Source organism: Pantoea sp. Cy-640 (assembly GCF_011752635.1).
Taxonomy (GTDB): Bacteria; Pseudomonadota; Gammaproteobacteria; order Enterobacterales; family Enterobacteriaceae; genus Pantoea; species Pantoea dispersa.
Genome location: NZ_VWXB01000009.1, coordinates 168,478 through 223,198, shown reverse-complemented (window position 1 = coordinate 223,198; position 54,721 = coordinate 168,478). Strand labels below are relative to the sequence as shown.

Below are 54,721 nucleotides of genomic sequence, written 5' to 3'. Positions count from 1 at the left end.
CTCTCCATTGAGCTGATCCAGCATCCTGGTCACTGGGGCACCACCACGAACCTGCAACAGTGAGGGATCAATGCGGAACCAGAACAGCGGAAAGCGCGCGGCCACTTCAGGTGAGCAGGCCAGTAGCGCATCTGGCGCGACACCCTGACGACTTTTCGGGCTGGGATGCATCGGATGCCCCCAGAGCAGACTCTCTTCACTTTGAATGTAGCTGTGTTCCCTGGTACGTTGCGGCAGACGCTCCAGGAAGGAGGCTGCTACCTGGACGCTGTTTTCAATCTGGTCGAGTAATTCCTGGTCCGGCAGCTGTCCGGTCTGATGCACCATGTCACTGACGAGCAGTGCCATTGCTTCGCTGCAGCGGACGGCCCGCCATGGACGACCAAACTGTTTAATGAACGGCGTGCCGATATAATCGCCGCGCTCCAGCAAACTCCAGCGTGAAGCACGGATAGCAAATAGCGTGCTTCCATCGCTACCCATCTCCAGCAAAATGACGTTCCCGGTGACCATGCGGCTGGCGAGCGACAGAGGAATATTGCCCTGTTGTACTTGCTTAACGCGTCCAGCCGGACGGGCAAATTCCCGGATATAGCAGTTCAGCAGAGCTGTCAGACCTGCAAATTCTGCCTGCTCTCTTTCGAGACTGGCTTTGGGTGCCAGTAAGGGATTTTTACGAACGGCGAGTGATACGGACATAACCTGATCCTCGTAAGGGAGAGAAAACAAAAAGTACGATGGCGCCGGAGGCTGCCAGCGCAGACGCCAGGAATGGCGCCTGTAATGAGAAATGCGTAACCAGCCAGCCAGCGGCAATGCCGGCCGCAACGCCAGCCCATTTGCCCGCGGCATCAATCTGCCCAAACTGCTTACCCGCGCTGTGCCGGCGAATGCTGTCGCTCAGCATCTGATTGGCACCGCTGTATGCCAGCAGCATGCCGCAACCAAATAAAGTGCGGGCCACCAGCAGCGCGGGTGTTGCGTTAAGTTGCATATGCCACAATGCCGCCAGTGCCATCAGCAACATGCCGGGCACAAAATAGACACTGCGCCCTGTGAGCCGATGCCAGAGAGGCAACAGCAGCAGGTAGATCAGATGCGGCCAGCTGTATAACACCCCAACGAGGACTTCCGAATGCAGCCAGTGTGCGGCATAGGGCAGGAAGTAGGGGAACGTCACCACCATCGCGAAATTAAACAGGAACTGAATCACCCACAGATGGGGAAAAGAGGTTTTCACTTGCTTGTGCTTTGTCTCTGGTGTTGGAGATCCAGTGACGGGATCGGGGGGTAATCGCAGGCTGACGAATAAACCGCACAGCGGCAAAATAGCCAGCCCCAGCCACAAGTGCTGTCCAATGTCAGGCTGCAACATCAGTATTGCACCCATGAGCGGCGGTGCGCTCAGGAGCGCCAGTCTTGCAGATGACTGCGTCCAGTTGAGCGCTTTGGCAAGATCCTCGCCATGCAGATGCAGGGAAAGATAACCATTGGCCGCTGCCAGCGTTCCCCCCGCTACGCCCTGCAGCGCCAGTGCGGCAATCAACCAGGGCAATGAAGGCGATATGCCCGCCAGGATAAAGGCCAGAGTCAGTCCAGTGAGCGCCCGCTGTAATGATAACCGCCGACCAAAGCGATCGGCGAAGCGGCCCCACCACGCGGAAGAGACCGCCGTCATCACCGCCGGAAGGCTGAACAGCACCCCGGCCCACAGACTACGCTCAGAGAGACCGAAGGAGGTCAGCAGTCGTGGCAGATAGAGCGGAACACCCAGTACGGTGAAAGCCGCCAGGAAGTGACATACCAGAACAACCGGCAAAGTACTGCGCATTAGCTTTCGTCTCTTTGCAGGAAGTTGGGGCCACTTTGACCGTAGAACTTGTTGATGTCTGCAGCACCGGAAGCCTGTTTGCTGAGCAGGCTGCCGCTCAGAAGCAGGTATTTCACCGGCTGTGTGGGAGAATCAAACAGCTGCTGGCGCGCAAAGCCGGTATCCACACCTTCGTTTTCAAGGCGGTCCAGACTCTGCTCAAGCGCATCGCGTAACGTCTGATAACTGGCTTTACGCTCAATAAGCCCACCCGCTGCGAGGCTCTCCAGCACCGCAGCCAGACAAAGCTGAACGGTGATGGTAATAAACATCTGGGCCAGCTCGGCTTCCTCCGCTACACAGATGCGCGGATCGCGCAGAGCAGAAAGTCGTTCTGCCAGTGGGGTACAGGCCACTTTGAACCGTTCAGGTAAAATGCGTGCGGCATCGTTGTCTTTCATCACCAGCGTCAATTTCTCGCCGGGCGTCAGGCTGAGCACAGCATTCTGCTGGTTGGACTCCAGTGCAATGCCGTAGCGCAACCACAGCGTCAGGTGAACATCCGCCATTAGCTGACAGTATTCGCGCCACCAGCCAGCCGCATCCGGCATGCCGGGTTGTTCCAGAAGAGAAGCCAGGTAAAAGCGACCATCCGGCAGCTTGCTGCCCAGGGCCGCGACAGGCAGCAGGGTTTCATCATTGCGAGGTGCAGCGTAGCGGCGCAACAAAAAGGCCAGCTGCTTTTCTTCCGCGACGTGACCACAGAAGCTCTCATCAACATGCCGGTACTTACCGCGCAGTACGCTATCCGCTTCCTCCAACGTGGCAAGCACCTCGGCAAACCACTGACCGTCATACAGCGTTGACGGTTTAATCAGCCGAATATTTTTCTGCCCTAACGTGCGCATGGTAAGGGGAACTTTAAGATGCTGGTCCGGGTAATCGGCGAGCTGTACGGTACGCACTGATAAAGTGGGATACACCTTGAGCCAGGCCTCAGGTGCAACGGTTGCCCCTTCAGGAAGATCATAAAGCTGGCTCAGCGTGAGCGGATGTACCGGGATTAATTCATGGTTGTGGAACTGCTGTGCTACCAGTCCAACCTGTGAAGGCAATGGCCACCACTCGGGCTTATATTGCTCAGCGGTGAATGTGAGTTTCTCACGCGGTACGGCCAGCCAGCGCAAATGAAATGCCTGGCAAAATTCCGGTGCGTACTGGCGCAGGTCCGCTTCACTGAAGCCAAATTTGGCGCGTGCCGTTGGGTAGTAGGGGTGATCGAGATAGCTTGCCAGCTGGTCGGCGTGTCGCAGGCGCTCGCCCCAGTTCATTTGACCCGGAGTTCGCAGCAGTGACGTCCGCTGCTCTGTAAAGGCGGTTACGCAGAGCTCACCCTGTATGACCGCGCTGTCTGCTTCTTCCTTGTAGGTGGCAAAAAGTTCGCGGGTTTCCGGGTCCTTGTCAGGCATCAGCGCTGCCAGCCAGCTTTCATAGCCAGACCGTGTCTGCCATCCCTGTGCTGTCTTAACCTGCCATATCGGGGAGAGCGCCTGCCAGGGTTGCATGTAATCACAGGCGTGAACTTCCAGACGCAATAGCTGATGAGGCGACTGCCAGTTGAGCCAGTGGTGATTATTCTCCAGGGATATGTGGCCCTGGCTGAGCAAGCCGCTGACGTTTTCGCGCAGGCACGCGTTGATGATGCGAAGAGTAATGTAGTCATGCTGATTCATCAGACGATCTCCCACTTCAGCGCCGCGAGCGTGCGGTCAGTGAGCTGCGTGAGCTGTGCATCGTCGCTGGCTTCCAGGTACAGCACACCGAGATAATCTTTATTTGAGTGCGTCAACTCAATGCGGTCACCGGAGGTTTTAAGCGGACGGTACTGTAGTCCCGGTGCACTCGCCGGTTGCGGCGGGGTGTGCAACGTGCCGCTCTGGCCTGCCACCAGATAATGAATCAGTGCCTCACCCTGTGCGGCTTTCACCGGTGGAAGAGGTTCACCAAGATGCAGGCGCAGAATAGGCATAAACCAGCCTTCCGGCAGCAAGCGATTTAGCAGGAACTCACGACCATCGCCGATACTGCGGTAATTTATTTCCACCAGAACGGGGCCACTTTCGGTAACAATAAACTCGCTGTGACAGACACCAAAACCTACGCCAAACTCCTGCAGCTGCGCCAGAGCCTGCTGTTTCCAGCGGGTACTGTGTTCTCCTTCCCAACGCGCACTCATTTCCACAAAATGGGGTGGCGCGGACAACTCAACATCGAAGCCACCAATCGCCACCAGTTCAGTTCCGTCGCCGAGCGTTTCCAGCGTAAACAGTGGACCTTGCATAAAAGCTTCAACCAGCAACGTCTGGCGAACGGGCAGGGAGGCCAGATAGTGCTGGCAGCTGTGGTGATCTTCGATTAGCCGAACATCCATCGATGCCACGCCCTGGCCGGGCTTAATGACGACCGGCCAGGGCCAGTCTGTGCCTACCTCCGCATCAGGCAGCAGCTGAGAAGACCAGACCGAGGGCTGCCCCTTTGACGCCAGGCGCTGACGCATGCGCCATTTTTCCTTAGCGGCATAGCAGATTTCCCAGTTCTTTGCAGGCAGGCCAAGTGCGGTAGCGGCGATGGCGGTGGCGGTTTGCAGATGATCGCTGTTGGAGAACAGCGCAGCAGGGGTAATGCCCCATTCGGTGAGGGCGTCGAGAATCGACAGCGGGTTAAATACCTCGCATTCGATCACCCGAACACTCTCCTCAACAACGCCACTGTGCGCCATGGCATGGTCGGTCAGCAGGATGACCTGATATCCCAGCCGCTGCGCTGCAGGGATAAAACCTTCGGTCACGGCCGCGTTAACGACGTGACTGACTATCACATAGGGCTTGTGGTTAAGCATGTGTTTACCTGTTTGGTTTGGAGTTGGATAAGTTAAAGAGACTGGATGTCAGATAGCCGCTGTTTCAGCGTACGGAAAAAGAAGCCACGATCTTCACCACACAGCCAGTGCATTACGCCATGGCTTTGCCAGTATTGCTGCTGCTCGGGTGTACGGGGATTTGCACAGAAGGGGATCCCTGCGGCCCCGCAGCGGTCGGCGAGGTGGCGGATTTCTGCTTCAACCCTGGGGTGTGCGGGTTGTGGACCAAGCTGCATGCTCATGGCCAGATCCAGCGCGCCTTCCATCACCATGGTGACTTCTGGCACGCGTAGCATGGCATCAATGGCCTGGATACCCGACGACGTTTCAATCATCGGCACCAGCCATAACTTTTCATTGGCCTGACGGATGTAGTCTCCGAGTGATAGCGTCCCGAAGCCGGTTACGCTGCCGCCAGTGATGCCTCTCGTACCAACCGGGGGGAAGAACATCGCATTGCGCAGCGAGATGATTTGCTCTGCACTTTCTGCGCGTGACAGGACGATGCCGTGAGCCCCCATATCCAGAATGCGTCCGGCCCGCGCAATATCATCGCAGGTAAGGCGTACCAGCGGTGCACAGCCATTGAACTGAGCCACTAGGATGCACTGACTCAGCAGCGTTTCGTCATGAGGGAGATGTTCCAGATCGAGGATCACGAAGTCATACCCTGAGACAGCGATCATTTCCACAAGGGTGGGGTGAGGAACGGAGTTCAGGATGCCAAAAAGTCCATTTCCTGAACCGGAACGCTCCACGGGTAGTGCAAGCGAAATCATAATTAATACCTGTATTGGTAATACTTATCATTTACATTATCATTACGTTTGATCTTAAGTTTTTCAAATGATTTAAACAAGATGGTTAAATATATTCACTGAGTGATAGTTGTGAAATAGAAGTAACCTGAACACTTTTCATAATTCACACTCATGATATATCTTTGATATTATGATCTATTTAGTAATATTCTGTGTCAGCTTTCTTAATTTTCAGCTGCAATGCATCTCATTTGATACTTTAATTTGGTTTAGCAATCAGAAATGTCTGTAAGGAAACCGATAAGATGAAAGGCCAGTGTATACTGGGTTTGGCTGCCTTAATTTGCTCGCAGGCAGCTGTCGCTCAATCTGTCACCGTGACCGATCTCGCGGGTCGGCAGGTCAGGGTTAACGCGCCGGCAACGCGCATAATCCTGGCGGACAGTCGCATGCTGTTACCAATGAGCCTGCTGCATCCAGGCAATGCGCTTAAAGGGATCGCTGGCTGGGATGATTCGCTTCAGACCCGCGCGCCAGATATGGGGCGGTATTTTTCGCAGCATTACCCGTCGTTGTCTTCCATTCCGGTATTCATCAATCCTTACCGCAGCAGTTTTAACGTTGAACAAGCGACGATGCTTAAGCCTGACCTGATCGTGTTCGATACGGGAATACTGGCGAAACTGAAAAGCGAGGGGACGCTGGATTTGCTGGAGAAAAGCGGCATTCCGGTGGTGTTTATCGACTTCCGCCAGCAACCGCTGACCCACACGCCCCTGAGCATGAAACTGCTGGGGGAGGTTACCGGAGAGCAGCAGAATGCCGGACGGTTTATTCAGCGCTGGAATCAGCTTCTCGACAGAACCCGCCAGCGTGTCGCGACAATCTCCAAGAGTAATTGGCCTGGGGTGGTGTTTGAAAACCATGCCGGAATGACAGGCTTGAACTGTTGCGCGGTATTTGGCCGCGACAGTTTTGGTGAGTTCATACCCGAAGCGGGCGGGCGGAATCTGATGGCGGACAAGGTGCCGTCGCAGGGAGCCGATATTAGTCCTGAGCTGCTGATTGTGGCTCGCCCTGATGTGTATCTGATGAGCGGAGCCGACTGGAGCAGGCGCGGAGGCACATCTCAGGCAGTACCTCTGGGATATGAAGCGACACGATTCAGTACCTTACCAAAGCTCGAAAAGCTGATGCAGCGGGACAGTATCAGTGTGCTGCCCGTGGCAAAATCTGACCGCGTTATGGCGATATACCATCAGTTCTACGATAGCCCCTTTAACGTTGTGGCGTTAGAAGCAATGGCTAAACTTTTTCATCCGCAGCAGTTTACCGATGTCGATCCTCAGGCGGATTTAGAATCGCTGTATCGCGATTTCACCGGAATGCCTTACAGCGGACTTTTTTACGTCCAGCCATGATAAAAAAGCCCGCTCTGGTGAGCGGGCTCTCTTCAAAACGATCAGAACTTCAGACTGACACCCGCCGTGACAGAACGTCCCGGGGCTGGCTGACGTCCCCACGGGCTGGTGTCCACGCCACGGAACCAGTAATCGCGGTTAAAAATATTATTGACTCCAACATAGCCGTTAAGCACGGTGCGGCCTGATTTATACAGATCGCGGCTCACCTGCGCATTCCATACCCAGTATGACGGCATCTGACCAACCGAGCCGGTGCTGTTCTCCTGCACTGTGTTGGCTGCGTCCGCGTAGGACTTACTAAAGTAATAGCTCGACAGCGAGAAGGTGGTATCGCGCCAGTCGTAGCTGCCATCCAGCGTCAGTTGAGTGCGGGAGGCGTAAGGCACGTCTTTACCGCGGTTCACGCCGTTCCTTTGCTCGGCCTGCAGGTAGGCATAGCCCGCATGCAGTTTGAGACCTTCAACCGCTTCCGGGCTCCAGAATCCTTCCAGCTCGACACCCTGATGACGGGTACGACCAATGTTGAGGTAGCTGTCAGACACACTGTCGTACGAAATCTGATCTTTGTAGTCGATACGGTACAGGCCTGCATGCAGGCTGACGTTATCAGTCGGGGTATAACGCACGCCGCTTTCATAGTTCCAGGCCAGCTCAGAACTGACGTCGCCGCCTTTGACAATCTGCGTCACCTGCGCCGGACGCAGACTTTTTTGCATATCCGCATACAGGAACCACTGAGGTGTCAGCTGATAACCGACGGTCAGACCCGGCAGCCACTGTGTATCAGGCGCGGAGGTGCGTATCCCGGTTTTTTTATCGGTGTATTTTTCACTGACGTTTTCATAACGCATGCCGGGTGTGATGGTTAAAGTGTCACTGAAGAGCTTAACGGCGTTACTGATGTAGCCGGCCCAGGCTTTGTCATCGAAGTCCCAGTCACGAGTGACGGAGGTGGTGCCGGTAGCCAGCGTGCGCTGGCGCACCTGGTAGCCCACTTTCTCACTGACAAAGCGACCGCCAACAATCCACTGCTGGTTTACGTTGTCACCATTAATGTCCATGCTGAGGCGCGGCTCGGTTCCCCAGACCTTGAAGCTGCGCGGGGAGTTCTGCACGATATCGGCGGGCAGGGCCGGATTAAAGTTTTGACCGGCTACTTTGCTCATGCCAACGTGGAAATCACGGTCTGACTCATGACCGAAGAACATCCAGTTAAATTCGGCGTTATCAATAAAGCCCAGTGATCCCAGCTGCTGGTTATAAACTGCACTGTAGCGTTTGGTATGACCGTCGTAGTCATCCCAGGGACGGGTGCTCTGATTACGGTCGCGATTGTAATCTGCAGTTGAAAGGGCGCCAGCGAGATCCGCGTGAGCGTCGTAATACTGGTAGGAGAGGTTTAGTGTGGTGTCTTCATTAATATTCCACAGGCCACGCACGCGGAAGTTCTGAACTTTGCTGTCGCTGTGCTCACGGAATGAGCTGCCTTTCACCTGATTGGCTTCGACCTGCAATCCAAAATCATCATTTAACATGCCGCCAGTACGCAGGTAGGTATCCCACAGATTGCGTCCTTTACCGTAAAACGTGGCGCGCTCTGCAATTTCATTCTCCCACTTCAATGGGATCGGTTTACTGATGAGGTTGATGACGCCGCCCACGTTGTTTGGGCCGTATTGCACCGCCGCGCCGCCGCGCACCACGTCAATGCGATCGATGGTTGAGAAGGTCACCGGAAACAGCGACATGCCTTCCTGTCCGTAAGGAGCTAACACCAGCGGAATACCGTCCTCAAGAATCTGAGCGCGACCGCTTCGGCTGTCATATAAACCACGCACCGCAATCTGTGGCAAAACACCTGTGCCGGTTTCATCCTGAATTTTGACACCAGGCACGCGCTGCAACGCATCATCAAGGGTGCGGTTAGCGCCTTTTTCTAATTGATCATTGCTGATAACCGTGCGGCTGCCCGCCCAGGTTTTAACCTCTTCAGCGCGGGAGTCACCCAGAATATTTCCTGAAACTGTCATCGTCTGTTCTGCAGCGTAACTGAACTTAGCGGCCAAAATCACGGCCAATGCTGTGGCAATCTTAGTGCGTTTCATCTTCAATCCTGAATGATAATGTAAGATTTGTGTAATGATTCTGATAGACATTATCATTATCAAAAATGCTTAACATTCCCTTTCCGTTAGTAAATCTATGTCAAGAACAGAAACGCATCGTGTTTTTGGGCTAAACGCTTTTCACTCTTAGTCACGGATATTGCAGCAAGTCAGTAGCGATGCGGAATGTAGAGGAGGAAAGATAGAGGGATTACGACAAAAACGTAATTGTTCGAAATATATGAATATGATGTTTAATTTTTTTGAATTTGCTGCTTAGCAACCACTTATTGGAAAAGTATGGCACCTAAAATTGATCGCCTAGCGGCAGAAGCGAAGGTAAAAGCCGCCTCCGCTTTATTTAAGCGAGGCACAATATCCAACAAAGTACTCGCTTAAAGGTTTCGCTAACGATAGCTTTTCCATCCTGCATGCCCGACATTTTCGAAACATAATTGCAAGCGAACGAGATCTGTGGCTTTTCGGTAGGACGATTGCGCTGATTGGCATATCCGGCAAGCTTCAGGGTGCTGCCAGAAGCGGCGTTTCAAGCCTGTCGGATGGGATCTGATGGCAATAACAAAATGAATTTAGTGCAGCTTAGTATCAGCGTTGATCCGCTTTGAGCGATCTGCGGACGTCAAAATTCTGGGGATAGGGATGTTACGCCACATTAAACATACCACTCCAGAAACGAATTCAATGAATCTGTGCTAACTTCAACCACCAAACGGTTGCTGCAAAAGGATTTTATTATGAATTTAGTTGATGCTCTGAAGGCGAAATATCCGGATTCCCAGGCTTGGCAGATCGGAGACAATGCTGATATGGATAACGAGCTGGCGGACTTGGTTATGAAAGGGATTAAAACCGCATCCTGTGGTTCTTTGGCCTCATACTTGGCAGAAAAATCGCCACCAAGAATAGGCAGTCACAATATTATCCTCGACGGTCGGGATGAGCCGGTATGCGACATCAGAATGACTCAATGCGTCTGGTTCGCTTCTCTGACGTTACTAAGGAATTAGCCCGCAAAGAAGGCGAAGGAGATCTGAGCCTCGAATACTGGAGATCTGAGCATAAAGCCTTTTTTACCAGAGCTGGCTTTTACGCTGACGACATGGAGCTTGTCGCAGAAGAATTTGAGGTCGTTGAGGTCTGTAACAGGACTGACCATGCTTAGCGCTCATATTAAATATAACAGTTCTGTAGCGCACTTCCTTGGCGCTATAACAGCATGAAGTCAAGGAAGCTCTTTGCGCATAAAAACACTCAACGGATCTGCTTTATATGGGGGAAATGCATCGCATATCTCGTACCCGCACCTGCGATATAGCGCTATAGCCGGTTGCTGGTGAATCCCTGTTTCAAGCTGCAACAGCCGCGATTTCTTTTCTGAAGCAATCCCCTCGATTGCACTGACTATATTCTGCCCAAGCTTCCTTCCCCGGTATTCCGGTCGAATGTAAACCCGCTTAATCTCGGCTGAGCCGTCTTCGTGAAATAGCAAAGCACCACAACCTGCAGGTGCATTTCCTTCATCACGTACGATCACGCATCGGAGCTGTTCGTCACTGACTGCTGAAAAATCTAGGCAGTGGTTACTTTCTGTAGGATACAGTCCGCTCTGAAAGGCATCGAGCTCACTAACCAACCACGTCAGGTCAGAATCCCCTTTTTCGACTTCTGAAATGTTGAACATTCACTATCCTCAGCTCAGTTTTAACAACTGAATCTACCATGCTGTTCTAACTATGACGCCTATAAAGATTTAACATACGCCGCAGGCGGTAAATGGTGGATGACCGTAACCTCTGAATCCATCTCAATGGACGGGTAGTGCTCACGCATCCCTTCCAACAGTTCAGCATCAGGCCATTCAGCACTTTTTCCAAGCCTGGCCGCAACGTCAAAAAGCGGCATTTTTTCGACGTGCGTGACACACACCATGACCGTGTCAAAGACATCCTGCACGTTTACGTAAAGCATAGGGCCCGGCACAATTTCGCGTTCCCGCCATCGAATGGTATGACGCTTCCTGCCTGCGCGAACGTCCGGCAGTAGGCGAGGCACGATTTCAATACTCTGCAATGACACATAACCTCCGGTGACCTTGAGACAACGATCAGTAGTAATACTAGTTTTTAACTAATGGATTGAATTTAATCTTGAGCAGGTTAGTTTTGTAGCAAAGCGTATATTTTAAACGTCCGCTACTGGCATAATGCGGCCCGTTTTACCGTTCTGGTTTAAGGGACAATCTTTTAAGTGCCTGTTCAATTTTATCTGCGTCATGTTCCACGATGGTTCTCTCATCGGGTGTGAGCGGAATCTCCTCAAGGTAACGCCGAACAGAGGCTTTGCTTTCCAGTATCAGTCCGCGTGCACTCTGTTTTAGCAGATTAAAGTCGCAGCCAATGCAGGCCATCCGGTGCTGACAACTGCTCCAGAAGGGATTCGTGCAGTATGAATCGCCCAAATCATAGTAAGTCGCAGGCCCGGTCAGGCTGGCGGCTTCCGGATCGTGATCAATCAGCACGCTGATCATGTGCGCGACCCGGTCTGCTTTGACAAACGAGGCGGCCAGCTGGGTCGGACGGATGCGAAGATAATGCATAGTAGACTGAGGCGTTGAATGTCCCGTCCACTGCATCAGTTCGTACAGCGACATGCCCTGCGGGACGCTGGCCAGTGCGGTCACCGCTGAGGCCCGTCCCCGGTGGCTGGTTATCGTTCCTCCACTGTCCTGCAAAGGGACGCCCGCACGTGCGCAAAGCATCGGTATTACCGTTCGGTTAAGAATGTCATCGCCGGCAGACTTACCGCGGTACTGTAACAGAAGGCGGACTTTCTCACCGGTCCGCTCGTCGGTAAGCATCGCCTGTTCAGAAGGACGTTCATCCAGCCAGAGGTCGACGTATTTTTTCACCACGGCCGCCACCGGTTTCACAAAGGCTTTTGAGGTTTTTCCGGCCGGGATATGCAGGTAGCAGAGGGTTCCTGCCGGAATGATGCTGCCGTCGTCCTTCTCAATATCGTCCGCCTGCGCCGCGATGCACCCGGTCGTCAGTCGGAGCAGCTCACTCTTCCTCAAACCCGCATGGGTCCAGATGACGGCCATCGCCTGCAGCATGGCGAGCGGGTAATGTATCTCAGTGAGGAGGTCCTCCTGACGCAGATTGAGGCTTGCCCAGATGAGCTTCAGACAGACAGGATCGTCGATGACCCTAGGATTGACGCCGCGACGGAAAAGGGGCGTATCGGGTGTTGAAAGATGACGTGCCGGGCTGAAACGCAGACGTCCCCAGCCCCAGTTTTCGTAATCAATCATAAAACGGCGCAGTGAATAGATAAAATTCGCCCTGGAATGCGGCATCATGGGCTCGCCGGTGCGCACCGATTTCCGGGTGCCTCTTTCCGTGCCCAGCTGAAGTTCATCCACGTTCATCCGGCCTACCGACGCGATGAAGCTCGCGCAGGTCTCCATGGTCCAGTCTGACGGTTCCCGTACCTCCGGATGCTCCCGGGCCAGCCAGAGACCAGTACGCAGGGCAAAGCTGTACTGGGTTTCGCGGGTGCGAGGCCTTAGCACGGACGTTTCACGCCAGCGCCGGCACCAGTGCACCCAGGCCGGATCGATGCCTTCTACCGGTTTTTCATACCATCTTGTGTAGTTTCGCATCCGCATCGGGGCGCTGATAATACCCAGCGCAGCGAGTGCGTGCGAAACCCGCCCGACATACCGGGAGGTGCCTGCCTCCATGCCGGACTGGACCTGCCACAGCAGTTCCGGCGTAAACGTCTCCAGCCGGGGATCCTGATTTATAATCATCAGCGTTGCCAGTATGCCGGAGACATGATTTTTCTGGCTGGCCGGGGCATAGCCCAGCGATGTCAGCGTATCTGTCAGACGGTGCAGCTCCTGATGATAAATAGCCTGGCCGAAAATGGCAGAGGCGTAGAGGGCGGGTTTGCGTATATCGGGCAGGCTGAGCGGGTCATGCAACCCCCCCAGATGCCAGGCAAAGGCGGCAATCAAAGGCCGGCCCTCCCTGACGTCCCGGCAGAGCGTCTGCCAGCGTTCCTGCGACCATCGCCAGCACGGAATGCCGGAGGAGTACATTTCGCGCAGCAGCCCGGCTATCACCAGCCCGGCGATTTTGCTGCTGCATCCGCTTCCGGTGGCAATATCCTTCAGCGGTCTGATGAGGTCTGGCGCAGGCTTCATCCGCAGCATGCCGGCGCGGCTGTGAGCGCTGGCCAGCGCCTCGCGTTCAGCGGGCGTCAGTGACGACTTAAGCCGGTATTCAGTTATGTCGAAGGGACGCCAGCTGCATCTAGTCGGTTTGTGTGCGCTCATGTTATTTCTCCAGGCTGAAAATAAGGTTTGCCATCCTGATATCTGCCGTTTCAATCGCGCCGGCCATCCTGGCAGCAAGATCCCGCCCCGACAGGTGGATATAAATCTGTGTTGTGGTCAGGTCGCGGTGTCCCGCATAGGTGGCAAGCTCGTGCAGCTTCCAGCCTGCGCGGGCCAGATGCGTCAGCCGCAGGTGACGGAAGGTATGGGTTGAGATGTCCGGCATCCCGGACTCCAGCGCCCATTTACGAACCGTTTTGCTCCAAGCCCAGAATGAAAGCGGCGCGCTCGGATTACGATCGGACGCGGAACGGAACAGGGCCCCTCTGACGATTCCTGTACGCTTCATGTGCATAAGGTGGGCCGCCAGCACGGGCGCAACGGCCGGGCTGTAACAGACAATACGCTCACGCCGGCTCTTGGTCGTTTCTGCCCGGATGCGGATAAGACGGTGCGCGAAATCAAAGTCTTCGATACTGAGCGCGGTAATTTCAGACCTCCGCAGCGCACCGTAATAGGTGAGTGCCAGCATCAGGCGATCACGCAGCGGGGAAGCGGTTGCATGAAAGAGAAAAGACTGCCACTGAACACCTTCAGGAATGCACGGCAGCTTTACGACGCGGGGAACCAGTCCCCGGCCGGAATTCAGCATGCCGGGCGTGTCTGACCGGGGCAGCGGGTTGACCGCGCACAGATCCAGGTAGATGAGAAAGTCATACCAGAGGCGAATCGCCGACAGGCGCAGCTGGAGCGTGGCGCTGGCCACGGGAAAAGGCATGCCGGGCAACTGAGGGCTGATGTACGCAGCCAGGTCTTCAAACCGGGCCTTTTCAGGTTCGATACTGTTCTGGCTGCAGAACGCAAAATAATGGCGGAGGGCACAGCGGTAAGCCGTGAGTGTAGCCTGTGCCCGTCCCAGATCGGACTGCAGTTTCAGCCAACGCTTCGCCAGTAACAGGACGTATTCATCCGGTGATCAGCATCGCGTTCTCCTTTGACAGCAATGTTGATTGCTGTCAAAGTCTACTCGCACAATGTTGCATTCCACATAACTTATTTTATGTGGAATGGAATATCACTAATTGTAATGGGCGGAGAAGACGATAATAATTATTTCAGGCAAACATAAAGATGCGGTGTTACTGATGTTTCAGGATTATAATTGCGCACAGAATAGTACTGATAACGCATGCCATTGGCATAAATGCAAAAAGACCAGTTGAAAAGACGCCGCCTCTGGCTGCTGCGGCCAGGGTAGCTGACAGAGCGCATTCCGCTCCTGTTCCGGGCTAAGAGTCCTCACCCTCATGTGAATAACCCACAACAACCTCAAGTGCACAGCGAAGAATGTCGAGCCTGACTACGTCTGTGGTACTTTCCAGCTCTGCTATCAGGCAGAGTATGACATCCTTACGCAGCACGCGGTCCCCGTTAAGCTTCAGGCGATGAATCACCTCGCCGATAATTTCTGACTCTCCGGCCAGCTGGTTGCCATGCTGTTTTAGCACACTGAGGATTTGTTCTTCGGTTTTATTCTTATGCATAACAGACACCACTCAGGGCCCGACGAATTCAGGCTGCACTCTGGCGGCCAAAAAGCAGGCCGATCAGTATGCGGTAGTGCTGCTCTTCCTCCGCGCTGGCGGCCACTTCCAGGCGACGTACAAGCTTTGCGCACAGGGCGGGGCGGTTTAAGGCGGTACCGCTGCGCAGAATTTCAATCACAATCTGTCCCAGCGATTCCTCCTGCGTGGGAACCTGAACGTCAGAGAAGTACAGAGCAATATCTTCTGCGGTATAGGGGGCAGGGCCTTTGTGGCGCATTCAGCGTCCTTGATTAAGGGGTGTTTAAAATATGAACGGGTGATATTGCGCGGAAGGTATATAAAAAAAGAACCCTGTATAGTGATTTATCGGATGCGGAATGATATTCCGGTATCAAAAAAAACTAGCTCATGATTAATAAGCAATTATTCAGGTCAGTTATTTTCAGGCGTGATTTAGGAAATGTGAAGTTTTAACCCAGATCTCCGGCCGCCAGTCTGACCGCAGCCTCGCCGATAATGATATGGCCTTTCTCATCGTCGTGATAAAACACAGTACAACCTCCGCCCCGGGAAAGTGACAGTCTCACTGCAACTGTAGCCCCGGATGAGGTTTTAACCAGAACACTTATCTGAATTTTCGTCCCGGTATAAGATTTTGAATTAACAGCAGGCGAAACGGATCCGTAAAAAAGGATATCAGCGGTCATGACAGGGTGGACATCATAGCCGGTGTATTCTGATGTCAGTCTGCTTCTGACCGTCATCCAACCTGCTGCTCAGGCGGTTTACCACACGCACGCCGTATTCACCGCGGCTCCTCATAAACCTCAATACGGATGATCATGAGCGGCTCACCGCGACTTCCGGTGGTGTGATGCCTCTCAGCCGCGCGGATTAACGGGCTGCGGGACTCCAGCAGGTCAGCCAGCTCGCGAAGCCTGTCAGCCAGACAGGAAGGTGATACGGGCTGGTACGAAGGGGGTAAGGCTCGGGCCATATATGCTTATACTCGTGGGCGATTGCTTTCCTTTGTATCTTCGGCCGGAATGCATTTTTCCTGAGCGCTGCAGGACGTTTTATTTTTTCCGGAGCGGACCGTGCCCCCGCGTCAAAAGCTTGCCTGCTCTGGCCCGGGGCGGACGGCCCGGATCTGAAGCCCGCATCACAGGCTGGCAAAAAACCGCAACCCTCTTGCCAATTTTTTCGGTGGCATGATATCCGGGCGTGCAGGCATCAGTCCGATGAGCATGCAGCATGATCTTATGCGTTAATCTGATTTAACGTGATTAGATCCATTTAATTTATGACCAGGAATTTTGCCATCAGAATTCCTGTTTATTTAACACAAATATAATCAGGTATTTTATGCAACTTTTCAGGAGCGCCTTTTTTACGCAATCATAACGAAAATAAATAACGCACCGTGAGAAAACAGGTCTATTATGATTGTGTTATTAAAATAATATAAAATCACAGTAGTTTTTCACCCGGGGGTTATATGGTTCACATTGATTTGTGCACCCGTGAAGGCGTGATGAAGGCTTATGCTTTCCGGACGCCAGAGCAGGCTTTAAGTATGATAGATAAGATAAAGGATGATGATTTTCAGTGGTTTAATCTTGACTGGGAGGGCAGGAAGTTCACCTGCCCGAAAAAGTTTATTAAAAGAATGACAAGCTGGTCTTATATTAAAATGATGCGGGGGTTCCTGTAACCTACATTTTGTTAACAATCCGGAAATAAATAAAATCACGCAGGGATGCGTATTTTCTTAATATCCGAATCGTTTCGGTTCCTCTGAAAAGCCACCTCTTGGCAGAAGTCACTTTTCCGCCGAGAGGTCAGCGCCCGGCCGTCCGGATATGGCGGTAACGGCGCAATAAGAAAAAGACGCCCCTCATCACATACATCGGGGACTTTACGGGTGTGTGTGCCTCACCCGCCTGATGCCGGATGTCCGTGTCGCAGGTCTCACAGTGGCTGATAAAATAATAACGATCCTCCGTGGTCAGAGGTGCACAGCAGCGCCGGCAGCGTACGGGACCCATGGCGTTTCTTCTCCGCTTAACCTGCTGTATACCCGCAGTGGTTTAAGCAAAGACCGCCGCTGCCGTTAAGGCAACCGGGCGCACGTGAATAAGAGGATTCCTGGCAGTGCGGGCCGCGATCACCGGGGGGCAGGGCTCAGTGGCAGCGCGCGGGCAGGGCGCCAGCCCAGAGGCGCAGGCTGGCGGAAGAAAAATGCAGGGGGCGTCCTTCCGGCAGGGCGCCGGCCAGCCGGACTCCTCGGCCTGCACGCCCGGACAGCATGTCCAGCATGGCGCCGGGCACCCGGGCGTAGAGAATGTTGCAGTGTCCACGCAGGGCCTCGCCGGCACACGTCCATCCGCCGCCGTCCTGTCCTGCGCTGTTTTGTATGTCATCGCCCGAAAGCCTGCCGTGCGGCGCCTCCAGCGAAATCAGAAGCGCTCCGTCGTCATCGCAGGTCGCGTGCAGAAACACGTTTTTATCCTCCGAAGCCGTGATGCAGGTGCCGGAGCCGGGCGTGCAGGCTGCCGGCTGCGCCCATAAGGGGGACGCCATGAGCACAAACAGCAGCAGCATCTTGTTCATAAACGGCCCGCCTGTCTGTATGAAATTTGTACGCCACCCGCCATCGGGCATGGTGCGCTCCCTGGCCGATGGTGTATGCACCCTGCCCACAGGGTTATCCACCGCACGGGTGCATAAGTTCGCCTGTACGCCGGCGGAGAAAAAAACCGCGCGGGTGCGCGGTCAGGACGTTCCGTAAATACCGGACAATACGCCACCGGTCGTCCGGACCTGAGTCAGGTGCGGAAGGGCGGAGACGCCAGCTCTCTTCGTTTGCTGTGCAGACGCGTTGTGTGTGCAGCGCAGGGAGTATATCCCTTTTATCTGTATGGTACCGGCCCGCCTTCATGAAATAAAACGTCCGGCACGATAAAAAAATGCCCGCAAGCCTTCACGGGCTAATCGTTGATTTATGCCGTGGTGAGACGGCACCGCTTTATTAAGCATTTTCCATGATATTTATCCACGAATATTGTGTGAAAGCAGAGGATTATCAGATTAAGTTGCATTAAGAAGAATGAAATGCGCTAAGCTGGCGTGGGCCGGCCCCCGCAATCCTGTCGCGCGGCGCATAAAAGGCGCGCTGTTCTGCCATTTAACCCGGTCCGTGACCGTTACACTCTGATGACACCTCAACCGGACCCCTGACGCCATGCCGCTGAAAAAACTCCGCCTCCGTACACTGCTCCTGTCGCTCTCCGTCGGCGGGGTGATCCTCACCTCCTGCCTGCTGCTCGGGGCGCTGCTGATTTTTCAGAAGGGCAACATCGAGGACAGCCTGCTGGAGAGCAACATCGCCTACGCGAGGAAGCTCGCCGACACCACCGATCGCTATCTCGGCACGGCGCAGCGCGAGCTCGCCTGGAGCGCTACGCAGATTAAGGGCCTCACCGACCCCGCACTGCTGAGAGGGGAGACCGACCGCCTCCGGCTGCAGTCCGGCTTTTTTAACACGGTGGTGGTGGTAAACCGCGACGCCGTTATCGCCGCCACCTCCCCGGAGAGCCTGAGCCTGGTCGGCGTGAAGCTGCACTCCGATGCGAGCCGGCAGGCCATCGCCACGCAGAAGCCGTTTATCTCGGCCCCCTTTACCTCGGCCTCCGGTAATTACGTCGTGTTCCTGTCACAGCCGCTGTTTGCGCCGGACGGTGGCTATCTGGGCTACATCGGCGGCACCATTTATCTCAGGAAGCAGAGCATGCTGAGCGATATCCTGAGTCAGCATTTCTACGCCCGCGGCTCTACCGTCAGCATCGTCAGCAATGACGGCCTCATCGTGTTCAGCCACGACCCGTCTCTCGTGGGAACCAGAATGACGCTGAGTGCCGCCCTGATGAAGCGACTCGCCACGACGGACAGCGGACGATTCAGCACGGAGGCGGGCGGACAGGCGTTTCTGACGGGGTTCGCCAGCCTGCACAAAACGGACTGGAACATTTTTATCGCGGGCACTTCTGAAACGGTCCGGCATATTCTCGTGCGCACGGCGGAAAACGCGCTGTGGTTCCTGCTGGGGATCATCGTGCTCACGGCCGCCGCCGTTGCCCTGATGGCCGGGCGCATCGCTTACCCGCTTGAAAAGCTGGCCGGCATGGTGCGGGACGACGACAGAGAGGCGTCGCTGGCCTCGGTGCCCGCCTGGTATTATGAGGCCGATCGCCTTAAGGAGGCGGTACAGGATCACCGCCTGGCGGTCGCCGGCCGCATGGCTACCCTCAGCGATGAGGCCATGACCGATCCGCTCACCGGACTCTACAACCGTCGCGGCTTTACCCTCATGGCGGACAGGTTCAGCGATGACGCCGCGCAGTGCGTGATTGCCATCGACATTGACCACTTCAAAAAAATCAATGACTGGTACGGCCATGATGCAGGCGATGCGGTGCTGGTCAGCCTCGCCGGTCTGCTGCGGCAGGCGTGCCGGACGGGGGACGTCGTCAGCCGCTTTGGCGGTGAGGAGTTTATTCTTCTGCTGCCGCAGACCTCCGTGGAGGATGCGGCCCGCACAGCGGAGCGCATCCGCGACGTGGTCAGCACCACAACGTTCCCGTACGTCGGCGTCATGACGGTCTCTGCCGGGGTGGCCGCGCTGTCAGACTGTGGCAGCCGCGATGCGCTTCTGCGCCGCGCCGATGAGGCCCTTTATGAGGCCAAAGGCGCCGGACGTAACGTGGTCATCGTCGCCGGACCGGAGGGGTTCAGGCGCTACAGGACGCCAGCCTGAGGGCTGTGAACCCGCGGCGGCGGGTCAGCACTGCCCGCGCAGCTTCCAGCCCAGCCACTCGTCGAGCTCCCCTTCCGGCAGCGGCCGGGAGTAGAAGAAGCCCTGCGCCTGGTCGCAGCCGTACTGGGTGAGTGCGGTCACCGTTTCTGCATCCTCGACCCCCTCGGCGAGCACCGTATAGTCCAGCTCCTTCAGCATCGCGATGATGCTGCGCGCGATGATGCGCGAGGCGGTGTCTGACGAGATTTCGCTGATGAGCGTGCGGTCCAGTTTGATGACGTCCAGCGGCATGCGCCGCAGGTAGCTGATATTGCTGTAGCCGGTGCCGAAGTCGTCCAGCGAGATGCCAAAGCCCCTGAGCTTCAGCATCTCCAGCCCCTCCATCGCCGCCGGGCTTTCGATGATGCGCTCGGTCTCCAGGCACTCAATGCCCAGCAGCGCAGTGGGCAGTTTTGCCTTCAGCATCTTGGCCTCCAGCGCGTCGGCAAAGCCCTCGCGGGAGAAGTCCCTGCTGCTGATATTGATGGTTACCGGAAGCTGGATGCAGCTGTTGCGCAGGCGGGCAAGGCGCGCGATAGCGCGGTCGGTCACCCAGGCCGTCAGCGCGCTGAGCAGCTCGGTCTGCTCAGCCAGCGGCACGAAGAGGGCGGGTGAGAGTTCGCCCCGTACCGGATGGCGCCAGCGTACCAGCGCCTCCAGCCCCACCGGCAGGCCACTGTGGAGGCAGACTTTAGGCTGGTAGGCGAGCCACAGCCCCCTGTCTTCCCGCAGCGCGGCGGCCAGGTCGTTCATCAGGGTAAAGTCCAGCGTATGGCGCGCATCGGTCGCTTCGCTGAAGCGCATGGCGGGCACGTCCCGGCCGATGGCCTCGTGCAGGGCGCTGACCGCGCGACGCAGCGCTTCCTGCGCCGGAATGTCGCCCGGGGTGAAGGTGACCTCCCCGGTGTGGGTGCTGAGCGCCACGGCGATGCCGTCGCCCAGGTCGGCGCTGATCCCCTCCAGTCGTCCTGCCACCCAGTCCGCGCTGAGCCGGCTGTCGTCACGCGTCAGCACCGCGAATCGCCCGGTGGCAACGGTGTAGAGCAGCTCGCCGGCGGCAGGACGGAGCCGCAGCGGCAGCAGCGTGGCCACGTCCTTCAGCAGGCTCTCCACCGGACCCATGCCCATCGAGCGCGCGAGTTCATAGGCGCGCGGCATGTCGATGCAGTCTATCAGCACCAGCCGGCGGGCTGTGCGGTCACCGGATGCGGCCAGATACTGAAGGTCGCGGATGAGGCGCTGGCGGTTAGGCAGGCCGGTGACCGGGTCGGCAAACCCGGCGGAGTGCCAGGCCTCCAGAAACGACATCACCAGCGCGGCCAGCAGTTTCAGTGTCGTGACCTGCTCGGCGCCAAACGGGTGCGCCGCGGTGTCCGTGACGCACAGCGTGCCGAGCACGATGCCTTCGCGGTTCTTCAGCGGCACGCCGGCATAGAAGCGGATGTAGGGTGCGCCCGTGATGAGCGGGTGCGTCACAAAGCGGGCGTCCAGCCAGGTGTCGGGCACCACAACCGCGCTGTCGCTGTCCACCGCGTGACGGCAGAGCGAGTCCTGCCGCGAAGACTGCGCGAGGGCGAAGTTGTGTGCGGCCTGCACGTGCTGGTGCTCGTCGTCCAGCACCGAGATAAAGCTGCCGGGGATGCCGAGCGCCTGGCTTGCCAGCCGCACAAATTTTCGCAGCACGTCGTCACGGCTTTCGTCGGGACTGCGCAGCGCCTTCAGCGCCCGCGCGCGGCGATCGCTGTCGCCGTTAAGATTCATCAGCATAAGTTCCTGCGCACTGGCCTGGTTCCGGTGCGAAATTATAAAGAGAAGGTGGACGGTAACGAACCGTTGTAAAAGTCAATGACTGCGAAAGGGAAAAACGATTAAAAACTTTATTATGGGGCTTACTATAGGCGCTGTCTGTTCTGATGTCATGCTTATTTTCTTTAGCAAATTATTTAACGCAGCGCGATTCTTTTATTTTATCGTCGGGGAGTGTCCTTTTTTAATTATTCCTGCCAGACTTCTGTTAAATAAACGTAGCGCGCAACTTAATCACGCGCGCAATTAAAAAAACGATAGTGCTTCTTATTATTTAATAATAATAACAACACCGGGGAAACCTTATGCAGCTACTCAGACACATTACCATCCGCCGCGTCGTGCTGTGGATGATGATCCTCTCCCTGGCCGTGGTGGCGCTGGCCGGCAGCTACGGCGCGCTGACGCTGCGCGAGATGTACCGCCACGCCGACCGCGCCGACGCGCTGACGCAGCAGCTGACCTTTCTGACCCGCGCGGGCCTCGTCATGCAGGACGGGACGGCGGCCGAGAAGGCCGACCTGCTGGCCGCGGTTCCGGCGGAGGCGGCGTGGGACAGTTATCGGGCGGCGTTGAGTGCGCCGGACCGCTATCCGGCCGCCGCCCGCGAGCGGCTCGGAAGCCTGACGCAGCAGCTCGCGGCTGACGACGCGCCGGTGATGGCCGAGCGCCACCGGCTGGAGATTATTCTCATCAGCGCGCTGCTGGCCGCCGCCGCGCTGCTGGCGTTCTGCGACCGCTATCTGCTGGTGCACCTCGTGCGTCCGGTGGCGAAAATCCGGGCGCACCTGAAGACCATCGCAGGGGGCGACCTCACGCGCGAGCCGGAAGACCTGGGCCGCAACTGCGTCGGTCAGCTGGTGCCGCTGGTCAGGGAGATGCAGCACAGCCTGCTGGACGCGGTGGCGGCCATCCGCGACAACGCGGTCATCCTGCACCGCGAGGCCGGGGAGATTGCGGCCGGCAACGCCGACCTGTCCGACCGGACCGCCACCCAGGCCGCCGCGCTGGAGCAGACCGCGGCGAGCATGGAGGAAATTACCGCCACCGTGGAACACAACGCGGAAAACGCCCGCGATGCTCGCGAGCTGGCAGAACGCACCGCCGGCACCACGCAGCGGGGCGCGGAGCAGGTGCAGACCGTGGTGGACGCCATGGGCAGCATCGCGGAGGGCTCAGAAAAAATCCGCCAGTTCACCGCGACCATCAACGGCATTGCCTTCCAGACCAACATCCTGGCGCTCAACGCCGCCGTTGAGGCGGCCCGCGCCGGGGAGCAGGGGCGGGGCTTTGCCGTGGTGGCGGCCGAAGTGCGGTCGCTGGCGCAGCGCAGCGCGGCCGCCTCGAAAGAGATTGAGGGCCTGATTGCCGATACCGTGGCGCGCGTCAGTGACGGGCGACGGGCCGCCGGCAGCGCCGGCACCACGATGGATGAGGTGCTTCGCGGCGTCGGCGGGGTCAACGCGCTGATTGGCCAGATAGCGCTGGCCTCGGAAGAGCAGAGCAAAGGCATAGCGCAGGTCACGCTGGCGGTTGCGGAGCTTGACCGCGTCACGCAGCAGAACGCCACCCTGGTGCAGGAGGTTTCTGCCACCGCGGGCAACCTGAGCGGGCAGACGACCGCGCTGGGCGGCGCCATCACCCGGTTTAAGCTGCCGGAAGAGGGCGGCAATACCGCGGTCTCCATGCCGGCTCGCCCGCCTCAGGTGAAGGTGAATACCCCGCTACAACAAAGCGACTGGGTAGCCTTCGGACATGATTAGCGCATCGTGCGCGGGGGAGGGTTTTTTTCCAACCACGCCCGCACGCGGTCGGCTTCCGGTCCCGCCTCGCGCACGGCCCGGGTCAGACGCTCCTGGGTCGTGCGTAGCTCCAGCGTCCAGAAGGTGATCTGCCACTGCTCCCGGATGTCTATACGGCTCAGGTCGGCGGGGACCCGCCGCTGGATATAATCTCGGTTTTTCATCAGGTTATCCTTTTTATCGGTACAGGGCGTGGCGGCGCGATAAATACGGCCACCGGTAAGCCCTGCCTATCCTGGCGAATAATTATCCGGAAAATACCGGAATAATCCTTCTGTCAGGATTTCGTAAAAAAAGAAGAGGATTCCTGGTCGTATGGATAATATGCCTGTTGTGCTCTGCGGCGGATTTGACTCAGCAGAATAAAAATAAATGAAGTGACTGTAATTATTTACTCAAGGGCGATTCATGACGGATTGCACTACAGGGTAAATATTAAGATAATGTAATGTATCAGGGGCGTGCCCCGTGTTTTTTATCCTTACGGCCCGTTTTGGTCCGCCTGCCCGAAAGGAGTGTCTTCTGGGAAATCAGCTTTTATACCGGCCCGTCGCGGTCGGTTCCGACGTCCGCGAACTCCGTCTTGCCGCCGGCCTGTCGCAGGAGGCCGCCGCCGAGCGGTTTGAGCTCAGCCTGCGCGTCTGGCAGATGAAGGAGGCGGCAAAAAATCCCGCCCCCCTGAGCCAGGGAGAGTACGAGCTCCTGCTGCTGCTCGCCGGACGTCACCCGCACTATGCCCTTGTGCCGCAAAAGAAAAAGTAGCAGGCTCTGTCCCCTGCAGCCCCCTGAAGTTCAGGCGGGCCCGGCCGATAAGAGGATAAGGACATGAGCGGTAAATACTACTATGCGGTGCGGCGCGGGCGCCCCGCGATTGAAGAGGTGCACTGCGCGGGCTGCGGCGAGCTGGCGGAGGCCGGCGGAGGCCGCTTTCTCGGCACGTTTTACTCGCTCAGGCACGCGCTCCAGTCCGCGCGACTGCGGCACCCCGACTGCGTTATCTGCCAGCGCTGCGCCTCCCTGCAGCGCTGAAACGCGGCCAGGAATGGTCCTGAAATGACGTTTTCGTGATGCCCGGACAGCCGGGCCCCACTGTTATCCCTGACCCCGCCCGCGGCGGGGTCAGCTGACGGGCCTTTCTTCCGGCGGCGGGGCGGCAGGGATTTCTGCGGCCCCGTCTGATTGAACGTGTCCCCTTTTTGCTGTGTCATGCCGGCCACAGCTCATTCCACCGAGGGGACAGACCCTGAAACGCCCGACATCAGACCACGAAGCGGCCCGCCTCGCGGCGCTGGCACCCTATCAGCAGCCGGATGCGCTGCCAGAAAACGCGCTGGACCGGCTCACCACACTCGCCGCGCGCCTTTTTCGCGTGCCCACCGCCTTCGTTTCGCTGATTGACGACCAGCGGCAGCTTTTTGCATCCCGCTACGGGCTGAACATCACCGGCACCGCCCGCAGCGTCGCCTTCTGCGACCACACGCTGGCGCAGGGGGAGATCCTCTGCGTGCCGGATACCCTGGACGATCCGCGCTTTCGCGACAGCCCGCTGGTGCACGGCTACCCGCACATCCGCTTCTACGCGGGGATCCCGCTCGCCACCCCGGACGGCCACCGTATCGGCACCGTGTGCCTGACCGACACGCAGCCGCGCCCGCCGCTCACGGACGCCGACCGGCAACATCTGGCCGACATAGCCGCGCTGGTGATGGACCGGATGGAGGTCCACCGGCTCGAGGTGCTGCGCCACGCCAGCCAGCAGCGGCTGGAGTCCATCTCGGCCACCTCCCCGGACGCCATTATCTGCACCGATCTGCGCCGCGGCATCACCTTCTGGAACCCGGCCGCCACCGGGATGTTCGGCTACGGACCGGAGGAGATGGCAGGCCAGTACGTGGCCGGGCTTATTCCCGAGCGCTGCCAGATCGACCACCGCAACGAGCTGGATCGCCTGACGGCCGACGAGGCGGCGATTTCACAGCCGCGCACGCTACAGATATGGGGGCTCAGGCGCGACGGCAGTGAGTTTCCGGCCGACGTATCGTTCTCCGGCTGGCGGGAGGGCGGCGAACGCCTGGTGGGGATGATTGTACGCGATGTCACCGCCCGGCACGAGAGCGAGGCCCGCCTCTGCGAACTCGCCTCGCTGGACATGCTCACGCGTCTGGCCAGCCGCGGTGCCTTTATGCAGCAGTTAGGGCAGCTGACCGAGGCTGGCGTGCCTTACACCCTGCTGATGACTGACCTTGACGGCTTCAAGGAGGTCAATGACACGCTCGGGCACGCCGCCGGCGACGCGCTGCTCTGTCACGTGGCGGAGCAGATACGGCTGGTGTGCGCGGAGGCGGTCACCGCCGCCCGGCTCGGCGGGGACGAGTTTATCATCCTGCTGCCGGGTGAAAGTACCGGTGCCGGCCTGACGGCGGAGCGCCTGATTGCCGCCGTGCAGACGCCTTTCAGCTACCACGGTTCCCCCGTGGTGGTGGGCGCCAGCACCGGCATTGCCGCCTTTCCCGAACACGGAGAGGACGCCTCATCGGTGATGTCGGCGGCGGACCTGGCGCTCTACCGTGCCAAGGCCTCGGGCAAGGGCTGCAGCGTGCTGTTCCGGCCCGAATTCCTGGCGGCGGAGCAGAGGCGCCGGCGCTTTGAGCGCGAGCTGGAAACCGCGGTACGCCAGCAGCAGTTCATCCTGCATTATCAGCCGCGCTATGATGCCGGCAGCGGCCGCCTGCTCGGCTGCGAGGCGCTGGTGCGCTGGCAGCATCCGGCCCGTGGCCTGCTGCTGCCCGCTGATTTTATTGAAATGCTGATAAAGAGCCCGCTGTCCGTGACGCTCGGCGACTGGGTCATCCGCACCGCGCTGGCGCAGGTCCGCCAGTGGCAGGTCCGCTGCCCGCAACTGCGGGTCAGCGTTAACCTTTTCCCGCGACAGCTTTCCGGCTCCGGACTGGAAAGCGTGCTGTGCGAGTCCGCGGGCGGCGACGCCGCCTTTGTGGATCTGGAGGTGGACGAGCCGCTGCTGACTGGGCTCGTTGAGGAGATGCCGGCACAGTTTGCGGCAATCCGGCGCACGGGAGCCGCATTTGTTATCGATCACTACGGTCGGACGCTGGGCGCAATCAGCCTGCTGCGGCACGGCTTCGTCAGCGGCTTCAAGATTGACAAGTCGCTGACCCTCGAGCTCGGCACCAGCATGCGCGTGCGGATGATGTTCCGGGCCATCGCGGCGCTGGGGAAAAGCCTCGGGCTCAGCGTAGCGGCGGAGGGGGTGGAGGATGCGGGGCAGCGGGCGTTCGTGACAGGCGCCCAGTGCGACATCATGCAGGGCAACGGGCTGTGCAGGCCCCTGACAGCAGCGGCCTTTGAAGCTCTGCTTGCCGCGGAAGACGACAGCATGACGCTGACGGATAACTGATGAAACGGTGCCCTCAGCGGCCCATCAGCCGGTGCGCCAGCCTGTCGAGCAGCAGCAAGGGCAGCGAGCCCAGAAACAGCAGGCCACGCCCGACCGTGCGCAGGGCGCTGCTTTCAGGACAACAGGCCTCGCCGTTCCTGCTGAGCGTCAGCCGCTCATAGTTTGCCAGCTCGTAGTTGGTGCCGGGTGCCTGGCTGAGCAGGACCTTCAGGGCCGCCTCCGGGCTTTCGGCCGTCAGGCTGCTGTCCCACCGGTGGTGTAGGCGCAGACCGGCTAGGGTGTGTGCTGTATGTAAATAGCGCATAAATCCTCCTCTTGATAATGCTGTGATTATGCACAGTATTATTGAGCGGCATTTATCTGGCAAGAGAAAGCCTGACGCGCTGTCAGGGAATAGCGTTTATCTGGCTGAGCCGGCAGCAAAAATATTATTTCAGGCAGGAACCCTTCACAGGGCTTATGATGATATCGGGTCAGGTGCCGCGGGGAGGCGCCTCCTGACTGTACACAGACAGCCCGGCGTTCCGCCGCCGGGCTTCATTCTGCCGCCCTGCCGGTTTAAGTTCATCGCCAGCCTGCCACAGCGGCTGAATCCACTGATTTCAGCCTCGGTGATGAAGGGGGATCGTTCCGGCCCGGCTTGGTACGAAGCAGTGCGCTTCGCATTCACCCCGTTTTATTCTGCTCACGTTCGCCTGAGCACTCTGGCACCAGACGAAAAAAAGCCTGCAGAGCAGGCTTTTGTCAGACGGTTGAAGCGTCACGGGGCGTTAAATGCGGCAGGGATAACTACTCATCATCAATGCCGTGCGGATAGCCCACCACAACTTCAAGCGCACCGCGCAGGACGTCAAGTCTGACTACGTCTGAAGTGCTCTCCAGCTCCGCTATCAGGGCCAGAATTACGTCTTTTCGCAGCACGCGTCCACCCCGGGCTCTCAGGCTTTCAAGTACGGCGCAGATAACTTCTGTTTCAGGGGCCAGCTGGTCACCACGTTGACTGAGCGCCTGCAGGATGTCTTGTTCTGTCGTATTCTGTTGCATAACCCATCGTCCGGGATAAACAAGGTTAAGGTCGCCAGTGACGACCCGTTTCTGCAGGCTCCATCCTGCCTCCGCGCCCTGACGGAGAATGCTGATATTCAGTGCTGACGGGTGCCTGGAGGCGGCCTGTCTTCGGTCAGGAACAGCAGTTCGGGATTCAGCAGCAGGCGCGTCGCCGGCAATGCGGCATTAACTTCATCCAGCGCCATCCGAAGAGCTTCAGCCCGTTCCGGGCGGGTTTCGCTGGCCGCCATCTCCATCAGCCTGACCGCCAGCGTTGCGCCGGACACCGGTGCGTTCTCGCTGAGCAATCCGGCCACAGCCTCACCAATAGCAATATCCATAATTTTTTCGCTTTTATTTCTGTACATACCGCTTTCCGGGTGTCAGTGAAGGGGCACCTTCCTGTACCGGCCGCCGCTTACGCGGCTGGCTGATGTTCCATCCGGTCAGGCTGCGCCGGATTTAATATCCACATTGAAATGAAGCCTGCGGTCAGTGCTGCAGATGGACTTCAGACCGCCTGCTCGCGGCCAAAAAGCAGGCCGATTAGCGTACGGTAGTGCTGTTCTTCTTCCGCTCCGCCCGCCAGCTCCAGCCGGCGAACCAGTTTCGCGCAGATGGCCGGCCGGTTCAGGGCGGCGCCGCTGCGAAGAATTTCAACCACGATTTGCCCCAGCGTTTCCTGCTGCGAGGGAAGCTGTGCTTCGGTAAAGTAACGGGCAATGTCTCCCGCAGTATCAGGCTTAAGGCTGTTCTGGCGCATGATTATTCTCTCGTAAAAGGGACGGTTAAAATATGTTCGGGTACCGATGCGCGGAAAGTTATACAAAAAAATAAAAGTTGTACAGATATATGTTGCAGGATGTGATGCATTCTTTTGGCAAAAAATGCTTATACATATAAAACAAAGGGGTAAAGGGCGGAATAATTTAGCTTAGGGAGTGCGGAGGTGTCGTCCCTGACAGTTTCTCCGGCCGGCACGCGCAGAGCGCGCCCGATACGAGGCTGGTCTTTCATCGTCGTGTCACGGCCGGAGCCGGTCTACGTTCCTGGTTGTGTTATCCGTCGTTTTCCTGGCCCGTCATTGTCATCCAGTGCAGCTCGGCCTGCTCGCGACTGCTGTACTTTCGAAAACCCTGGAGCCAGCGTCTGGCGTCGAAGATTTCCGCAAGCTTCGCGTCGCTGACGTCACCTTCAGCCATTACGGAGAGCTCCTTTATTAGGGACTCCACCGAAATGTCCTGGCCGGCGACCGCCAGGCTGACCGCTGCCTCTCCGATAATGATATGGCCTTTCTCATCGTCGTGATAAAACACAGCAAATCCTCCTGTTCGGGAAAATAACAACCTCAGGATTCACTGTAGACGCAACTGGTGCATTCACCAGAAGAAAAATCTGTCATATGGACAAAAAATAAAATATTGGTTTCAGATGGCGGATTTTAAGGGAGTGCATCAGAATATAAATGCGTGAGAAAAAATGATGTGTTCAATACCAGGGGATTTTGCAGTAATAACTATAAAGCGTTAAAAGTTTGCCGCGGCGTTCTGCCGCGGCGGTTTGATCAGACGGCCTGCCACTCGCTCTCGACTTCATCCCTGGATTTGGAAAGAATCACTTTATTGTCATCCACTTCCTTCACCCAGCTGAAAGGAATGATGTGATGCTGGCCACCGGCTTCCGGGTCACTTTTTGCCAGTTTGATTTTGTCGTCGCCTTCAAAATGGTCAACGATACCCACGTGCTCACCGTTAACGTCCACTACCTAGGCATGGTCCAGAACTTCTGATTTATCAACCATAGTTAATCCTTAGTTTCGTCTGCTCATCGTGAGTTTTACCCGCCAGCCTGACGGATACACACTCAAACTGTAGGTTATTTATCGGCATTATTTTTAAAATTAACAAATTGAAACATCCGGCCGGGCATCTGAAGGGACGTTTTTGCATGGAAAACGCGGGGTGCAAAAGCGCAGAATAACGGTCATTAAGGGATGAAATGTCGGATTTATTTTGCGGATTTATTTGACAGCCGGTACGTACAGGCCATGATTATTGCACTGTGTCTTTAGATCCAGTAATGGTTAGGTGAATCGTTGAATTATTCCCGGGCCCGCCCCGGGCTTTTTCAAAAACATATCCCGCACTCATCCCCTTTACCTTCATGCCAGTAACAGAGTTCCAACCGGCATCTTCCCGGTCAGGAAGATCCATTGAAACGGCAGGCCCTGCCTGAATAACGCGGTCCAAATTTGCCCGGGTAAGCGTATAAGACATTCTGAAATCTTACCGGAAGACAAACTTTTCTCTATCCTGACATACTACTCTGTTAAAGCCCGCTATAATGACACGGCAAGCTCGGTGTCAGGATGACGCCACACTGGTTCCAGATGGCCCGGATTTATTCCGGGCCTTTCTGTTTCTGCAGCCTGCTATCCCACCTTCGCCACACGTTAACCTCACCATTGTGCCCCGTGTGAGTTTTGCAGCAGATTTCTTATAATCGCTGGTACATATCTTGTGTAGCTGCCGATGTCCTCTTATGCTCGGGCTATCACCTTCACGGACCCCGGGGGCTTTATGGATGGCCGCACCTCGCCCGGCCGCTTTCTGGCTTACCTGCTCGCTGAACATGACATGACGGTAAAATCACTTTGCCTGAAATCCGGTCTGGCACAGCGGGATGTCTGGTCACTGTTGTGCGATCGTAAGCCGGTGACGCCGGCCATCGCAGAGAAACTCGGGCGCGTGTTTTACTCGCCCGGATTCTGGAGCATCAGGCAGGCCATGTGGCAGCTGTGGCGGGAAGGCGTTCCGTTACCCGAGGACCGTGATACCTGAATGCGGTGAGTGTGCTAAATTTTCCAGTGCCGGTACGGAATTTCTCACCCCAATTTCACCAGGATGTTTAATAAACTGTAACCGTACCGGCATCATTCCCTGTCGAATCAGACGCTTCCTGGTAATAGATCCCGTATAAACCGATATGCTTAACAGGTGCGTGACTTCTCTGCTGACACCAGTGTGACGTATTGCAATAGCTGACATGTTCTCAGGACCCAACATCACCGGCCTCAGACCGGAAGTGCTCACTCCTGTTGCTCCCGGGCCAGCCGCCCGGGATTTTTTTATCCGCTGTTTTCTGTTTTTCCGCGGTCAGTTCACGCCGGCCCGGTCAGACTTCCGTACTGACGCTTTCCGTCATCTCGCCGAGGAGCTGCAGCAGACGTTCTGCGCTCATCTGCTGAGACCTGAGCGCAGGCATCATCCCGGTAAGCGAAAGCGTCACCGTTGCCAGGGCCACCGAGCGTTTAATCTCTTCTGCATTTTCATAGTTTTTATACGTACGCAGGCTCACGCCTAGCTCTGCCGCCGCGCGCTCCCGGCTCCAGAGCATACTCCTGCCTCAGATGCCATCCTGTCATGTGTTCTCCTCATAAAATCTGAAAAAAGTGCAATTACTGCACTTTTTCATTATGCCATGATGATGGTGTTTCATTGTCCCGATGACCGTCCGGAAAACCCTGTATGAACTGTCATGTGCGAAGTATGCGTGGGAGCAGCGTGCCGGACATTCCCGCTATGACGGCACTCAGGCAGAGCGCTTTCAGCAGCAAGGGGGATTCTTCTTAGCCCGAATAAAATAACAGCGCTGCCCGAACTCAGGGACAGGAGGTATGTTCACGCATGATATGCGACGCGGACGTATTCCCCCATTGCTGGACCTGTGGCTTCTCTCATCATCACAGTCGGTAGGGTTAATTTTTCCGCAAAAAACAGCTGATATTGTGTCCCGGTTCCAGCCATTGATACGACGGCTGCCAGCCTGCCCGAAAAGACCTGAATCAGGCTGACGATTGAGATTGCTTGTATCGAAACGTAATTAATTACAGTTAGCTGCCATGTCTGCAGGTATGGTTGTCCTGGCGGTGTACTTTGAATTCTTAGAAATGCATTTGCTTCCGGAAGAATGCTGATTTCGACGTATGACATGCCAGACGGGAATAAAAAAGGGTTTCGTTGTGAACACAAGGCCGTGAGTGAAAAAGCGGCAGGATGGCCGTAAGAAATTACAGAGTCGACTGAACCCTGAGCTGAGGGTGCCCACCATTCTGGCCTGCAGGGTTGAGCACGGAGGAGAAGTAGCGTTATGGTTAAACTGTTATTTCAGGGTTCTCTGTTTCTGATCCAACTTCCGGATAATGCCCTTACAGCCAGCCTGACTTAATACGAAGAGCGTGTCACCGGAACTGTCCGGGTACAGTCACGCTGCACTCACAGGCGGCCCGATATAAATAAAAAACCCACCGGGAGGTGGGTAAGTCAGAAAGCTCAGTGTAGGAGATAGCGCTTAACGGTTTCCGGGTCTGTGCCCACCGTTTTAAGAGCTTTCACCAGCTTATCCTGCGTAGTCTGTAAAGTGAGCATCCAGTATGTAATCTGCCATTGTTCATTTATCACAATGATCTTTTTATCTTCCGGCTCGCGGCGGTGAAAAATGTAACTCATCAAAACCCCGGATTTAGGACAAAACGGCTTATTTGCTGTGTGACGCAGACGAAGAATGGCACTGAAACTGAGGGGATTAAAATTGAAATGACTGACCGTAATGAGCAAAAATTTTTATCAAAAAAAAGCCCACTTAATGAGTATAAGTGGGCCTATTTTGTTCACGCCGGAACAACGCTCTCTCGCAGAGGTGGGGTTAAGCACTGCTAATGTCGCACTCCAATCTAACATCGCATTGCCTAATCCGTAACCCTATAATTTACAAAGATTGTTATTTAAGATTAGGCCGCTTTCCTTCGGAATGTTCTTATCCAGAAACCCCCGGATGTAAGTCCGATAACTTTTCTGCTGAAATTCCATCAGTTATTGATTAGCAGGCCTCATGCCTTATTTCGCCCGATTTTGTCGAAACGGCCGGATTTGCGGCAAAACTTTGGGATTATCGCCATTCCTTCAGCCCCTTGTGTCGAAAGACGTCATCTGTTTACGCAGGAAATGTGACACCACGTCCTAAGGTGGCTGAATGCCACGCGCTTTGATAAGCCAGCTCACCGCGCCGCGGTGTCGCGTACCATGCAGTATCACCTGCTCGATAAGGCTGAGGGGGCTTGTCTGCGCCATCTATTCGTCTCTGCGCTGATAAATGATGGGGCGATCCCAGGCTTCCGCCGTCATGCCGGCCGCATATTCAATGAACCAGCCGGAGCAGGCTAGCATGCACGGCACCAGTACTGCTTGCTCAGGCGGCCTGCGCGGTCTGATATTCGGCCGGGATGGTGCTTCCCCCTTCAGGTTGGCACGAATGAGCATGTCAGTGGCGTGCATGTGGTACATGAGCCTGAGCATCTCACGGTGTTCAGCGCGGAAACGGCGCGCGTCCGTTTCGGCAATGGCGCTGAGCATCCCGGCATCCATCCAGTGCTTATATCTCAGTAACGTCAGGGCGGTAACTCTTTGCATAATTTTTCCAGAGCGTCAGCACGTCCGGCATAGCGGTATCGTGGAGTACGCATTTAATTAATCCGGTGTGGACTGAGACTGACAATCCGGAGCTTATCGCTGCCAGTCTTTTCTGCGGCAGAAGGGTTACAGGCTGAGAATTCACATTCACACCTTAATGCAATGCACAGGATATACCTTCCATACCGGCGGCGGGGCAGGGTGATGCCTCCGGTAAGTGCCTGCAGGTGAGTAAGGGCGGTGAGGCTCATCAGAGTGTAGTCGCCTGAGGGGGTCACGACAGCCCGGTGAGAAAAAATCTGCCAGGGTCAGGTATTCACAGCTAAGGTCCGACCACGAGTAACGTACTGCCTGATTGTACGGATGTGAATAAAACAGCTCCTTGTGACGGTGAGTCATGAAATCTGCGCACAAAGTCTGCCGGGCGGGGCTACTTATTGTGGTTGGCTCTCGGTGCTATTCGTTCAGGATATTGCGTACAAGATTCGAAGTTTTAAAAAAGAATGTATTGCATACATTCATAAGGCCGGGTAAGCCTGCTGCATGTTGAAAGAAAATATTCCATGCGCATTTGCCAAGAAGTTGATTTATCGAAAAATTTTGACACGCCTTCTATTCTGTCTATAGTTATTTCCGGTCCGGAACTCCTCCGGATTTGGGTGTAATGGAAACTGAATCTTTTTCCCGGGTACCGTCCCGGGATTTTTTTCCAGACCTGGCGATTTGTCCTGATTTTTTCGCTTCGCAGCTGTCCGGAAGCAGGGGCCAGTGCGGAACACTGGTAGTGTCGAGGTGATATTATCTGGCTTCAGAACAAGTGCTTACTGGTCCAAAATGGGCTGGTTTTTCCGCTTCCCCCCTATTGACCTGACTAATCAGGACAACCTGGCCGCCATCGGGCTTTTTCTCAGCATAATCATTTCAGTTAATTCCTTCTCTTTGTCAGTCAATTGGCGAGCATTGTTAACCAGAATCACATTCTCCCAAATGTATCCGGTAGTTTTATGAAAAATTAATGTTTTTTGATTCAATGGGTGCAGCAGTAGATAACGTCCTGCTTCACTATTTTTTGTGATGTCAGAAAACAAAGCCGACTGGCTGCTATGCTCTGAACACGGTGAATCCCTCTATGCGACGGGGCCAAACTACACAGGTACAGCAGGAACAAAAGCGCGATTCAGGTGGTAGCCTTTCTGAATCACCGGGAGGCACCCGGCACCGTAACTTTTACTGAAGAATGAAGAAGTGCTACGGAGGTGGCCATGCTCTGGATGGAACAGGGGCTGTATCTAAGGGTGGAAGAGCTGCCCGGCGGGCCGCGGCCGCTGCCGCTGCTGAGCGGGTTCAGCCTCACGACGGCCTACAGGGCGCTGGGATGCTTTAATCCTTCGGAAACGTCTGACGCGTATTTCATTCTTTCCAACGACCGCGACGAGGTCTGGTTTATCTGTAACCGGCATCTGCGAACCGTTGTTATGCGCCATGACTGCACGGCATTCCTTTTGCCGCTCTCTTCCCTGGACGAACGTTTCGTGACCGGTGAACTCCCGGTGTTACCCCTCAGGCTCAGCGATTGAACAGCATTCTGAGAAGAACCTTCAGGTGTTCTCTCTCGGCCTCATCGTCGGTACCGTCGAGGCGCCCTATCAGTTTCAGGCACAAGGCGGTGCGCGTCAGCCGCCGCTCCTGACGCAGGATTTCAACGGTGATGCGGCCCAGCAGCTCAATCTGGCAGGGGTGAGTGACCTGGCTGAAATAGCCGGTCAATCCGGCTTCTTTTTCCGGCGGTAGTCCGTCCTGTCGCATCAAATACCCGTGCGTAGTGAATGAGGTAGGGCGCAAAGTAACCGATGCACAGGCGCGTGTACAGCAGTAATCCTGCGGTGCTCTATCTTTTAAACAGCACCACCCATTATTGCAGACAATTCATCGATATAAATTAACGCTCCGGTTATCAGGGAGGCTAAGTGAACAGAAAAGTAACGGCGGACGAAAGCATGCCCATTACCCTGCCCGACACCAGCTTCAGCCAGGTGCTGAATCCGGAAGACACCAACCGGGCCGATACCCGCGCCTTTCTTGCCCGCGACGCAGAGCCTTTTACGCTGCCCGGGTTTGTGACGCCGTTCGGCTACACCCTCTGGCAGAACAGAGCAGAGCGACAGTTCAGGCTGGTCACGCAGGAGCGTGATCCGGAGACCGTTTATGCGGTGCGGCTGGAGGAAACCGAAGACTTCACCTCGCCGGAGCGCGCTTGCATACAGGTTATGGTATGGCGCACCCGCCAGCCTCAGCATGAGGGGGCGGTGCACGGCCTGGCGCGGCGTTTTTTCTGCCATTTTCTGCATCGCTGGTCGATCATCATTACCGACAGCGCGCAGACAAACGCGGCAAAAGTGATGTGGGAGGGGATGGTGGCCTGGGCGCTGCGCGACCCGGAGCACTACGTGTACGTGTGGGACGGCACAGGTGAATCGGGCTGTCTGCACCCGGTGCGCAGCTGGCTGGCGTTCTGCGGCCACTGGGCCGCCTTCTGCTGGGGAGCGGAGCCTGAAAGCCATCTGCGGCGACGGGTTGTCATCAGCACGCATCCCCTGAACGCTGCGCAGAAGTAATACGAATGCGGCACGGCACGCCTGCAGAACAACTCTCCACCGGAGGGATGTCACGCGCCGTTCCGCACACACAGCCTGGCGCATATCGCTGAAGTCGCAAGCGTGAGGGTCCAGCGGGCCCGCATTTCAGATTCAGCCACCCAGTATTGCGTGTCCGCCATCATGGTCCTGAAAAAAAGTTTCCTGAAGGCGGGCAGCCCTGTACAGACGTGCCAAACTATAACCGTCTGAAATACTGGACAACTCTTATCTGAGGAAGACATCATGACAACAGCAAGACGCGGGGGAGCCGGAAACTTTGCGGCCGACCCGGCACGCGCCTCTGAAGCGGGCAGCAAAGGCGGCGCCGCCAGTGGCGGTAACTTCAAAAACTGTCCCGATCGCGCACGCGAGGCCGGTCGTAAGGGCGGGCTTATCAGCCGGCGGGGCCCAAAACCTGAAATTTAAATAAAACCACCCGGACGCGCGCCTGAAGTAATTTTTATTCCGGCGCGCTTAATTAGGAAATATACATTTCCAAATTATCTCTTAGGTTAAAGTAGAATAATCAACAGAACCTGCCCCCTGATTTTTCTAATATGTGGCGCATATTAACGGCCAGTAACCTGCAAGCTTATCATCCGTATTTTCAGGCCATGTTAAATCCTCTTCTGAGATTAAATCCCGAAACATTCACATGCTCAGGCTGCACCTCAGGATGAAAAGGATTTCAGACCACACATAATTTTTATTCAGTATTTTCCGATATTTACCTCTGGTAATCTGTCAGGCATCTGAATTCAGGGTGTTTTTATTGCTGTGCGGCTGAACGTAATTCTGACTGACGGGATAATGCGCGGGAAGTATTTAAACGGAACCGGTTTTCAGTTCGTTAAGTGACTACACTGAAATACCGTAATAAAGCGGAGGGAGAGCAAAGCATGCCTGATAATGACCATGACCATGACCATGACCATGACCATGACCATGACCATGACCAGAACCAAATGATTATTGGCGAAGCGGCAGTTCATCTGGCGATGAATAATGCGGACATTACCGTTGGCTCGCTTATCCGCGAACTGGCTGAGATGGCCGACGTAGCGGAAAATCCAGCGCGCTGCGTGCAGATAAGAGGGGCGAAACGCTGGCTCCGCGGGTTTGAGTCATTACCGGGTAACCGGGACGAGCTGAGATGGATTACCGCATCAGGCCGCGGCTCAGCGCACTGAAGACATCCCCCGCCTGTTCGGTGACACCGGACAGGCTTCTTTCCTGTACCCCGGCCCCTGAGCTGAGCATGCTGTTCTGACTGTTGTACAACCTCATCGTTAACCCGCTCATCATTCGCGCGCTGATACTCACCTAAGTTACTGTTTGGTAATATTTAGCACTTTTTGCACAAAAAGATAAGCTGTACAACAACACAATTGCTGTACAAGTTTGATTTGGTTGTATAACTTTACGGTCAGACAGAGCCGACTACATTTTAACCATTGAGAGGTTCACCATGCGTCAGAACGTTACGAAATTCCCGGACTCCGCCAGCGACATTGCGCATTACTTCAGCAAGGCGTCGGCACCAACCCAGCAGGAAACGCTGGGGCAGATTGTCGTAGAAATCCTGCGCGCAGGCAAGAACCTTAATCGTAAGGCCATCTGTACCAAACTGCTGCGCCGCCTTGAAGTGGCAGCGAATCAGGAAGAAGAGCGTCATTACCAGACGCTAATCGGCATGCTGTTTGAACGCTGAGTTACCCCGGTGTTATGAGGCGGGACCCGCAGCATGCATTCAGGACCGCCCGGAATGGCCGTCCTGCCATCCTGCCCGGAAGGCACGAACCGGAAGATGCGGGTATGAATAATAAAGATTTAACTCGTCTGGCCGACGTTGTGCTGGGCGAGGCGGTGGTCGCGCTGATGAGCAGCGAAGATGATATCAGCGCAGACGGCGTGGCACGCCAGCTTCGCGCTATGAACGGCGGCGAGACGAACCCGGAAAGGCGTGCAGCCATTGCCCTGGCGCTGGGCGAGGTGCAGAGCGAGTTTGTACAGTCGCGTGAGAGCCGCGACGCTGACGTGCTGGCATTCGGTGCCCTGATCGGCCCTGATGGCGGTAATCATAAGTAAACTGAAGAACGTATCTCCGACCAGTGCGGAGAGTGGCAGGACGCCCGCAGGACGCGGCTACCCGGGAGGTGGCCGTTTTTTATTTCAGGCACTGAGCCTGGCCACTTTTGCCCGCAGGGCCTGACGGATAACATCATGCAGCTTAACGAACATCACACCACCACCGAAGCCGACATCATCCAGCACTTCCGCAGCGGCGGCGACGCGCTGGCCGCCGAGACCGCCGTGCTGGACGCCGTCATCCGCGACATCGTTATTCACGGCAAAAAGGTCACCAGCAAAGCGATCATTCTTTATCTTATCGCCGAGCTCGAGAGCACTTCAGACGTGGTCCAGCTTGACGTGCTGCGCAGCGCGCTGGAAATCGTGGTGGGTAAAACGCCCTACGACGAGGGTTTCTGAGGCTACTTCTGCTGCACAGCGTGCGCGGCGGCCAGCGCTGCCGGGGAGTCGAATCCCCCTTTTGAGGCCCACACGGAGCAGCTGACGGCGGCGGCGAGGGTTACGGCAATCCAGACTTTCACAGGCATCTCCCGGTTTAAATGATTTCACATTTATCAGTGTGGCACGTCACCGTCATTGCGCGAGGAGTGATCGTCAGAACGGGAGTAATCTGAAGGTCAGTGCATCTGCTGAGCCAGCAGCCTGACGGCGCGTTCGCAGCTCTCGCGCATCCCGGCAGCGCCTGCCGCTTCGCCCATGCTGTGCAGGGCGCTGGTGATTTCGTGAAGGGTGAGGTACTGGTCCGGCTTAAGAAGGCGCGCCACGACCGTTCCGATAACGGCGTAGATATCTTCGGCGGTGGTGTCATCGTTCATATGACCTCCGTCCGTAAGGTGGATAAGTATACAGTATATCAGAAAGGCGACCCCGGGGATACGGCAGCGCCCCGGGTGACTTCAGTGAAGCTTCTGCGCTGACATACCGTCAGTGCCGTGCACCCCGGTCTTTTCAGCGGCGCGAATCTGCATTTCCCGCCGCACCTCTTCAATGGCGCGCAGCCCTGCGCGAACGCGGTCTTCATCCGTTTCATGCTCAATCGCCGCCCGCAGGCGGTCCGTCAGGACGGCCCAGCTGATGGCGATGTCCTCTTCCAGCAGCGCGGTGACGGCCTCGCCAATCATGATGTCGGCCATTTTTTCTTCAAAGTCATTTTTCATGGGGTTTTCCGGCGGCAGGTTTCGGGCGCAGAGCTTACCACAGCGCAGCGGGTCCGGACATTAACGGGGGAGATGAACCTGTAGAAAACTTTTGCGCTGCAGCGTCAGCGCTGTCCGGCAGAGGCATGCTGTCCTGAAAATACCTTACTCCGGCGCCGGTAATTTCTTTCTTCGGCTGCGCTGCTTTGCTGCAGGCGGGGCGGTTTCCGCCACCGGAGAAGGCTTCTCCAGGCGGTACAGGCAGACGTCGCCGCGCTCCGCCAGACTCGCCGGCCAGATCATGGCCGCGTTCCCGTCCTCCACATACAGCTCGCCCAGCGGCTGTACCACGGCCCAGGGCGCGCCCAGCGTGCGGCGCAGCTGCAGGATCTCCTGCGCCATCGCGACGGCCTCCGCGTCATGGCTGTCCGGATCGCCGGCGATGTGACTGAGCCTGTTTTCGCTGAGCATGGTTGCCTCTCCTGTATGTTATTGCCTGTTGCACTGATAGCCCACCGGCAGATTGCCGGATATCTCCTGCTGGCACATGCTGCAGTTATCTCCGGTGCTGAAAACAGGGAGATTACGAAACCTTTACGCTTAATAACTCGCTGACGGCTTGCAGAGTCCGCAACCCATTCTACACTGGGCGGACCAGTGAAAAGAGTACCGATTTTAAAACAATAAGAGGAAAAAAATGATTTTAAGTGAGTTTATGCTGAAGGTGAACCGCTGGCCTGACATGCATTTCACAGCAATTGAAAGCGAGCAGCGCGAGGCCGTCATCGAGATTTATGCCCTCGACTTCTCAAACCAGACCAAAAGCCGGCTGCTGATTTACCGCACGCCGGACGCGCAGCATGCGGCGGCCATGATGACGCATTTCCGCACCTGGCTTGAAAAGGCCAACCGCGGCAGAACCCTGCGGCAGGAAAAGGCTGATGTGCCCGCGGCCGTTATGGCCACGCAGCTTCCGCCTCACCGTGCCGCGTCCTGTTAATCATACGGGGCCCGGGAGCCCCTGTTCTGTTCCTGCGCCTCAGACGGCCTCGCGGGTTTCCGGCCAGGCCACGGCCGCCCCCTCTGCGGTGAACAGTGCGCCCTGGAAATCAGTGACCCCTGCCGCCTCCAGCCACATCCACTCTTCCGGCTGCTCGATGCCCGCCGCGATGACGTTAATCTCCAGGGCAGAACAGCAGCGCAGCACCGCGTGCACCACCGCCTGGCGGGGTCCGCTGCGGTGAATATTGCGCACGATCGCGGCGCCGATGCGTACGCGGTCCGGCTGGACGTGCGCCAGCAGAGACAGCCCGGCGGATCCGTCACCGAAGTTATCAATAGAGAGGCTGATGCCGGCCTGCTTCAGCTGCCGCACCGCTGCGGAAAATGCTTCCAGCTGAGAAATCACCTCCGTCTCGCTGACGCCCAGTATGATTTGCTGCGGCACCAGTTCAGCGCTGTCGATGGCGCGGACAATCCGGCCAACGGCATCCGGAACGGATACCAGCGTCCCGGGCAGAATGCTGAGGTAGAGCATCATGTCGTCAGGGCATGACCTGCCGGCTCTGTGCAGCGCCCCGGTGACCGCAGCGAGATTATGTACGTACATCGCATCGCCGGAGAGCCCCTCCGGCGCATCATCGGGTATGGCCTCAAGGGCCGTGACCTCACGGCCGAGCGGGTCGACCACCGGGCGGAAGGTCACGCCCGCGGCGGGGGCCGGTGACCCGTTCTCATCCGGCACAAAGTCCCAGTAGTCGGCGGGCAGAACCTCAAAGTAGTTTTCTTTCTCCCGGGCCTCCACGAAGGTTCGCAGAAACTGCAGGCCGCGATCGTCATAGGTCAGGCGGTACTTAGAGGTGCCGCGGTCAAGCACCGCCTGCAGCACGCTGCCGCGGGGGTGTTGGCGCAGATCGAACAGCTCCATGCCGTGGTTGCCGAAGCGCCGCGACGGCGAGTAGTCGCGCATCAGCTCAACCACGTTGTGGTGGCGCCGGTCGGCGCAGATGCGGCCGTAAATTTCCAGCACGCCGTCCTCCGGACCTTCCAGTATCTGAAAGAAGTGCGTGCCGTTAAACAGCAGGATACCCGTCACCTGATGACGGGCGTTGAGCAGCGTTGCCTTTTCCACCATGCCCGGCAGGATGCTGACGGGCACGTCATCGGCGAGGTGACTCCGGTAAATTATGGTTGTAAGCATTTCAGGCTCCGTATTGCCGCAGATTGTCACGGGCACCTTAGCAGCCCGGCGCGCTTTCTCAAACCGCACCGGTAATGGGCAGGGTGACAGGCTGAATGAACGTCAGGGAGCGTCAGAAACGATAAATTCTTACGCGCGGAGCTCTCTCACCATAATTATTGAAATAAATTATTACGGAATAAGGGTTTTTCAGAATATCCTCCGGGCGCTTTCGTCTGCGGGGTCTACAGTGTGACGTGAGGCTGTCATCAACGTAAAACGGAGGTAGTAAATTTGTCTATTCAACACGACGGGAAAGGGTATGTCATTATTGGCGAAGCGGCACTGAGCCTGGCGCTGGGCGAAAAGGAAATAAGCGTGCAATCGCTTATTACCGAGCTCGGTCACATGGCGGAGGCCGGCGGCAGCGATAACCGGCTCACTGAAATATCCGAAGCCAGAAGCTGGCTGAAGAGCTTCAACGAGCCGGAGCAGGCCGTCCGGCACGTGCCGTACCTGCAGACCCTTGCGGGCCTGAACGACGAGAAGAACTGACGCCTAAGGACGTAGTCCGGCTCTGGCCGGAAGACGACGATGAAGATGACCTCAGCGGTCGCGCTCAGGCGTGTACCGGCCGGAGAACCTTTCAGGGACGACACCCTCCGATAGTTCTGTTCTTAACCCGACACAGACATTTCCCCGCGATGTATTCAGGCATACAGTAAGTGTTTTAAAGGAAAGGAAGCTGCTTCTGCCGGCCGTGCGTGACCGACAGCAAGTCCCCCTTCAGATGCCGGGATCGTCTGGCGTATATCCCACGACCAGCTGAAGAAGTATGCGCAGCGTTTCCTGCCTGCCCCCGTCCGTTTCATCCGTAATTTGTCTCATGATCTGCATGATTATGGTTTTGTTACTGACCGGTACTCCCTCTGCAAGGATGGTGCGGATAATGTCGTCCAGTGTCTCTTTTTCTGACTTAATCCGGTTACCGGTACCGGACAGGCAGGCCTGAATGTGTGCGACCGAATTCGTATTTCTCATGCTGTGAAGGCCCCTGGCTGAATGTGTGCTGCGGCAGGCGATGGAAAAGAGGGTGACCGGCGTGCCCCGGCTGTGAAGTACCCGCCTGATTAGTCAAGTATATGGCAGTAAACGAGGCACGGAGCGGACAGCGTTAGATTCAGAAAAAGCGGGGGAGGGTGGGCAATGCAGGCGGAAAATCATTATGTCGGTACAACATCGGACTGAAGGCAGTCAACGTCCGTTGTGAGGAACTGGTTTTATTGTCACCCCTGCGTGCTGCTTAAATCGCGAAAGAAATTAATTCCGCCCGTTATATAACCAGGCATACAGTGGCTGCTTTAACAGGGAAGGAGGTGAGATATGTGGCAGTTTTTTATTATCTGCTCAGGATGGGGCAGCAGGACCCGCTTCACGTGAAAGGGTGCGTATGCCTCGAAGACCACCCGGAGCGACGGTTTCTGGGCTCGGCCATCAGTTACCGGAACGCGTATCAGATTGCGTCACAGCGCCTGAGTGTACGGGCCTCCATCTGCCGGCTGTGCGTAGATGACAGCATGACTGAGACGGGGGACTCCACGCTTTTGCCGGCCCCGTAATGGGTCGTTTTTACGCTTAAGTCACAGAACGGAGAATTCTTCACGTCAGATACCGCCACGGACCTAAACTTAACGTTACCCGATACCGGGTGACGGAGGTAACCATGGCTGACCGTAACGATAAAAATGTGAAGGATGGCAAAGACGCCGACCACAGCAAGCTGCCCGCGGGCAACAAAAAAGACACCAGGGACAGCGACACCATGAAGCAGAAGGGCGGGAGGTAGCCCCGCGGGAGCGCTGCATGTCTGAACACCCGATGCCTGATGACGCCACGCCCCTACCGGACGGGATACCCGAGCCCGGTCATGAGGACGAGGTGCCGGGCGGCGACAGAGATATCCCGCCCGACCGGGGTGCCATCCCCCTTATTTAACCGCCTCCGGGCGGTTTTTTTTCGTACGTATTTATGCGCACCGCTTAAAGCGATACACTGTATATATCCCCAATAAGCGGAGCGCATCTGAAAAACGAACGTGAGATACAGGACCTGATGCACGAAGCCATCGGGCTGGCCATCAGGCAGATACTGCGCAGGGGCGAATCAGTGAACCCGCACGAGCTCATCGGTACGCTCTGGCGCCTGAAGGAGTCCAGCGCCGATGTTACCCTGCGCGAGGCCTGCAGCCGGGCCATCCGGCTGTTTGCGGAGAAAATGAACTGAAGGGTAGCCCTGAACCGGCTCCAGCCTCACACAGCCTGGCCGCCGGCGTCGTCCGGCGTGTGGGTCACGACCAGCTCCAGCACGTTGCGCAGCACCGCCTGCCGTTGCGCGTCCTGCTCGCGTTCAAGCTCGCGAATGACGTGCATGATGAGCGTTTTGTTGGTCAGCTTGCCGCCCGGGGCCAGAATCGCCTTAATGGCCGCCTCAAGCTCGCCACGCTCTGCCGCCAGCGCCTCACCACAGTTCTGCAGGCGGTCGCGAATGGCGGTTACGGAATTTGTGTTTTTCATGCTGTGAAGGTCCCTGCCGGAGCAACCTGAGCGGATGACGGCGCTGGAAAGAATGACGCGATTTTTGTTGTGTTGCCGGGTGAACTGCATCCGCAGCGCAGGCCTGGCGTCAGTATCATTATAGGAGGGGAGGCAGAAAAGCGCTTCGTTAACCGGGCTACTCTGTCTGACTCAACATCCAGCTGAGCTTTTAATGCACAAAGCAGAGCGGTCGCCCGTCGCCCGCCCTAGTAGAGTAGTTATCTCATCTCATCGTCTTCATCAGCCTGCAGGCGAATGGTCGCCTCGCCGCCGCCACTGAGGTCTCCAGCATCGGAGAGCATCCAGCTCTGAGCCGCGCCGCCGCGGGCGCCCACGGTGCGGAAATCACGCAGCCAGGCTATTGCCGCACTGATGCGGGCAATACGACTGCTGAGCTCCTCAGCTCTCAGCATAACGTTAAGCTCCGTCAGGAGAGAGTCAACGGTTATTTCCTGTTCACGCACGGCAAGATTGACAGCTGCTTCACCAATAACTGCGTGACCGGTCATGTCTTCGCTGTACAACACGTTTACACCTCGCTTAAATAATGAGAATGATGTTAACCACATCTTAATTATAGCAAATGGGATGGGATTAATTAAATTCCATCTGTCGTCATGACCTATAGATAAATAAGGTAAAATATAATGAACCTTTGTGGTTTGATATAAGTGACTGATGTGCGGCTGTTTATGGAAGTAATCTGATTATGTTTTCGTGTTATACGGATTTCGGGTGCGTTAGCTTCAGGTGTTCTTGTATCAGACCATGCACGTAGAAATACTTTCACAAGGCTGGCAGAACCCATCTGCCCGTATCAGGTTCACCATAGCAACGTATCATGCTTATACAACTCTTCGGGCGCCTTAAGCTGGCAGGAGTGTATTCACCGCGCGGGGTATCCAGCAAATGATAATTAGCGATATCTTTAAGGGTTTCGTTTTAATTTTGAAGTGAGTCCTGACTGAAGGAAAGATGCCCGTCACCACCTCTGATTCACACCGAAATATTATTCATAATTTAAACGAATATGTGTCCCTGGTGTGTGCCAGATATACCAGCACGATAGCGTGCCAGTCGCCCAGACAGTGAAATATTTCCGTTCTGACTGCTGTGAACGTCATTATATTGCCGGTGTCCATTCTGCTGGAGTTACTTTACGTTTTAACATGGCCCTCAGTTAATCACTTATACGGCGCAGGACTTTTCGATATTAACCATTATATAAAATTAAACGCCATCCAGGAACAGGCGTGGAGTCTGCCTGCCTCTTCCAGTTGGCTTTGCCCCCGGATGTTCAACTGGTGCTCAGACGAACGGCGGGACTGAACGGAGCGGGCCAGTCAATGGAGTGAATGTTGCTCACGGGCTTCAACGCGCGGTTTTTTTGCTCTGCACGCCAGCCGGAACAGACCGGGGTACCCCTCTGTATTCAAGCTATCCGTCATCTCCCCGAGAAGCCGGATAACCTCCTGTACTACACAGCAGGCCCTATGACGCCGACTTCGATACGTCCAGGTCGCCGCCCTCGCCCTGGGTGCTGTGTGCGCTGACGGGACGTTACGGCGTCATCGTTAAACACTGGTATGTCGCCGCGGGCTGCGACTACTGCCGACGGGCAACCTAGTCTGGCGGCGTCCAGCAGGAGGAGCGCTGTGACTCGCTGGAGAGGAGCGAAGAGGAAGATTAAGACGGTTACCGTGACGTGACCGGGCCGGACTGGATTATTGACAACGTGGCCTGCTATGGCGGCTGAACCGGAGGTGGCGGGTTAGCCGGGCTGCCTCGCAAGCAAAAGAAACTTCGTCGCCACCTCACCCTTTACCCGCCGTGCTCGGGACATTCAGTCCGCTCCGGCGGCTCGTGCGGCTTTCGGTGTCGCCCCTGCTTGCTCCGCTGGTCGCCCGTTTGTGTTGAGGTCACTGCACCATGACCGGTGCCACCTTCATACACAGGAGCATAACTATGTCTCGATTCATGCACGGCGACAGCTTACGGGTCATGGGTGGCTTTCCGGATAAGAGCATTGATTTCATGTCGGGTAGCAGCAGCGCATTACTGGTAAGCGTAAAGTCAGTGCCGCCTGTTCTAAATGTGCCGGACGCATTAGGTTAGAGCTCCGTCTGATTTAGAAGGAGTTCTGTTGATGAAAAAAACGCTGACTGGCGAACCGAATCACGCACGGTCTATTCCAATGACTTTAAACTGCGTATTGTACAAATGGCCTCTCTGCCTGATGCCAACATCGCGAAGATCGCTCGTGAAAACAGCGTCGACCACAATCTTGTATTTAAATGGTTAAGACTGTGGCAGAAGGAAGGCCGCATATCCCGTCGCCTTCCGGCGACAATAACACCTCCTTTACGTCCGTTACTGTTGCCAGTTGAACTGGCTGCTGACGTCCCTGAAGATACCCATGCCGTGCCCATTCAGAATGCTTCGCTTAACGCATCCTCCTGCTGTGTGGAGTTCCATCATGGTAAAATCACGCTGGACAACCCTTCGCCTGAGCTGCTTGCCGTGCTGCTCCGACAACTCACAGGCCGGGTGCCATGATATCGCTGCCCTCTGATACCCGCATCTGGCTGGTTGCCGGCACCACCGATATGCGTAAGTCCTTCAACGGGCTTGGCGAGCAGGTACAGCACGTCCTCAGTGAAAATCCGTTCTCCGGCCACCTGTTCATCTTCCGCGGGCGCCGGGGGGACACCGTGAAAATCCTCTGGGCTGATGCGGATGGCCTGTGCCTGTTTACCAAACGTCTGGAAGAAGGCCAGTTCATCTGGCCTGTTGTACGCGATGGAAAAATCGCGCTCACCCGCTCACAACTTGCATCGACAGCAGAAGAAGCCCTGAAACGCATCGGTGGACTGTACGCGATAGAAGAGGAAATACGTGGTCACCCGGAAGCAGAACGGCTGGCAGTCAGGCAGTCCCGGAGCAAACCGCAACTGGTATCCCTGCATGAGTGGTTGGTGGAAAAAAGCACGACGCTGTCAAAAAAAACCCGGTTGGGTGAGGCGTTCGCTTATACCACTGAACCAGTGGGATGCGCTGTGTTACTACAGCGATGATGGTCTGGCAGAAGCGGATAATAACGCTGCTGAGCGCGCGCTACGAGCGGTCTGCCTTGGTAAGAAAAACTACATCTTCTTCGGCAGCGATCACGGTGGCGAGCGTGGAGCTCTACTGTATGGTCTTATCGGAACGTGCAGGCTCAATGGCATCGATCCGGGAGCCTACCTCCGATACATTCTGAGCGTACTGCCGGAGTGGCCCAGTAACAAAGTGGCAGAACTTCTGCCATGGAACTTAGACCTCACCAATAAATAGCCGTCAATACGGTGCTCACTTAATGCTTACATCTAATCAATCCGGTCCCTGCAACCAGGACCGCTCTCATTACGCCTGCTCCCGCCCTGATTTGCGGGACTGAACACCTGTGGAGCCAGCCGGATAAAGTCAGGCCGTGCTGCTGAACCTCCTGCCGGCTCCGCCGGGTTTTCTCAGGCCTGATGATGTCATAAAATGCCGTATTTCAGGGCCACTTTTTCATGTGGTCCGGCATGAAGGACGCGGCTTATGAATAACGACAACCTGAACGTCAGTCACCTGGCGTGGTGCGGCCTGATTGCGCTGCATACCGCCCGACTCGACGGGCTCGTGACGTCACCCGCACAGGACAACCTGTTTCTGACCCGCTGGCTGGCCACCGCCGAAAAACAGCGTCGCTTTCCCCGGGCGCTGGCGAGCGACATCAGCTGGCTGCTGAAGGAGGGGCGGGAGAAGGGCCTGCGCGCCGACCTGCCCGGCAAGCTGGACTATCTCTGGCGCGCCGGAAACGGCCACCTGCAGGCGCAGAACGACCTGTTCCGGCTCCAGCACGCCCTGCACGCCGTGAAGCTCACCGGCTGGATTTATATGGTGCTGTCAGAAAACGAATGGAGTGGCCGCCGCCAGCTGCGGCTCAGCTCCTCCGTTTCCGGTGTTTATCTCAGGCGCAGCGCGCTGGATAACGGCTTTGACGAACGCGGACGCCAGCGCAGTCTCCTGCCTGTGCGCATCACCGGCGACCTGGCTGCGCTGGATAAGCTGCTGCAGCGTTCGGGCTGGCGCCGTGGAGCGGCCGGAGGTTCTGATGAACATCAGCATCTTCTCCTCGCGGACGGATTCAGTGCAGAGTGAAGGCAGGACGGAAAGCTGGCGAACTTCTCAGACTACAGTGAACCTCCGCGCCGGCTCAGGTTTCACGGCGGGCGATCGGTAACAACACACACGTAATCTGAATAATAAATCGTCTGATTTTACTCCCTGAACGGGGGAGCTGCCGGGCGGCACCCCACTTTTTCGGACGGCGGCCACGTGAGCGATGGCCCTGACAGGAACCACACTATGAACAGGCATAAAGTGACGTCTCAGCTGTTTCGCAGCGCGGGCTACGATCCGACCACCGGCGTGCTGGAACTGGAGTACCGGAACGGCGCGTGCCGGCGCTGGCTCGCGGTGCCGGCAAAGGTGTACTAGGCCTTCTGCGCGGCCGCGGACGGCGACGCATTTTTCAGGAGCAGCATCGAGGGGCGCTATATTTCCCTCCGGGGCAGCCTCAGCCTGCGGCGCGGCGTCTGACGCCATCATCTGCGCATAAGCATCATAGTCTTCCGCGGCCTGCTGACGCCAGCGACGCACCGGTGCCCGGCGTTCAGCGCGCGCCCGGTAGCCGCAGCGCCGCTCGCGGGCCGCCCGGATCAGGGTCTCCTGCACCCACGTCCAGAACGCGCGCCCCGTATGCGGCGTCACAGGGTAGCCCGCTTTTTTCATGATTTTCCGGGCGACGTTTTCGCTCCGGCTGCGGATGAGCGAAAAGGCGCCGTGGATATCGCCGCGTGACGTCATGATATTTAATTCGTGAAATGTATTCATATTATCTGCTCCCTGACACGTAACTGTTATCGTCAGATTACGGAATATCTTCAGCCCTGATTTTATATTTATAATGGATTCATATTAACATGTTTATATTAATAACTGTCAGGTGGTAAAATCTGTTAACATTATTTTATGGCGGTGAAGGATAATGAAAAAACAGGCTTTAATCATGACGGCATTACTGACTCTTCCCTTTATTCACGGCGCGGAGGGCTCCGTAATGGCCGGGTTTTCGCCCGGGGGCTCGGCGCTGGATCTGATACTGCAGTTCACCGGCAGCGCGTGTCATAGCGCCGACGTGGCGGCCTGGGATTTCACCAGTCGGCCGGTGGCGCAGGCGCTGTCAGCGGCCGTTGCGCGGGGCGTTAAGGTCCGGCTGGTCGCCGATGAAAAGAAAAGCCGGGACCGCTGGTCTCTTGTCAGCCAGCTCGCGTGCGCTGGCGCGGACGTGCGCCTCAACGGCATGTATAGCATCATGCACAACAAGTTTATTGTGGCCGACGGCAGTGCGGTGGAAACCGGCTCATTTAATTACACGTCTTCTGCTGAAAAAAGAAATGCGGAGAACGCGCTGGTGATTAAAGGCGAACCTGATATTGCCCACCAGTATCAGGCTGAATTTAACCGGTTGTGGAATGAATCCTCACCGGTAATCTGCCCGGCAGCCGGCCTGAATTAAAATCACGCAGGTCGCATATTCAGCGTTCTTTACGGAAAGGGGGGTATGATGGCGGCAAAGAAAACGTATCCGGTCCGGTTCACCGGGCTGCGGGGCTCGCGTGAATGCGGTGCGGATTTCCGCAGCGCTGAGCCGGAGCAGTGGCAGCGCTGGCTGAAGCACGCGCGTGACAACAAGGCCACCACGGTGGTCACCTGCCTGTGCCATCCCCCGGAGGAAGACGCGCAGCGCCGGCGCCTGAAAGTGCATCTGTCACAGAAAACCGATCAGTGCTGGCTCGCGTCATGGCCATTTTCCGGCCATGAGCACGCGCCGGACTGCCGCTTTTATTCCGTCTGGTCTGATGAAAGGCAGGCCGCTATTTATGCACCCGACGTCGTAAAGGCGGCACCGGACGGGAATATTGTCATACGCCTTCCCACCGGCCTGCAGAAGAAAGATATCCAGGAAAAAAAACCGGAGGCTCCCCCGGCCAGCGCCGGACCCGTTAAGCGGCGCCGGCAGCCCTCGATGCGCCTGCTGGGGCTGCTGCACTTGCTCTGGGAGCAGTCCGGCATCAACGTCTGGCATCCTGCATTCGATAAAAAGAAACGCTCGCCGGGCTGGGTGAGCTGGCGCCTGAATGAGACTGCCGCGCGCATCCGCATCGGCCGGATCCCGCTGCAGCAGTCGCTGATGCTGATGGCCATGAAGGATTCGCCGCAGGTCGCGCAGAACCGCCAGATTGCGAAGGACGCCGGCAGGGGCGCACGTCGCCTCATCCTGATCTCGCAGCTGGCCGCCTGGAGCGACGCGGCCGATGAGCGGCTGCAGCATACGCTGCCGCTGGGGCTGTTTGCCGGTTTTCCGGCGCTGCAGCTGCCGGAAGACGTCAGGGCCCGTCTGACACGAAGCTTTTCGCGGGAGCTCGGAGACTGGCGACGCGGCGCCCGGACGATGCTCATCTGTGAAACCGAGCCGCCGGAGACCGCCTTTATACGCAAAGATGGCCGTAACGTGCCGCGCAGCAGCTGCAGGGTTATCGACGCTGCGCTGATGACCGTCAGCCCGCGCTATATTCCGCTGGATTCCCGCTATGAGGGCATGGTTGAGGCGCGCCTGTGGGAGGAAAAGCGCGCGTTCATCAAGCCGCTGCGCTACGACGGTGAAGAGGACGTGTTTCCGGACTTCGTGCTGACCGATGTGCCGGGAAAGGAAGCGCTACCCATGGAAGTTTTCGGCATGAACACACCGGAGTACCTACAGCGTAAGCGGATCAAAACAGCTATATACGACCGTGAATACGGTGCTGGCAGTTGGTGGCAGTGGGAAGCGTCAGGCGATCATGAGGGGCATTGCATGCCTGCTTTCCCCTCAAAGAAATAGCATTATGATGTATATTTACTGGTGTATTAATATTACTTTGATTGCGTTTTGATAGTGCTTTGCGGCGTGTTCGTCTGGCCCGGAACTCAGGCCAGACTGTGAGCGTGCGTATCAGATGTGAAAGGCTATGCGCTTTCCTGTTGGCAGCTCGACATCAAGACTGAGTTTACCTCCCATGGCCTCAATGTAGCGCTTGAGCGTAGCAACCTTGAGATCGTTTCCACGCTGCTCCAGCTGTGTAATGGCAGGCTGGCTGATGCCCATGGCCTCTGCTACGTTTTTCTGCGACAGCTGCAACTCCTCCCGCATCATCTGTAATCCGGTTTCAAGGATCATCTCGTCAGCGATATCACGGATACGGGCCCGACTCTCCGGAGAGCGTGCAGCAATTACTTCATCCAGCGTTCTCATTTTTCCCCTCCATTGTGTTCAGGTGCGCAGTGAACTCATCATCGGCGATACGAATCATGCGCTCGTAAAATTTCTTGTCGTTACTTTTGTCACCGGCACAAAGCACGATGGCCCTCCGGGCCGGATCAAATGCAAAGAATGCTCTGACCGGTGTACCACCATACTGTACGCGGAGTTCTTTCATGTTCTTATGACGGGAACCCTTGACGGTGTCGGCATAAGGCCGGGACAAAGCCGGACCGTACGTCCTTAAATTAATCAGGTCGGCAAGAACCTTTTCCTGCAGGCCGTCTTCCTGTTCATCCAGCCAGGCGTCAAAGAGATCCCCAAAGAGTACTGTCCACATATTACGCCTTATAAGTTACAGCTTATAGGTGTTAAGAATATAATCTATAGCTTATTCCGTCAAGCCCGCTCTGATGTGATGAGGGAGTAACCTGTTAAGTTCATGACTTTTCGACATCTGCAAACACAATGAGGCGTTTATCTCTTTTGACGTCGCTACCAGGCATCCAGCAAAGAGTGCCTGGTACGCCCTCCCCCCGCCTTTTCGGCCACCGGTAAGATAAAAAACCAATAGCGTCAGGGGGATAGTGTTAACAAAACCGTGCATGTCTTCCGGGCGGCACCGCGTGCGCGTGAGTGCGCACCAGGTTATATTCCCTATATCGGAAAAAAGACCGATTTGTCCTTACCCGATCACCGATTTATTGCGGTCGGTTTTTCTGGACAGATACGCGAAAATACGTTCCACGCCCTCTGAAAGCGGAGAATGAAAAATTGAGAGGTTTGCCCCGCGAACTGACGCAGAATTCACGCAGCGACGCCGGCGCGCATAACGTGGCCGGCGCAAGCGCGACGCGCTACTTTGACTATGCCTCGGCGCTGGCGCTGCGCAACCTGGCTGCGCACTACGGCACCGCCATGCCCCGCTACCTGCTGGCGCCCGAGGTGGCGCTGCTGCTCGACGCCGAGCGGGACCAGCGGAAGCGACTGCTGATCGAAACGTTCTGGAACACCGGCGGCCGGCTGAATGAGGTGCTGCCGCTGACGCCGGAGGATTTCGTTCTGGACGGCCCGGACGGTCGCGCTCTTGATGCGCCCTTTGCGGTGCTGCACACCCTGAAGCAGCGACGGGACGAAGAAAAGCAGAAGCAGCGCGGGCGCGGCCGGCCGACGCGGGAAGAACAGGCGGCGCTGCGCGAGGCAGAAGCCAACCCGCCCCGCGCCGTGCCGCTGACCGATCCGGGCTACGTGCGCCGGCTTCGCGAATATCTCGCCACCGTGCGGCTCAGGAAGGGAGAGCGCATCTGGAAGATTGACAGTCCCGATACCGTTCGCACCTGGATCCGCAGAGCAGTGCATGCTGCCGAGCGTGACGGCGTCACCTTCACCATACGACCCATCACCACGAAAACGTTCCGGGATTCGTTTGCGATGCACCTGGTACAGCACGGCGTGCCGAAGAAGGTCATTCAGGCGATGATGGGGCATAAGGATGAGAAGTCGACGGAGTGGTACACGCAGGTGATGGCGCTGGACGTCACACGCCAGCTCGGCGTGCGGTTCTCAATGACGCCGGAGGATGCGCGCTTACTGGTTATGCCCGGTGGCGGCGAGTGATATCCGCTCGCCTGCCGGCAGGAAATACGTTTCACCATGGATACTGAAGGGGACTGCTGAAGGCTGCAGCTTCAGCACCGGTAGCCGCTTAACGTCTAAGCTCGAAGTTCAGGCTGGGCGTTCTGACAAGCAAATCCCTTGCGCAATAAGTACCTGATCCATCCACCTTGAATTCCAGATAACCCTGTTTCGTCATCCAGGATGTCATTTCTTTTATGTCATCGTAAAGCAGTCTTCGTTTGTCACTGTTGAGCAGAAAAACTTCGATTTCTGACCTGTGCTCGTTGGTTGCAATCTGTGACATATTCGGCTTCGCCATCCTCAGCGTGGAACCCGAGGACTGGAGATGTGCGTTCATGATTTCATGTGGTTCGCAAGGAGCAAACCCGGGCAACGCAGAAATATAAAAATAGCGTATGAAGCCGTATACATTGTCGTAGTTGTACTGGGGATTCTTCATGAAAATTTCCTTATCTTCGTGAGATTTATTTTTAGCTAAACGGCTTACAGCCATCCGCCAGTTACTGCCACACTCCATGCATCAGCGCGGCGGTAAGGTAACTTTTCAAATTATCGGCCGCACGGGCTTTTTCTGTAGCACCCTCCCCTCCCTGACAATTAAGAATGAGTGGCTCATAGTTTTATAATACTATTTTAATATTAAAATAGGGTTGTTGTGATATCGTTGTGATTGTTTTATGGATTCATCTCTACTACAATCGCCATCAGGTAAAGGAATCCAGATTACTATTGTATTAATATTAAAATGAGGTGTTGCTGATATGATTCTGACAATCGTGAATACCAAAGGTGGTGTGGGGAAATCGACACTGGCTGTCAACATTGCCGCAGCCCGGGCACAGCAGGGAAAAAAGGTCTGGTTGGTTGACGGTGACAAACAGGGCTCATCCCAGATGGCCATACTGATCCGCTCGGAGGCCGATGTGCAGCCCGGCATCGCCTGCTCACATTACCCTGACGGTCCCGTACTCAGAACGCAGGTCCTGCAGCAGAAAGACAATTATGATGACGTCATTATTGAGTGTGGCGGCCGTGACTCGACCGCAATGAGGGCCGCCCTGACGCTCACCGATTTTGTACTAATCCCGTTTGTGCCCGGAAGCTTTGAAGCCTGGGCGATGGAAGACGTCGTGAAGATGCTGCAGGAGGCACGCAGCATACGTGAACCTTTCCCGGCGTTTTCTATTCTGAACCGCGCGGACGTTAATCCACGCAGCAAGGACAATCAGGAGATGGTGGCGGCCATGTCCGAATATGCGGATGAGGTTCCCGTTATGGACCAAATCCTCTACACGCGCAAAGCGTTTGCCAACGCGGCCGGCTGCGGCCGTTCTGTTGTCGAGCTCAAGCTGAAAGCACACGAGCGTCCGGCAAAGGATGAACTCAACAAACTCATGTCTGTATTATTTAAGGATTAATATGATATTATTATAATATTAACCCGATATTTAGGTGATGCAATATGACGATTACTTCCAGACCAAAAGCCGCTTCTGTGCCCCTTCAGGAACAGGCTCAGATTGAAAAGTTTATCAATGATGCCCCGGACGGTAAAAAACCTGAAAAGCGTGGCGTCAAGAAAGGACAGCGCGAACAGATTACGGTCACATTTGATACTGCCATCATCGCGCAGCTTGACGATCTGGCTGTACATGAAGGCGTTTCCCGCGCAGCACTCATCAGAATGGCTGTACGACAACTGCTGGATAAAGGGACGCAAGTGGGTGGCTAGTAAAATAG

61 protein-coding genes and 4 pseudogenes (1 of these 65 cut by a window edge) are annotated in these 54,721 nt (G+C 56.3%); 30 read left to right on the top strand and 35 right to left on the bottom strand.

Going from position 1 to position 54,721, the window contains the following annotated elements:
• The 5 genes in view from F3J36_RS20300 to F3J36_RS20280 are tightly spaced (at most 32 nt apart) and all read right to left on the bottom strand, a layout consistent with a single transcriptional unit that may run on beyond the window.
• Window positions 1-699: the beginning of an IucA/IucC family siderophore biosynthesis protein gene (locus F3J36_RS20300; protein WP_166720433.1), read on the bottom strand. 1,059 nt of this gene lie to the left of the window's left edge; the window shows 699 of its 1,758 coding nt (coding positions 1-699); the start codon lies at window positions 697-699; the stop codon falls past the left edge of the window.
• Window positions 674-1,831: an MFS transporter gene (locus tag F3J36_RS20295; RefSeq protein WP_166720432.1), complete on the bottom strand. Its 1,158-nt coding sequence runs from the start codon at window positions 1,829-1,831 to the stop codon at window positions 674-676. Before F3J36_RS20295 ends, F3J36_RS20300 begins: the two co-directional genes overlap by 26 nt.
• A complete protein-coding gene (locus F3J36_RS20290; protein WP_166720431.1) occupies window positions 1,831-3,543 on the bottom strand; it encodes an IucA/IucC family protein in 1,713 nt (570 codons plus the stop codon). Before F3J36_RS20290 ends, F3J36_RS20295 begins: the two co-directional genes overlap by 1 nt.
• On the bottom strand, window positions 3,543-4,709 hold the full coding sequence (locus F3J36_RS20285) for a siderophore biosynthesis protein PvsA (RefSeq protein WP_166720430.1): 1,167 nt from the start codon (window positions 4,707-4,709) through the stop codon (window positions 3,543-3,545). Before F3J36_RS20285 ends, F3J36_RS20290 begins: the two co-directional genes overlap by 1 nt.
• A 32-nt stretch (window positions 4,710-4,741) precedes the next feature.
• Window positions 4,742-5,509 carry an HpcH/HpaI aldolase/citrate lyase family protein gene (locus F3J36_RS20280; protein ID WP_166720429.1) on the bottom strand — a complete coding sequence of 256 codons (768 nt, stop codon included), beginning with the start codon at window positions 5,507-5,509 and terminating at the stop codon, window positions 4,742-4,744.
• 287 nt (window positions 5,510-5,796) lie between these two features.
• Between F3J36_RS20280 and F3J36_RS20275 the strand changes: the two genes are divergently transcribed.
• Window positions 5,797-6,912, top strand: coding sequence for an ABC transporter substrate-binding protein (locus tag F3J36_RS20275; RefSeq protein WP_166720428.1), 1,116 nt, complete (start codon window positions 5,797-5,799; stop codon window positions 6,910-6,912).
• A 41-nt stretch (window positions 6,913-6,953) separates the two neighbouring features.
• Here F3J36_RS20275 and F3J36_RS20270 read toward each other — a convergent pair whose 3' ends face one another.
• Entirely contained in the window at window positions 6,954-8,945 is a 1,992-nt protein-coding gene (locus tag F3J36_RS20270; RefSeq protein WP_247653218.1) for a TonB-dependent siderophore receptor, read from the bottom strand.
• Window positions 8,946-9,775: 830 nt separating this feature from the next.
• Here F3J36_RS20270 and F3J36_RS20265 point away from each other — a divergent pair.
• Window positions 9,776-10,203: pseudogene (locus tag F3J36_RS20265) on the top strand (ASCH domain-containing protein).
• A gap of 60 nt (window positions 10,204-10,263) precedes the next feature.
• Here the strand turns inward: F3J36_RS20265 and F3J36_RS20260 are convergent.
• The 6 genes from F3J36_RS20260 to ycgZ (F3J36_RS20235) form a co-directional block, all read right to left on the bottom strand.
• The gene (locus tag F3J36_RS20260) at window positions 10,264-10,722 is read right to left on the bottom strand and encodes a GNAT family N-acetyltransferase (RefSeq protein WP_166720426.1); all 459 of its coding nucleotides are present in this window, start codon (window positions 10,720-10,722) and stop codon (window positions 10,264-10,266) included.
• Between the two features lie 59 nt (window positions 10,723-10,781).
• Entirely contained in the window at window positions 10,782-11,117 is a 336-nt protein-coding gene (locus tag F3J36_RS20255; protein WP_371742060.1) for an ASCH domain-containing protein, read from the bottom strand.
• A gap of 139 nt (window positions 11,118-11,256) precedes the next feature.
• Complete coding sequence (locus F3J36_RS20250) at window positions 11,257-13,380, bottom strand: tyrosine-type recombinase/integrase (protein WP_166720425.1); 2,124 nt, start codon at window positions 13,378-13,380, stop codon at window positions 11,257-11,259.
• A gap of 1 nt (window position 13,381) precedes the next feature.
• Window positions 13,382-14,338: a site-specific integrase gene (locus tag F3J36_RS20245; RefSeq protein WP_166720448.1), complete on the bottom strand. Its 957-nt coding sequence runs from the start codon at window positions 14,336-14,338 to the stop codon at window positions 13,382-13,384.
• A 331-nt stretch (window positions 14,339-14,669) separates the two neighbouring features.
• The gene (locus F3J36_RS20240; RefSeq protein ID WP_166720424.1) at window positions 14,670-14,924 is read right to left on the bottom strand and encodes a biofilm development regulator YmgB/AriR family protein; all 255 of its coding nucleotides are present in this window, start codon (window positions 14,922-14,924) and stop codon (window positions 14,670-14,672) included.
• 28 nt (window positions 14,925-14,952) lie between these two features.
• Window positions 14,953-15,204 carry a regulatory protein YcgZ gene (ycgZ, locus tag F3J36_RS20235; RefSeq protein WP_166720423.1) on the bottom strand — a complete coding sequence of 84 codons (252 nt, stop codon included), beginning with the start codon at window positions 15,202-15,204 and terminating at the stop codon, window positions 14,953-14,955.
• Between the two features lie 1,221 nt (window positions 15,205-16,425).
• Between ycgZ (F3J36_RS20235) and F3J36_RS20230 the strand changes: the two genes are divergently transcribed.
• Entirely contained in the window at window positions 16,426-16,641 is a 216-nt protein-coding gene (locus tag F3J36_RS20230) for a hypothetical protein (protein WP_100702970.1), read from the top strand.
• Between the two features lie 470 nt (window positions 16,642-17,111).
• Here the strand turns inward: F3J36_RS20230 and F3J36_RS20225 are convergent, their stop codons facing one another.
• Window positions 17,112-17,540: a hypothetical protein gene (locus F3J36_RS20225; RefSeq protein ID WP_166720422.1), complete on the bottom strand. Its 429-nt coding sequence runs from the start codon at window positions 17,538-17,540 to the stop codon at window positions 17,112-17,114.
• 631 nt (window positions 17,541-18,171) lie between these two features.
• Between F3J36_RS20225 and F3J36_RS20220 the strand changes: the two genes are divergently transcribed.
• Window positions 18,172-19,743, top strand: a complete 1,572-nt coding sequence (locus tag F3J36_RS20220; protein WP_166720421.1) for a diguanylate cyclase — start codon at window positions 18,172-18,174, stop codon at window positions 19,741-19,743.
• Between the two features lie 24 nt (window positions 19,744-19,767).
• Here the strand turns inward: F3J36_RS20220 and F3J36_RS20215 are convergent, their stop codons facing one another.
• The gene (locus F3J36_RS20215; RefSeq protein WP_166720420.1) at window positions 19,768-21,549 is read right to left on the bottom strand and encodes a GGDEF and EAL domain-containing protein; all 1,782 of its coding nucleotides are present in this window, start codon (window positions 21,547-21,549) and stop codon (window positions 19,768-19,770) included.
• A 344-nt stretch (window positions 21,550-21,893) separates the two neighbouring features.
• On the opposite strand from F3J36_RS20215, the gene F3J36_RS20210 reads away from it, so the two are divergent.
• The gene (locus F3J36_RS20210) at window positions 21,894-23,351 is read left to right on the top strand and encodes a methyl-accepting chemotaxis protein (RefSeq protein ID WP_166720419.1); all 1,458 of its coding nucleotides are present in this window, start codon (window positions 21,894-21,896) and stop codon (window positions 23,349-23,351) included.
• Here the strand turns inward: F3J36_RS20210 and F3J36_RS20205 are convergent.
• Window positions 23,348-23,554: a DUF3606 domain-containing protein gene (locus F3J36_RS20205; protein WP_166720418.1), complete on the bottom strand. Its 207-nt coding sequence runs from the start codon at window positions 23,552-23,554 to the stop codon at window positions 23,348-23,350. The two genes, F3J36_RS20210 and F3J36_RS20205, sit on opposite strands and share 4 nt — an antisense overlap.
• Window positions 23,555-23,912: 358 nt before the next feature.
• Between F3J36_RS20205 and F3J36_RS20200 the strand changes: the two genes are divergently transcribed.
• From F3J36_RS20200 to F3J36_RS20190, 3 genes are all read left to right on the top strand, one after another.
• Window positions 23,913-24,152, top strand: a complete 240-nt coding sequence (locus F3J36_RS20200; protein ID WP_039328794.1) for a hypothetical protein — start codon at window positions 23,913-23,915, stop codon at window positions 24,150-24,152.
• Window positions 24,153-24,215: 63 nt separating this feature from the next.
• Window positions 24,216-24,419, top strand: a complete 204-nt coding sequence (locus F3J36_RS20195; protein WP_166720417.1) for a hypothetical protein — start codon at window positions 24,216-24,218, stop codon at window positions 24,417-24,419.
• A 193-nt stretch (window positions 24,420-24,612) separates the two neighbouring features.
• Window positions 24,613-26,805, top strand: coding sequence for an EAL domain-containing protein (locus tag F3J36_RS20190; RefSeq protein WP_166720447.1), 2,193 nt, complete (start codon window positions 24,613-24,615; stop codon window positions 26,803-26,805).
• Between the two features lie 13 nt (window positions 26,806-26,818).
• On the opposite strand, the gene F3J36_RS20185 is transcribed toward F3J36_RS20190, so the two are convergent.
• The 6 genes from F3J36_RS20185 to F3J36_RS20160 all read right to left on the bottom strand — a co-directional run bounded on the left by F3J36_RS20185 (window position 26,819) and on the right by F3J36_RS20160 (window position 29,614).
• Window positions 26,819-27,109, bottom strand: coding sequence for a hypothetical protein (locus F3J36_RS20185; RefSeq protein ID WP_166720416.1), 291 nt, complete (start codon window positions 27,107-27,109; stop codon window positions 26,819-26,821).
• A gap of 485 nt (window positions 27,110-27,594) precedes the next feature.
• Window positions 27,595-27,849, bottom strand: a complete 255-nt coding sequence (locus F3J36_RS20180) for a biofilm development regulator YmgB/AriR family protein (RefSeq protein WP_166720415.1) — start codon at window positions 27,847-27,849, stop codon at window positions 27,595-27,597.
• Window positions 27,850-27,947: 98 nt separating this feature from the next.
• Entirely contained in the window at window positions 27,948-28,220 is a 273-nt protein-coding gene (locus tag F3J36_RS20175) for a hypothetical protein (protein WP_166720269.1), read from the bottom strand.
• 143 nt (window positions 28,221-28,363) lie between these two features.
• Entirely contained in the window at window positions 28,364-28,615 is a 252-nt protein-coding gene (gene ycgZ, locus F3J36_RS20170; RefSeq protein ID WP_166720414.1) for a regulatory protein YcgZ, read from the bottom strand.
• A gap of 295 nt (window positions 28,616-28,910) precedes the next feature.
• Complete coding sequence (locus F3J36_RS20165; RefSeq protein WP_160833709.1) at window positions 28,911-29,168, bottom strand: hypothetical protein; 258 nt, start codon at window positions 29,166-29,168, stop codon at window positions 28,911-28,913.
• Window positions 29,169-29,416: 248 nt separating this feature from the next.
• On the bottom strand, window positions 29,417-29,614 hold the full coding sequence (locus F3J36_RS20160) for a DUF2171 domain-containing protein (RefSeq protein ID WP_371742059.1): 198 nt from the start codon (window positions 29,612-29,614) through the stop codon (window positions 29,417-29,419).
• An 817-nt stretch (window positions 29,615-30,431) separates the two neighbouring features.
• Here F3J36_RS20160 and F3J36_RS20155 point away from each other — a divergent pair.
• A complete protein-coding gene (locus tag F3J36_RS20155) occupies window positions 30,432-30,692 on the top strand; it encodes an XRE family transcriptional regulator (protein WP_166720413.1) in 261 nt (86 codons plus the stop codon).
• Window positions 30,693-31,026: 334 nt separating this feature from the next.
• On the opposite strand, the gene F3J36_RS20150 is transcribed toward F3J36_RS20155, so the two are convergent.
• The 3 genes from F3J36_RS20150 to F3J36_RS20135 form a co-directional block, all read right to left on the bottom strand.
• The gene (locus F3J36_RS20150; protein ID WP_166720412.1) at window positions 31,027-31,248 is read right to left on the bottom strand and encodes an XRE family transcriptional regulator; all 222 of its coding nucleotides are present in this window, start codon (window positions 31,246-31,248) and stop codon (window positions 31,027-31,029) included.
• 935 nt (window positions 31,249-32,183) lie between these two features.
• Window positions 32,184-32,360, bottom strand: a complete 177-nt coding sequence (locus tag F3J36_RS20145) for a DUF3606 domain-containing protein (RefSeq protein ID WP_072050593.1) — start codon at window positions 32,358-32,360, stop codon at window positions 32,184-32,186.
• A 621-nt stretch (window positions 32,361-32,981) separates the two neighbouring features.
• Window positions 32,982-33,320 carry a hypothetical protein gene (locus F3J36_RS20135; RefSeq protein ID WP_166720410.1) on the bottom strand — a complete coding sequence of 113 codons (339 nt, stop codon included), beginning with the start codon at window positions 33,318-33,320 and terminating at the stop codon, window positions 32,982-32,984.
• 1,262 nt (window positions 33,321-34,582) lie between these two features.
• On the opposite strand from F3J36_RS20135, the gene F3J36_RS20130 reads away from it, so the two are divergent.
• Window positions 34,583-34,897 (top strand): hypothetical protein, encoded by a 315-nt coding sequence (locus F3J36_RS20130; RefSeq protein WP_166720409.1) that lies wholly within the window; start codon window positions 34,583-34,585, stop codon window positions 34,895-34,897.
• On the opposite strand, the gene F3J36_RS20125 is transcribed toward F3J36_RS20130, so the two are convergent.
• Window positions 34,887-35,126 (bottom strand): biofilm development regulator YmgB/AriR family protein, encoded by a 240-nt coding sequence (locus F3J36_RS20125; protein WP_166720408.1) that lies wholly within the window; start codon window positions 35,124-35,126, stop codon window positions 34,887-34,889. The genes F3J36_RS20130 and F3J36_RS20125 overlap by 11 nt on opposite strands.
• Window positions 35,127-35,287: 161 nt before the next feature.
• Between F3J36_RS20125 and F3J36_RS20120 the strand changes: the two genes are divergently transcribed.
• The 6 genes from F3J36_RS20120 (at window position 35,288) to F3J36_RS20095 (ending at window position 38,446) form a co-directional block, all read left to right on the top strand.
• A complete protein-coding gene (locus tag F3J36_RS20120; protein WP_166720407.1) occupies window positions 35,288-35,935 on the top strand; it encodes a hypothetical protein in 648 nt (215 codons plus the stop codon).
• 264 nt (window positions 35,936-36,199) lie between these two features.
• Window positions 36,200-36,382, top strand: coding sequence for a general stress protein (locus F3J36_RS20115; protein ID WP_166720406.1), 183 nt, complete (start codon window positions 36,200-36,202; stop codon window positions 36,380-36,382).
• 473 nt (window positions 36,383-36,855) lie between these two features.
• Window positions 36,856-37,146, top strand: a complete 291-nt coding sequence (locus F3J36_RS20110) for a hypothetical protein (protein WP_166720405.1) — start codon at window positions 36,856-36,858, stop codon at window positions 37,144-37,146.
• 278 nt (window positions 37,147-37,424) lie between these two features.
• Entirely contained in the window at window positions 37,425-37,667 is a 243-nt protein-coding gene (gene ycgZ, locus F3J36_RS20105) for a regulatory protein YcgZ (RefSeq protein WP_039328007.1), read from the top strand.
• Between the two features lie 104 nt (window positions 37,668-37,771).
• The gene (locus F3J36_RS20100) at window positions 37,772-38,044 is read left to right on the top strand and encodes a hypothetical protein (protein WP_166720404.1); all 273 of its coding nucleotides are present in this window, start codon (window positions 37,772-37,774) and stop codon (window positions 38,042-38,044) included.
• A 135-nt stretch (window positions 38,045-38,179) separates the two neighbouring features.
• Window positions 38,180-38,446 (top strand): biofilm development regulator YmgB/AriR family protein, encoded by a 267-nt coding sequence (locus tag F3J36_RS20095; protein WP_166720403.1) that lies wholly within the window; start codon window positions 38,180-38,182, stop codon window positions 38,444-38,446.
• Window positions 38,447-38,664: 218 nt separating this feature from the next.
• Here F3J36_RS20095 and F3J36_RS20090 read toward each other — a convergent pair whose 3' ends face one another.
• The 3 genes from F3J36_RS20090 to F3J36_RS20080 form a co-directional block, all read right to left on the bottom strand.
• Window positions 38,665-38,862, bottom strand: coding sequence for a hypothetical protein (locus F3J36_RS20090; protein WP_045816992.1), 198 nt, complete (start codon window positions 38,860-38,862; stop codon window positions 38,665-38,667).
• Window positions 38,863-38,943: 81 nt separating this feature from the next.
• Window positions 38,944-39,204 carry a hypothetical protein gene (locus F3J36_RS20085; protein ID WP_160833702.1) on the bottom strand — a complete coding sequence of 87 codons (261 nt, stop codon included), beginning with the start codon at window positions 39,202-39,204 and terminating at the stop codon, window positions 38,944-38,946.
• 144 nt (window positions 39,205-39,348) lie between these two features.
• Window positions 39,349-39,654: a hypothetical protein gene (locus tag F3J36_RS20080; RefSeq protein ID WP_211073221.1), complete on the bottom strand. Its 306-nt coding sequence runs from the start codon at window positions 39,652-39,654 to the stop codon at window positions 39,349-39,351.
• Between the two features lie 226 nt (window positions 39,655-39,880).
• Here F3J36_RS20080 and F3J36_RS20075 point away from each other — a divergent pair, with 226 nt between their 5' ends.
• A complete protein-coding gene (locus F3J36_RS20075) occupies window positions 39,881-40,183 on the top strand; it encodes a hypothetical protein (protein WP_052127596.1) in 303 nt (100 codons plus the stop codon).
• A 39-nt stretch (window positions 40,184-40,222) separates the two neighbouring features.
• Here F3J36_RS20075 and F3J36_RS20070 read toward each other — a convergent pair whose 3' ends face one another.
• Window positions 40,223-41,383 carry a diguanylate phosphodiesterase gene (locus F3J36_RS20070; protein WP_034830965.1) on the bottom strand — a complete coding sequence of 387 codons (1,161 nt, stop codon included), beginning with the start codon at window positions 41,381-41,383 and terminating at the stop codon, window positions 40,223-40,225.
• A gap of 273 nt (window positions 41,384-41,656) precedes the next feature.
• Here F3J36_RS20070 and F3J36_RS20065 point away from each other — a divergent pair, with 273 nt between their 5' ends.
• Window positions 41,657-41,917, top strand: a complete 261-nt coding sequence (locus F3J36_RS20065; RefSeq protein WP_166720402.1) for a hypothetical protein — start codon at window positions 41,657-41,659, stop codon at window positions 41,915-41,917.
• Between the two features lie 231 nt (window positions 41,918-42,148).
• Here the strand turns inward: F3J36_RS20065 and F3J36_RS20060 are convergent, their stop codons facing one another.
• Window positions 42,149-42,403, bottom strand: a complete 255-nt coding sequence (locus tag F3J36_RS20060; RefSeq protein ID WP_166720401.1) for a biofilm development regulator YmgB/AriR family protein — start codon at window positions 42,401-42,403, stop codon at window positions 42,149-42,151.
• A gap of 682 nt (window positions 42,404-43,085) precedes the next feature.
• Between F3J36_RS20060 and F3J36_RS24335 the strand changes: the two genes are divergently transcribed.
• Window positions 43,086-43,208, top strand: coding sequence for a hypothetical protein (locus F3J36_RS24335; RefSeq protein ID WP_256378242.1), 123 nt, complete (start codon window positions 43,086-43,088; stop codon window positions 43,206-43,208).
• 266 nt (window positions 43,209-43,474) lie between these two features.
• Window positions 43,475-43,645 carry a hypothetical protein gene (locus tag F3J36_RS20055; RefSeq protein ID WP_166720400.1) on the top strand — a complete coding sequence of 57 codons (171 nt, stop codon included), beginning with the start codon at window positions 43,475-43,477 and terminating at the stop codon, window positions 43,643-43,645.
• Window positions 43,646-43,671: 26 nt separating this feature from the next.
• Here F3J36_RS20055 and F3J36_RS20050 read toward each other — a convergent pair whose 3' ends face one another.
• A complete protein-coding gene (locus F3J36_RS20050; RefSeq protein ID WP_166720399.1) occupies window positions 43,672-43,935 on the bottom strand; it encodes a biofilm development regulator YmgB/AriR family protein in 264 nt (87 codons plus the stop codon).
• A gap of 239 nt (window positions 43,936-44,174) precedes the next feature.
• Window positions 44,175-44,483, bottom strand: a complete 309-nt coding sequence (locus F3J36_RS20045; protein ID WP_166720398.1) for a hypothetical protein — start codon at window positions 44,481-44,483, stop codon at window positions 44,175-44,177.
• A 1,678-nt stretch (window positions 44,484-46,161) separates the two neighbouring features.
• On the opposite strand from F3J36_RS20045, the pseudogene F3J36_RS20035 reads away from it, so the two are divergent.
• The 7 genes and pseudogenes from F3J36_RS20035 to F3J36_RS20010 all read left to right on the top strand — a co-directional run bounded on the left by F3J36_RS20035 (window position 46,162) and on the right by F3J36_RS20010 (window position 50,926).
• Window positions 46,162-46,528, top strand: a pseudogene (locus F3J36_RS20035) (IS66 family insertion sequence element accessory protein TnpB).
• Window positions 46,509-46,790 (top strand): annotated as a pseudogene (tnpB, locus tag F3J36_RS24105) (IS66 family insertion sequence element accessory protein TnpB); the annotation flags it as partial. The pseudogenes F3J36_RS20035 and tnpB, both read left to right, overlap by 20 nt.
• Window positions 46,779-47,289 (top strand): annotated as a pseudogene (locus F3J36_RS24100) (transposase); the annotation flags it as partial. The pseudogenes tnpB and F3J36_RS24100, both read left to right, overlap by 12 nt.
• Before the next feature lie 249 nt (window positions 47,290-47,538).
• Window positions 47,539-48,141, top strand: a complete 603-nt coding sequence (locus F3J36_RS20025; RefSeq protein WP_166720396.1) for a DUF2913 family protein — start codon at window positions 47,539-47,541, stop codon at window positions 48,139-48,141.
• 207 nt (window positions 48,142-48,348) lie between these two features.
• Window positions 48,349-48,480 (top strand): KTSC domain-containing protein, encoded by a 132-nt coding sequence (locus F3J36_RS24270; RefSeq protein WP_247653217.1) that lies wholly within the window; start codon window positions 48,349-48,351, stop codon window positions 48,478-48,480.
• A 571-nt stretch (window positions 48,481-49,051) separates the two neighbouring features.
• On the top strand, window positions 49,052-49,561 hold the full coding sequence (locus tag F3J36_RS20015; protein ID WP_247653216.1) for a phospholipase D family protein: 510 nt from the start codon (window positions 49,052-49,054) through the stop codon (window positions 49,559-49,561).
• A 45-nt stretch (window positions 49,562-49,606) separates the two neighbouring features.
• Window positions 49,607-50,926, top strand: coding sequence for a DUF1173 family protein (locus F3J36_RS20010; RefSeq protein ID WP_247653215.1), 1,320 nt, complete (start codon window positions 49,607-49,609; stop codon window positions 50,924-50,926).
• A gap of 111 nt (window positions 50,927-51,037) precedes the next feature.
• Here F3J36_RS20010 and F3J36_RS20005 read toward each other — a convergent pair whose 3' ends face one another.
• Window positions 51,038-51,337, bottom strand: coding sequence for a helix-turn-helix domain-containing protein (locus F3J36_RS20005; protein WP_166720394.1), 300 nt, complete (start codon window positions 51,335-51,337; stop codon window positions 51,038-51,040).
• A complete protein-coding gene (locus F3J36_RS20000) occupies window positions 51,321-51,683 on the bottom strand; it encodes a type II toxin-antitoxin system RelE/ParE family toxin (RefSeq protein WP_166720393.1) in 363 nt (120 codons plus the stop codon). Before F3J36_RS20000 ends, F3J36_RS20005 begins: the two co-directional genes overlap by 17 nt.
• Window positions 51,684-52,117: 434 nt before the next feature.
• Here F3J36_RS20000 and F3J36_RS19995 point away from each other — a divergent pair, with 434 nt between their 5' ends.
• Window positions 52,118-52,960: a tyrosine-type recombinase/integrase gene (locus F3J36_RS19995; protein WP_166720392.1), complete on the top strand. Its 843-nt coding sequence runs from the start codon at window positions 52,118-52,120 to the stop codon at window positions 52,958-52,960.
• An 88-nt stretch (window positions 52,961-53,048) separates the two neighbouring features.
• On the opposite strand, the gene F3J36_RS19990 is transcribed toward F3J36_RS19995, so the two are convergent.
• A complete protein-coding gene (locus tag F3J36_RS19990) occupies window positions 53,049-53,420 on the bottom strand; it encodes a hypothetical protein (protein ID WP_166720391.1) in 372 nt (123 codons plus the stop codon).
• Between the two features lie 322 nt (window positions 53,421-53,742).
• On the opposite strand from F3J36_RS19990, the gene F3J36_RS19985 reads away from it, so the two are divergent.
• Both F3J36_RS19985 and F3J36_RS19980 read left to right on the top strand, forming a co-directional pair.
• The gene (locus tag F3J36_RS19985) at window positions 53,743-54,399 is read left to right on the top strand and encodes an AAA family ATPase (RefSeq protein WP_166720390.1); all 657 of its coding nucleotides are present in this window, start codon (window positions 53,743-53,745) and stop codon (window positions 54,397-54,399) included.
• A 44-nt stretch (window positions 54,400-54,443) separates the two neighbouring features.
• Window positions 54,444-54,713: a CopG family transcriptional regulator gene (locus tag F3J36_RS19980; protein ID WP_166720389.1), complete on the top strand. Its 270-nt coding sequence runs from the start codon at window positions 54,444-54,446 to the stop codon at window positions 54,711-54,713.
• Window positions 54,714-54,721: the final 8 nt, after the last annotated feature.

Excerpts from the sequence above, each read along its gene's own strand:
- F3J36_RS20295 (WP_166720432.1), bottom strand. The coding sequence starts at position 1,831 with ATGCGCAGTACTTTGCCGGTTGTTCTGGTATGTCACTTCCTGGCGGCT.
- F3J36_RS20290 (WP_166720431.1), bottom strand. The coding sequence starts at position 3,543 with ATGAATCAGCATGACTACATTACTCTTCGCATCATCAACGCGTGCCTG.
- F3J36_RS20285 (WP_166720430.1), bottom strand. The coding sequence starts at position 4,709 with ATGCTTAACCACAAGCCCTATGTGATAGTCAGTCACGTCGTTAACGCG.
- F3J36_RS20280 (WP_166720429.1), bottom strand. The coding sequence starts at position 5,509 with ATGATTTCGCTTGCACTACCCGTGGAGCGTTCCGGTTCAGGAAATGGA.
- F3J36_RS20275 (WP_166720428.1), top strand. The coding sequence starts at position 5,797 with ATGAAAGGCCAGTGTATACTGGGTTTGGCTGCCTTAATTTGCTCGCAG.
- F3J36_RS20270 (WP_247653218.1), bottom strand. The coding sequence starts at position 8,945 with ATGACAGTTTCAGGAAATATTCTGGGTGACTCCCGCGCTGAAGAGGTT.
- F3J36_RS20260 (WP_166720426.1), bottom strand. The coding sequence starts at position 10,722 with ATGTTCAACATTTCAGAAGTCGAAAAAGGGGATTCTGACCTGACGTGG.
- F3J36_RS20250 (WP_166720425.1), bottom strand. The coding sequence starts at position 13,380 with ATGAGCGCACACAAACCGACTAGATGCAGCTGGCGTCCCTTCGACATA.
- F3J36_RS20240 (WP_166720424.1), bottom strand. The coding sequence starts at position 14,924 with ATGCATAAGAATAAAACCGAAGAACAAATCCTCAGTGTGCTAAAACAG.
- ycgZ (WP_166720423.1), bottom strand. The coding sequence starts at position 15,204 with ATGCGCCACAAAGGCCCTGCCCCCTATACCGCAGAAGATATTGCTCTG.
- F3J36_RS20230 (WP_100702970.1), top strand. The coding sequence starts at position 16,426 with ATGGTTCACATTGATTTGTGCACCCGTGAAGGCGTGATGAAGGCTTAT.
- F3J36_RS20225 (WP_166720422.1), bottom strand. The coding sequence starts at position 17,540 with ATGAACAAGATGCTGCTGCTGTTTGTGCTCATGGCGTCCCCCTTATGG.
- F3J36_RS20220 (WP_166720421.1), top strand. The coding sequence starts at position 18,172 with ATGCCGCTGAAAAAACTCCGCCTCCGTACACTGCTCCTGTCGCTCTCC.
- F3J36_RS20215 (WP_166720420.1), bottom strand. The coding sequence starts at position 21,549 with ATGCTGATGAATCTTAACGGCGACAGCGATCGCCGCGCGCGGGCGCTG.
- F3J36_RS20210 (WP_166720419.1), top strand. The coding sequence starts at position 21,894 with ATGCAGCTACTCAGACACATTACCATCCGCCGCGTCGTGCTGTGGATG.
- F3J36_RS20205 (WP_166720418.1), bottom strand. The coding sequence starts at position 23,554 with ATGAAAAACCGAGATTATATCCAGCGGCGGGTCCCCGCCGACCTGAGC.
- F3J36_RS20195 (WP_166720417.1), top strand. The coding sequence starts at position 24,216 with ATGAGCGGTAAATACTACTATGCGGTGCGGCGCGGGCGCCCCGCGATT.
- F3J36_RS20185 (WP_166720416.1), bottom strand. The coding sequence starts at position 27,109 with ATGCGCTATTTACATACAGCACACACCCTAGCCGGTCTGCGCCTACAC.
- F3J36_RS20180 (WP_166720415.1), bottom strand. The coding sequence starts at position 27,849 with ATGCAACAGAATACGACAGAACAAGACATCCTGCAGGCGCTCAGTCAA.
- F3J36_RS20175 (WP_166720269.1), bottom strand. The coding sequence starts at position 28,220 with ATGTACAGAAATAAAAGCGAAAAAATTATGGATATTGCTATTGGTGAG.
- ycgZ (WP_166720414.1), bottom strand. The coding sequence starts at position 28,615 with ATGCGCCAGAACAGCCTTAAGCCTGATACTGCGGGAGACATTGCCCGT.
- F3J36_RS20155 (WP_166720413.1), top strand. The coding sequence starts at position 30,432 with ATGGATGGCCGCACCTCGCCCGGCCGCTTTCTGGCTTACCTGCTCGCT.
- F3J36_RS20150 (WP_166720412.1), bottom strand. The coding sequence starts at position 31,248 with ATGCTCTGGAGCCGGGAGCGCGCGGCGGCAGAGCTAGGCGTGAGCCTG.
- F3J36_RS20145 (WP_072050593.1), bottom strand. The coding sequence starts at position 32,360 with ATGAGTTACATTTTTCACCGCCGCGAGCCGGAAGATAAAAAGATCATT.
- F3J36_RS20135 (WP_166720410.1), bottom strand. The coding sequence starts at position 33,320 with ATGCAAAGAGTTACCGCCCTGACGTTACTGAGATATAAGCACTGGATG.
- F3J36_RS20130 (WP_166720409.1), top strand. The coding sequence starts at position 34,583 with ATGCTCTGGATGGAACAGGGGCTGTATCTAAGGGTGGAAGAGCTGCCC.
- F3J36_RS20125 (WP_166720408.1), bottom strand. The coding sequence starts at position 35,126 with ATGCGACAGGACGGACTACCGCCGGAAAAAGAAGCCGGATTGACCGGC.
- F3J36_RS20115 (WP_166720406.1), top strand. The coding sequence starts at position 36,200 with ATGACAACAGCAAGACGCGGGGGAGCCGGAAACTTTGCGGCCGACCCG.
- F3J36_RS20110 (WP_166720405.1), top strand. The coding sequence starts at position 36,856 with ATGCCTGATAATGACCATGACCATGACCATGACCATGACCATGACCAT.
- ycgZ (WP_039328007.1), top strand. The coding sequence starts at position 37,425 with ATGCGTCAGAACGTTACGAAATTCCCGGACTCCGCCAGCGACATTGCG.
- F3J36_RS20100 (WP_166720404.1), top strand. The coding sequence starts at position 37,772 with ATGAATAATAAAGATTTAACTCGTCTGGCCGACGTTGTGCTGGGCGAG.
- F3J36_RS20095 (WP_166720403.1), top strand. The coding sequence starts at position 38,180 with ATGCAGCTTAACGAACATCACACCACCACCGAAGCCGACATCATCCAG.
- F3J36_RS20090 (WP_045816992.1), bottom strand. The coding sequence starts at position 38,862 with ATGAACGATGACACCACCGCCGAAGATATCTACGCCGTTATCGGAACG.
- F3J36_RS20085 (WP_160833702.1), bottom strand. The coding sequence starts at position 39,204 with ATGAAAAATGACTTTGAAGAAAAAATGGCCGACATCATGATTGGCGAG.
- F3J36_RS20080 (WP_211073221.1), bottom strand. The coding sequence starts at position 39,654 with ATGCTCAGCGAAAACAGGCTCAGTCACATCGCCGGCGATCCGGACAGC.
- F3J36_RS20075 (WP_052127596.1), top strand. The coding sequence starts at position 39,881 with ATGATTTTAAGTGAGTTTATGCTGAAGGTGAACCGCTGGCCTGACATG.
- F3J36_RS20070 (WP_034830965.1), bottom strand. The coding sequence starts at position 41,383 with ATGCTTACAACCATAATTTACCGGAGTCACCTCGCCGATGACGTGCCC.
- F3J36_RS20060 (WP_166720401.1), bottom strand. The coding sequence starts at position 42,403 with ATGAGAAATACGAATTCGGTCGCACACATTCAGGCCTGCCTGTCCGGT.
- F3J36_RS24335 (WP_256378242.1), top strand. The coding sequence starts at position 43,086 with ATGGCTGACCGTAACGATAAAAATGTGAAGGATGGCAAAGACGCCGAC.
- F3J36_RS20055 (WP_166720400.1), top strand. The coding sequence starts at position 43,475 with ATGCACGAAGCCATCGGGCTGGCCATCAGGCAGATACTGCGCAGGGGC.
- F3J36_RS20050 (WP_166720399.1), bottom strand. The coding sequence starts at position 43,935 with ATGAAAAACACAAATTCCGTAACCGCCATTCGCGACCGCCTGCAGAAC.
- F3J36_RS20025 (WP_166720396.1), top strand. The coding sequence starts at position 47,539 with ATGAATAACGACAACCTGAACGTCAGTCACCTGGCGTGGTGCGGCCTG.
- F3J36_RS24270 (WP_247653217.1), top strand. The coding sequence starts at position 48,349 with ATGAACAGGCATAAAGTGACGTCTCAGCTGTTTCGCAGCGCGGGCTAC.
- F3J36_RS20015 (WP_247653216.1), top strand. The coding sequence starts at position 49,052 with ATGACGGCATTACTGACTCTTCCCTTTATTCACGGCGCGGAGGGCTCC.
- F3J36_RS20010 (WP_247653215.1), top strand. The coding sequence starts at position 49,607 with ATGATGGCGGCAAAGAAAACGTATCCGGTCCGGTTCACCGGGCTGCGG.
- F3J36_RS20005 (WP_166720394.1), bottom strand. The coding sequence starts at position 51,337 with ATGAGAACGCTGGATGAAGTAATTGCTGCACGCTCTCCGGAGAGTCGG.
- F3J36_RS20000 (WP_166720393.1), bottom strand. The coding sequence starts at position 51,683 with ATGTGGACAGTACTCTTTGGGGATCTCTTTGACGCCTGGCTGGATGAA.
- F3J36_RS19990 (WP_166720391.1), bottom strand. The coding sequence starts at position 53,420 with ATGAAGAATCCCCAGTACAACTACGACAATGTATACGGCTTCATACGC.
- F3J36_RS19985 (WP_166720390.1), top strand. The coding sequence starts at position 53,743 with ATGATTCTGACAATCGTGAATACCAAAGGTGGTGTGGGGAAATCGACA.
- F3J36_RS19980 (WP_166720389.1), top strand. The coding sequence starts at position 54,444 with ATGACGATTACTTCCAGACCAAAAGCCGCTTCTGTGCCCCTTCAGGAA.